Here is a 48,414-nt window from a genome sequence, read left to right as displayed (position 1 = left end):
GGGGCTCCATGTCGCGGATCATGCCGGGCGTGGCCAGGTCTGCTGCGCGGCTGCGGGCCGGTGCCATCCGGGGGCTCGTGGGCGACGAGAGGCCAGAGGCTTTGCCGCTGACCGTGCGCGCGCCGCCGGTCGCATCGCGCGAGATCACGGCGCGCTCGGCCCCGACGACGACTTCTTCGATCGTTTCGTCCACTACCAGCGCCACGTTCAGCGGGGTGGTTTCGCCCTCACGCACCGTCACGGTGAGCGTTTGAGCCACCATGCCGACGTATGCCACGCGCACCTCGTGGTCGCCCGCAGGCACGTCGGCAATCGTGAACTCACCGTCGATGTTGGACGCCGCGCCGCGCGGCGTGCCGACCAGAGCGATCGACGCGCCGGGGACGGGCTCGCCGGTGTCCGCGAGCGTGATGACGCCCGCGATCGCGCCAGAGGCCTGGCGGCCTGCGTCCTCTGGCGGCGTGTGCGCCGCGACGAGCAGCAAGGGCAGGACGAAAGCGAGGAGGTGTAGGCGAGACGACATACGCGTGCCCGGAAGGTGAGACAGGTCAGCCGCTTGAGTGCGGCGTCTGGTCACACCAACGGGGCGTTTGCCCGTCTCGTGCCTCTGGCGCCGAAGCACGCGTCTACGGAGCCACAGTGCGTACGCAAATAAACCGCGCCAGAGGCAACGGGGCCTCTGGCGCGGGAAGCCTGACGCTGGTGTCAGGCGGGTTGGCGTGAGCGTGCTTAGTTGCCGGCCAGGTCCGGCATCGCCTTGCGAGGGAGCTTCTCGGCGCGCTCGGCAGTGTGGTGCGCAAACGTTGCCATCATGGCCGCAGCCTGCTCCATATCGTCCGGGTCCAGGTGGTCGTACACGTCCATGTGCGTGTGCCACGTCTTGGCGAAGTACGCCAGAGGATCCTGGAGGAACTGGAAGCCGGGGATGCCCACGTTGTCGAACGAGAGGTGGTCCGTGCCGCCGGTGTTGCTGATGGTCAGCGTTTGGGCCGTCGAGTCATCGAAGGCGTCGAGCCACGCGCGGAAGATGGGCCGCACGGCCTCGTTGGACTGCATGTAGACGCCGCGGAAGCGCCCGGAGCCGTTGTCCATGTTGTAGTACGCCGAGACGTTGGCGTGGCCGGGCAGGACGTCCGTCGGCGGCTCACCGTAGCCGGGCGTCGGCGCGAAGTGCTCGCTGACGTAGCCGCGCGAGCCCCACAGTCCCTGCTCCTCGCCGGTCCACAGCGCGAAGCGGATGGTGCGGCGGGGGCCCTCGCCTCTGGCGTCGTAGAACGCCTTGAGGATGCGGGCGGCCTCCATCGTGACAGCAGAGCCGGCCGCGTTGTCCGTCGCGCCCGAGCCGCTGTGCCACGAGTCGAAGTGTCCGCCGACGATCACGATCTCGTCCGCGAGGTCCGTGCCGGGGATCTCCGCGATGACGTTGTCCTCCACGACTTCCTCGTCGGTAAACGTCGCCGCGTAGTCCAGGTCGATGGTCACCGACTGTCCGGCCTCAGCGAGGCGGATCAGGCGGTTGGCGTGCTCGTCCAGAACGGCGAACTGCGCAACAGTCTCGACGCCGGCCGTCCACGGCGCGGCGCGGCCTCCGGCGCCGGTGGCCTGCCCTTCCGGGACGGCGGCCTGCATGGCGCGAACGGCGCCGGAGCCTCCCGTGCCCGAGGGCGTGAGGATCGCCAGAGGCTCGCCGGTCAGCACGGCCTGCGTGCGGGCCGCCCGAGCACGGTACCGCGCGAGCACCTCGGGGGAGTAGCGGCGCTGCGCCCCGCGCGTCATCGCGAGGCCCGCGTTGGCGAGCTCCAGGAGCTCGTGCTCATCGCGCCGCTGCGCCAGCGGCTCCAGGCCTCTGGCGACGTCGGAGAGCGAGCCCATGAGGACGACCTTGCCGCGCACGTCGAGCGTCGCCGGGTCCAGCGTGTCGTCGTCGATGTCGATGACGACCAGCTCGCCAGAGGCGCGACCGGTGCTCGGGCTCCACGCCTTGGGCGCGGCCGTAAGCGGGAAGGACTGCGAGGCCACGTCGGGGCCGCTCACGCGGGCCGACATGGCCATGCGGTCGCTTTTCCAGCCGCGGCCGAACGTGCCCCAGGGCTCCAGTTCGGCGCTCACGCCCCAGGAGCGGAAGCGGTCAACGGCCCACTCCTGGGCGCGGTCGAGCGCTTCGGAGCCCGTCAGGCGCGCGCCGTGCACGTCGGTCATCCACGTGGCGTGGTCCATGACCTGGCCGCGCTCAGTGGCCTCGGCCTTGATAAACGCGATGGCGGTGGAGTCGGTCGGCTCGGCCACAGGCTGAGCGACGACGGGGGCGGCCAGCAAGAGGGCCGCGAAAGCGGAGAGACGCATACGTCGGGTCTAAATGGGGATACCGGAATCTAATCCGGCGCCAGCGGCCTCTGGCGCGTGCGGTGCCGAGCAGGCACGGTCCCGATCCGAGCGGGCCTCTGGCGAGGCGCCCACACGCCCACGCCTGGCCGTTCAGCCCATGCTCTTCCAAGCCATGATCGCGCGGTGCATCTGCTCCGAGACCGCCGGCTCCACCTTCCGGCCGACGTACGGTGAGCGCGACGCGGCGACACCAGGCGCCGTGTACTGCACGCACTCGTAAAGACGCTGAACGGCGCCGTGCCCGTCTCGCTCGTACGCCTCGCGCTCCTCAGCATCGAGACGCATCGGGAAGCTGTAGTCCACGAAGCTGTTGGAGTACCGGCCGTCGAGGTAGAACTCACCGTCTGCCTCCAGCAGAAACCAGGACTGGGGCTCGTGATCGATGACGCGCATGGCCTCTGGCGCCAGAGGCTACGCCTCGTCCTCCCAGGCCTCGAACGCTTCCAGATCCTTGCGCACGTATCGCAGCGCGAGGCCGATAACGGCCGCGTCGTCGATGTAGCCCACGACCGGGATAAAGTCCGGGATGAGGTCTACCGGGACGACGAAGTAGATCAGCCCCGCCACGAGCGTGACGATGGACTTCCACGGGATGGCCCGGTACTCGCCTCTGGCGTAGGCCTTGACCACGCGGAGGAGGACGGGGAGATCGGCGCGAAGCGCCCCGAGGTGCTCGCTGTGCTCCTGCGCCTTTGCGCTGGCCGTCTCGGCGAGAGACTGGAGCTTTCCGGGCTCCTGCGCCTCGCGTTCGGCGCGGCGGCGGAAGAGGTGGAGGCCGCGTTTGGCGTTGGACTCGGAGAAGGCAGTCATGTCGGGAGAGGTGGTCAGAGTACCTTCGCCCCAACGCCCAAACGGTTCCCCTCATGCGCCTCACCCTCGCTCTTCTCGCCCTGTTGCCTCTGGCGGCCACCGCCCAGGACAACGCCACCCCGTACCCGCAGAACCCCATCGCGCCGACGCCAGAGGCCGCACGGATGGCGGGCGCCGAGGCCCGCGCCGCGATGGAGGCGCGCTCGCCGCTCGGCGCCGTGCCGTTCCGCAGCGTCGGCCCGACGGTGATGAGCGGGCGCGTAAGCGCGATCGAGGGCAAGCCCGGCGATCCGACCGTGTTCTACGTTGCCTACGCCTCTGGCGGGCTGTGGAAAACGGAGTCCGCAGGCACGCGCTTCGAACCGCTGTTCGACGAGTACGCGAGCATGACGATGGGCGACATCGCTGTGGACTGGCGCGATCCCGAAGGCGACGGGCCGACGGTCTGGGCCGGGACCGGCGAGAGCAACTCCAGCCGCTCCTCCTACGCCGGAACCGGCGTCTACAAATCCACCGATGGCGGCGCGACCTGGGCGCACGTCGGCCTCGCGAACTCGCACCACATCGGCCGCATCGTGCTCCACCCGAGCGATCCCAACACGGCCTGGGTCGCGAGCATCGGCCCGCTCTACTCCAACGGCGGCGAGCGCGGCGTCTACGTCACGCGCGATGGTGGCGCGTCCTGGGCCCTGACGCTCGCGCCAGAGGCCGAAGAGACCGGCGCCATCGACCTCGTGATGGACCCGGCGAACCCTGACCGCCTCTACGCCGCTACGTGGACGCGCTCCCGCCGCGCGTGGGACTTCCGCGAGGCCGGCCCCGGCTCCGCCATCCACCGCTCCGACGACGGCGGCATGACCTGGACGCGCGTCACGACCGACGGCTCCGGCTTCCCGACCGGCGCCGACGTCGGACGCATCGGCCTTGCCGTGTCGCCAGCGGCCGGGGGCGTGCTCTGGGCGACGGTCGACAACCAGGCCCGGCGGCCCAAGGAGGCCGACGAGAATGAGGAGGCGATGGACGCGGTCACGCAAGAGGCCCTGCGCTCCATGTCGCGCGAGGCGTTTCTCGACCTCAGCGAAGACGCGCTCAACGCGTTCTTGGACGCCAACAACTTCCCGTACAGCTACACCGCCGAGTCCATCTTGCGCGACGTGCGCGAGGGCAACCTGGAGCCTCTGGCGCTGGTCGAGTTCTTGGAGGATGCCAACCGCGCGCTGTTCGACACGCCCGTCGTCGGCGCCGAGGTGTACCGCTCGGACGATGGGGGCGCGACCTGGACGCGGACGCACGAGGGCTACATCGACGACCTCGTGTATTCCTACGGCTACTACTTCGGACAGGTGCGCGTAGCGCCGGACGATCCCAGCCGGCTCTACCTCATCGGCGTCCCGCTGATCGGCAGCACCGACGGCGGCGCCACGTGGGCGGCTATCGACGACGCGAACGTGCACGTGGACCACCACGACCTGTGGATCGACCCGACCAACCCCGACCGGCTGCTCAACGCCAACGACGGCGGCGTCAACATCTCCTACGACGACGCCCGCTCCTGGCAAAGCGCCAACGTCCCGGCCGTCGGCCAGTTCTACACCGTCACGACGGACAACGCGCAGCCGTACAACGTCTACGGCGGCCTGCAGGACAACGGCGTCTGGCGCGGACCAAGCGACTACCGCCCCTCGCGTGGCTGGCTCGCAAACGGCGACTACCCCTACGAGCGGCTCGGCGGGGGCGACGGCATGCAGATCCAGGTGGACCCGCGTGACCAGACGGTCTACACCGGCTTCCAGTTCGGCAACTACGTCCGCATCCCCGAAGGCAACGGACGCGCGAGCCGCATCACGCCCAGTCACACACTGGGTGAGCGCCCGTACCGCTTCAACTGGCAGACCCCCATCCACCTCTCGCGGCACCTGCCGGACGTGCTCTACTTCGGCTCCAACAAGGTCCACCGCTCGCTCGACCGCGGCGAAACCTGGCAGACCATCTCCGAGGATCTCACCTCTGGCGGTGAGCCCGGCGACGTCCCGTACGGCACGCTCACGAGCCTCCACGAGAGCCCGCTGGAGTACGGGCTTCTGGCGGCGGGAACGGACGACGGCAAAATCTGGGTAAGCGAAGACGACGGCCGCACGTGGCAGGACCGCTCCGCTGGCCTCCCCGGTCCGCTCTGGGTTTCGCGCGTGGAGCTTTCCGGCCACGATCGCCAGAGGCTCCTCGTCTCGCTCAACGGCTACCGCTGGGACCACTTCGACGCTTACGTCTACCGTTCCGACGACCTTGGCCGCACGTGGACGCGCATCGGCACGGACCTTCCCGCCGAGCCCGTCAACGTGGCCAAGGAAGACCCGGCCTCTGGCGACATCGTGTACGTGGGAACGGACCACGGCCTCTACGTCTCGCTGGACCGTGGCGAGAGCTTCCACCCCATGCGCGGCCAGCGCGCCGAGCGCGAGGACGCCGACGGCGCCAGAGGCGAGAGCATGTGGGACAGCCGCACAATGCCTAACGTGCCCGTCCACGACCTCACGGTGCAGGCGCGCGATAAGGATCTGGTGGTCGGCACGCACGGCCGGAGCATCTGGATTGCGGACCTGGAAGAGGTGCAGCAGCTCACGCCCGCGCTTCTGGCCGAGGCGCTCCACGTCTTCGCGCCCGACACGCTCCAGCACTCCACGCGCTGGGGCTCCAAGGGCGGAAACTGGAGCGACCCGTACCAGCCTGAGCTGAGCATCGCGTACACCGTCGCTCAAGGCGGCCCGGTCACGTTCTCCGTCGTCAACACGAAGGGCGTCGAACTGGCCTCGTGGACCCACGCCTCTGGCGCCGGGCTGAACTACGCCGCGTGGCCAATGACCGTGGACCGCGCAATAAGCGACGAGCACGAGGCCGGAGAAGACGACGAGCTCTACTACCTGATGCCGGGCGAGTACCTGCTCAACGTCTCGGCGGGTAGCAGCAGCGTGTCCGTCCCGCTTGTGCTCAAGAGCGGCCCCGAGCCTCGTAGCCGCGCGCGCAAGAAGATGCCGTAACGCGCCGCTGGCGCCAGAGGCTGTCGCGGAAGGCCTCTGGCGCTAGCCCATGTTTTGGAGCACGCTCGCTTTGAGCTGCTGCGCCGCGGGGTTTTGCGGCTGGCGCTGGAGCAGCACGTTGACCGTGCGGAGCGCGTCTTGCCAGCGGCCTTGTAGCGCGTAGGCGCCCGCGAGGTTGTACAACAGTTGCGTGTCCTGCGGCAACACGCTCCGCGCGCGCTCCAGGTACGCGATGGCCTCGCCGCGCTCCTGCGTTGCCACGCCGCTGGCGCCAGAGGCCTTGGCCTCTTCAGAGCGCTGGAGGTGGATGGCGCCCAGCATTGAGAGCGCCGGGCCGTGGTTGGGGTTGCGGGTGAGCGAGGCCTCGTAGTTGGCTTTGGCCATCTCCACGTAGCGCGGCTCGCCCAACGTTTGCGCCATCTGCATCCGAACGGCCGCGAGAGCGTCATGGACGCGCGGCTCGAACCAGTACATCATGAGCATGGCCTGGCGCGCGCGGAGCGCCTCGGTGTACTCACCTTTGGCGAGGTAGTAGTCCGCGAGGGCGTCCGTGGCAGTTTCCCAGCCCACCTTGTTCTGGACCAAGTCCTCGGCGATCTGCAAGACCGCCATCGGGGTGCGGGAAGTGTCGAGCGCAAACGGTCGCACCTCGTCCGGCCGGAACGGCCAACTTTGGGTCAGGCGCCCCACGCGGATCGCGCCCGCGAGGCTATCGACGGGCGTAGAGAGCCGCACGAGGGTGGCGGGCGGCGCCTCTTGCGAGGTCTCGCCGATCACGCCAGAGGCGCGGATGGAAGCGTAGAAGGCGTCCGCGATCGCGTCGTAGCCCGCGAGGGTGGGATGGAGGTGCTCCAGCATCATCTCGTCCCCGATCACGCCCTGCGGCGAGCGCTCGCGCACGAGGTCTTGGGATTCCACGACCGTCGCGCCTCTGGCGCTAGCGATCTCGCGGATGGACGCGTTGAACACCTCGGGCGCACGGAAGCGGAGCGCGTCGAGGTCCTTGGCGCGGAGGAACGCCTCTTGAGCGGCCTCGGCTTCGCCAGAGGCCAGGAGTGCTTGGGCCAGCCGGTAGTGCCCCTCGGCGGCGTCGGCGCTGGCCGTGGTCGCGCGGCGGAAGGCGGGGAGCGCTGCGGCGCTGTCGCCTCTGGCGAAGGCACTCAAGCCGTCGCGCAGCGCCGCGTTGTACGCGGTCGTGTCGGCGCCCGCGGCGTGGGCCGTGATAAAGGGGCGCTGCGTGCGCTCGTTGGAGGCGAGGGTGCCCACAAAGACGGGGATGCCCTCGGCCTGGTAGCGCGCCAGGAGCGCGTCCAGGTTTTCGCGGAACTGCCGGTGGCCGTCCTCGAACAGCTCGGACCCGTAGGGGACCGACTGCTCACCCACCATGCGGCTCATGAGCGTCTCGTTGCTCTGTTCGCCCGAGGCCTCCGGGACCTCGGCGCCAGCGCCGCGCAGCTTCGCGATGACATCGCGGACGAGTTGGACCGTGCGCCAGCGGCGGAGCGCGAGGTAGCCGCGCACGAGGGTGGGGTTGCGCCCAAAGCTCTCGGCTGAAGCCGCGCCGAGCGCCCCGTAATACTCGTTGTGGCCCGCGTAGATGATCACGGCGTCGGGCTTCTGCTCGATGATCTCGTCCGCGAAGTCCAGCAGCGTGTAGCTGTTCACGGCCGCGATGGACGTGTTGACCACGTCGATCCGCTGACCGGGGTAGGACGCGCGGAGCCGGTTTGCCATCGTGCGGGGAAACGCCGCGCCCCAGTAGTACGGGAAGCCTGCCGCGCTGGAGCCGCCCTGAGCGATGATGCGGAACGAGCCCTCGGGTTTCTCGGCGTAGAAGTAGTCCGCGTTGGCGTTCGGCACGCCCTCTGTTTGCGCGAAGTACCGGCGTGCCACCTCGCGGCTCTGCACCCGAACGTCCGGTACGCCCTCCACAGGCTCGAAGAGGGGATAGCTGCCGCCGTAGCCGCCCAGCCGGAGCCCGCCCTCCAGCAGCGCAAAAAAGAGGAACGGGATCAGCAGCGTGATCGCCCAGAAGACGCGGCGCGTGCCCGCCGAGACCTCTGGCGCCAGAGGCGCCGCCCCGGCCTTCTTGGTCGCCCTCTTGCTCACGGAGCGGCGGGGGTGCGGTCGGCCACGGGCACCCACGCGATGTCTTCTACGCCGGCGTCATGGTTGACCCACCGGGCGAGCGTGAACAGCCAGTCCGAGAGCCGGTTGAGGTAGTTGAGGGCCTCTTGCGAGACGACCTCGCCCTCGCCCACCATGTCGATCGCGAGCCGCTCGGCGCGGCGGGAGACCGTCCGCGCGAGGTGGAGCGATGCCGAGGCCTGCGTGCCACCGGGCAGGATGAAGTTCTTCAGCGGCGCGAGGTCCGCCGTCAGCCGGTCGATGTCCGCCTCCATCTGCTCCGTGTGGTGCGCCTCGATCCGCGGCAGCGGGTACGTCGTCTCCTCAGGCGCGGCGAGGTCGCCGCCGAGCACGAACAGCTCGTTCTGGACCCGCGCGATGAGGTCGGTGGCCGCTCCGGGGTCGAGCGTGGCACGCGCCATGCCGAGCACGGAGTTGACCTCGTCGACCGTCCCGTATGCTGCGATCCGGGGGTGGCTTTTGGAGACGCGGTCGCCTCCGAAGAGCGCGGTGGTGCCGTCGTCGCCGGTTTTGGTGTAGACCTTCATGGGGTGGGGTGGGGCGCGCCGATCTCCGTGAGTTCGGAGGCCTCTGGCGCGTGCCGGCCAAGATACCGGACCCGCACGCCAGAGGCCGTCGGCTCCACCTCGGCGCGGACGCCGAACACGTCGCCGAGAAGTGCGGGCGTGAGCACGTCGGCCGGTGCGCCCTCTGCGGCGATGCGCCCGCCGTGCAACACGACGAGCCGGTCGGCATAGCGCGCGGCCCATTCCAAGTCGTGCATGGCCGCGACCACGGTTTTGGCGCCTCCGGCGGACGCCGTCTCGCCAGAGGCCCGCGCGGCGACCAGCCGGCGCACGCGGTCGAGCACGTCGAGGCGGTGGCGCACGTCGAGGTGCGCGGTGGGCTCGTCGAGCAAGAGCAGCGGGGCCTCTTGCGCGAGCGCCTGAGCGAGTAGGACGCGTTGCTGCTCGCCGCCGGAAAGCGCGTTGACGGGGCGGAGCGCGAGCGCGTCCAGCGCCAGATCCGTTATTGCATTCGATACCGCCTGCTTGTCTCTCGCCGCCAGAGGCGAAAGCCAGCCCAGGTGCGGCGCCCGTCCCATCGCCACCACCTCGCGCACGCTGAACGCGAACGGCAGGTCCGTCTGCTGTCGCACGAGCGCGACCTCGCGCGCACGGTCCTGGCCCCGCCAGAGGCGGAGGTCGCGGCCCCGGACGGCCAGGCTGCCGGTGTAGGGGAGGAGACCCGCGAGCGTGCGCAGGAGCGTCGTTTTTCCGGATCCGTTGGGGCCCACGATGCCCAGCCACTCACCCGGGCGCACGTCGAGATCCAGCCCGTGCAGCACGCTCCGCTTCGCGAGGGCGACGCCTAGGCCTCTGGCGGAGACGATAGGCGCAGAAGAGAGAGGCTCGGGCACGACGGCGGATGTGGTGGCGTTGAAACGTACCGCTCTAGCCCACGCGCATGCCCCGACTGCTCCCGATCCTCGGATTCCTCCTCGCCACGCCCTTCCTCGTCGGGTGCGACGCGACCAGCATCGGGGAGCTCCAGCGCGTGTTCGAGTTTGACGCGGTCGGCGTCCCTGATGGGGTGTCACGGACGGACGCCAGAGGCAATGTGCTGAGCGAGGACGACCGGGACTGGCGCACGGCGCCGGTCTACAGCTCGCAGTTCACTCTCACCTTCCTGCCGTATCCCAACCCCGCCTCTCCAACCGAGAGCGTTCAGTTTGCGGGCACGTTCTCCGGTTCCAACGGCGCGCTGATCCCGTACCGCCTGACTGCCCAGGGAGACCTCTCGCGAATCCAAGCGGTCACCGGATCGACAGAGGGAACGGCTCCTCTGTTCTCTTTCCCAGCGGGCCAACTCGGCGGTCCCGGGCTCCACCGGGTCGTGCTCTTGGACCGTCAGGGACGGATCGTGACCTACGGCGATGTGGAGGTGATCCCATAGGGGACTTCACGCGCGGTCAGTAGGGTCGCCATTCGGCAAAGGAGCGTCCGGTGTGCTCGCGGAGCTGTTGTACGTCGGGCCGGAGGCGGTCCATGAGGTAGGCCTCGTCCTCTGGCGTCATCGTGGGGCGTTCAAACACGGGCCGGCGCGGGCGCATGGCACGAACGACAAGGGAGGCGAGAAGCGGGTGCGGTGCAGCGTCTCGCAAACGGATCTCGCGCTCCGTAGTCCGGCGGTCGGCCGCAGGGTTGAATCGTCGGGCGAGGACCGAGTCGTCGAACGTGTCGGCGATTCCCAGAAACGTGCTGATCTCGGAGAGAGCCGCGCGGGGATCACGCTTCAGGTCCTCCAGCGTAAGGAGGTGGATCTGCCCCGGCGGGAAGTGCTCGTGGTAGGCCTGCAACTGGTAGAAATACCGCCCCGTGTCGACGTAGTCCGAGTGCTTTCGGATGGCTTCGGAGAAGGGCGCGTTTTCCAACCGCTTCGCATACAAGTGGACGTAATGCGAGTACGCACGGTCCACAGGGTCCCGCATCAAGTAGATCATCCTGACGTTCGGGATCGCGCTCTTGATGCGCGCCGGGACGTTGCTCCACAAGTGCCGTCGGGTGTAGATCGTGGACGCCTCGAACGCCTTGCTTCCTTTGCCCTTGAAGAGGCTCCCATACCAGTCCAGCCCTTTGCTGAAGTCGGCGTCTGACCGGAAGTACTGCGGCTCCTTTTTCGTGGAGGGCGTGACGGTATCCGGGTGGGAGGCGAGGTACTCGTAAAGGCTCGTGGTGCCACTTTTCATGGCGCCGATGATGAGAAACGACGGGAGCATCTAGACAGGCAGAGATCAGCGGAAGGGATGGCGGGCCCGTGCCGCCTCTGGCGGGAGCCGAGTGGCGAGTGTAGCCACGCCAACCGGCGAGAGCGCCAGAGGCCTCGCTAATTGCTCGCGCGTCCCTGGATGCGCCCGAAGTAGCTCTTGATCAGGTCCTGGTAGTCTGGCGAGAACCCGCTCTCCAGCGCTCGGATGAGATCGCGGCGGACGCGGTCTTCGGGGCGGTCCCGCGGCGGTGTGCCGCCAGAGGCAGGGGGAGGCGTAGTGCGGGCGGTCTCGGCCTCCCGTTTCTCCTCGCGGCCCTGCTCGTTGGCGGAGCGCTCGGCTTCGAGCAGCTTTTGAAGGATGTTCTGCTGGCGGGGAAGCGTAGAGGGGTCCGGGTTGCCACGGCGGAGCTGCTCGGCCGCCTCGCCCATCTGTTCCTCGATTCGGCGGAGCTGGCTTTTCGCCTGCTCGCTGAGTCCGCCCGGTCCGCCGTCCTCGTTGCCACCTCCGCCAGAGGCGCCTTCGAGCATTTGCTTGAGTTGGCGACGGATGGCTTCTTGCTGCTCGGCGAGCTGGCGCATCCGCTGCTGATCGTCGCGCGAGAGCCGTTCGCCCGCGCTCTGGTTCAGCATTTGCTGGATCTGTTGGTTGAGCTGCTGCTGCTGCTGGCCCATCTGCTGCATCTGCTGAGGCGTGCCCTGGCCCTGACCTCCGCCTTGCTGCTGCTGGTTCTGGAGCTGGCTCAGCACGTCGGCGAGCATCACCGCGAGCTCATTGAGGCTCGTCATGGCCGTCCTCTGGCGCGCGGCGGCGGGCCCGGAGCGCTGCTCGGCGAACTCCTCTACGGCGCCGCCCATCTCGCGGAGGGCGCTCGTGGTCGTGGAGCGGATCTTGCTGCCGAGTTGGGGGACGGTGCGTCCGATGGATTGGAGCGAATCGGCGACGTGCTGCAGGCCGGTGCGTAGCTCGGCCTGGCGCCGCGCCAGAGGCCGGAGGGCGGGGCTCCGGCCAGGCGTGGCGGCTGTCTCGCCTGCGAGACGTTCCTGCTCGGCCGAGAGCGTGAGCACGTCTTCAAGCGCGGCGCGGAGCCGAGCAGTGTCGATCTGCTGCTGCTGTCCCTGCATCTGCGAGCTGGACTCCCGCATCTTCTGGGCCATCTTGCGAAGCTGGCGGCGCATCTCCTGCTGCTGCTGCTGGGCCTCTTGCGTCTGGTTCTGGCGCACCTTTTCCGCGTTTTCCTGCATCTGCTCAGGAAGGCCGCCGTTTTTCTGCATCTCCTGCTGGGCGTCCTGCATGGGCTGCTCGCCTTGCTGGCCGCGCATCTCCTCCATGCGCTCGCGGAGCTCTTCCATTTGCTTCTCCAGCGCCTCGGCGGACTCCGCGGCACGCTCTTGCTCCTGCGCCACCTGTTCGCGCTCGGCGGCGGTGTTCTCCTTCGGCATGTCGCCAGAGGCCTCTGGCGACTCGGCCTGGGTGCCGTCCCGGCGTTCTTTGGAGGCGTTTTCGAGCGCCTCGGTCTTGGCCTGGATCTCGGCCTCGCGCTCGGCGAGGTCTTCGGCGAGCTGGGCGGCCTCTTTGAGGTCCACGGCGGTTTCGAAGCGCTCTAGCAGCTCCATCGCGCGGTCCAGCCTCTGGCGGAACTCCTCCTCGTTGAACTCGGCCTGCTCGGCCTGCTCCATCATCTCGCGCATGTCGAGCTTCTCCATGGCCTCCTGCAAGCGCTTAAGCGCGTCGCGGAGTTCGGGTGAGTCAAGCTCTTGCATGACCTGGCGCATCTGCTCCAGCTTGCGCATGGTCTCGGGATCCGCAAGGCCGCTGTCCTGCATGTCCCGCTGGAGCTTCTCCATGCGTTGCTGGAGTGCGTCTGATTGTCTGCCGAGGTCCTCCTGCTGGCGCCGGAGTTCTTCGATCTGGCGCTGGTCCTCCCAGTCCGGGTTCGGGTTGCGGCGGAGGTCGTCGCGGAAGCGCTCAAAGCGCTCGGACGCTTCCTTGGCGTTGTCGCGCAGTTCTTGGAGGTCGTCACGCGTCGAATCGCGCTGCGCCTCCAGTTCGTCGATGCGCTGGGCGAGCGATGGGAAGCGCAGCGTGACGACCGGCGTTCGGGCGCGCTGCCGCCTTGGCCCGTTGTCCACGACTTCGCCGAAGAACTCCACCACGTCGCCCGGACCCACGTTCGTAGGGCGGAACGTGACGCCCACGTCCTGACCGAGCGGGCGCGTTCGGACCGGCAGCGCAGCGCGGCGCAGCGGGCCTCTGGCGTCGCCGCGGATCACGCGCCAGATAAGCGAGCCGCCGGAAAAGCCGAAGTCGTCGGAGACGCGGAACTCCAGGCGCCGGCCTCTGGCGTCGAGCGCGCCGCTGGCGCCGTCCACGAGCGTGATCTGCGGCGCGCCGTCTCCGAGCACGCCGAGCGAGTACCGCGCGGGGTTCGTGTTGGCGACGCCAGAGGCGGTCTCCAGGTGCAGCGAGTAGTGGCCGCCGCGGCGGAGCGGGAAGCGCGCCGTGGCCCCCTCGGCGCCGATCGCCAGGGGCACGCGCGAGGCGGTGCTGTCGTCCCAGCGGATGCGGACCTCGCCTCTGGCAGCCCGTTCCCCCGCGAGGCCGACGGTCAGACGAACCGTTGAGCCCGCGAGGCCGGAGACATCGCCGACGCCCTCGGGAAGCGCGCGCGCCGGGCGCCCGCTGTAGCCAGGTGGGAGGAGCACAACGTTGAGGCCCCGGACGAGCGGGCGTGCTACAACGCGGATCGAGGCCCAGTCCGTGACGACGCCTAGCGCGCGGACGCGGTATTGGGCGCTCTGCCGCACGTCCTCGACCGTGTGGCGCCAGAGGCCGTCGTCGCCCAGCAGAAGCCGCGTGTCGTCGGTGACGGTCTCGCCCTCGCGGCGGACTTCGAGCGTGGCGTCCAGCGGCCAGTCTTTGCCTGCGGGACGCGCGGTGATCTCGACGCTCTCGCCGCGCACGATCTCGACATCGCCGGGCTGGAGGCTTAAGGAGAACGACGCGGGCGGGTAGAACGCTTCGCCTGGAGACAACAGACGCTCCGCCGCCGCCTCGAACGGGCCGGGAATCAGGAGGAGTGCGAGCACGAACCCGAGGGCCGGCGCCAGTGCCCATCGCGCTGAGCGCCAGAGGCCGCGGCGGTCCTCGGCGTGCTCGACAGGCACGTCTTCGACCTCGCGACCCAACGCCGCCACGGCCGCGGCCTGAAGCGGGGACTCGCCTCTGGCGCCAGAGGCCTGCAAGTCCCGCAGCGCGAGGAGTCGGTCGCCGGCGCCTTCGCGGAAGCGGTCGGCGCGGTGCGCGACGGTGGAGTCGTCCATGCCCGGGAGGAGGCCCAGCCCGCGCAAGACCGGCGGCAGAACGAACGCGCCCACGAGCCCGAGCGCGAGCGCCGCCAGGAGCCAGAACAGCGCCGTCCGCAGGCCCACGCCCATCCAGAGCGCACCCTCGGCGCCTACACCCACGAGAAACGCGAGGCCGACACCCGCGCCGACGAGCAAGACGCCCCGGATGACTTCGGACGCGGTCCAGCGCAGACGCGCGGTGCGGAGCCTCTGGCGAACGTCGGGTGTGGGAGGAAGCGTGGGCATGGCGTGAAGCTAGGCGCACGGGACGAACGAGACGGCGCCAAAGCGATTGCCCGGCCGGGAGAGGAGAAGGCCGCGCCAGAGTGGGGTAGGCCTCGCGCCGGACTGGGTGCAGAGCCGTCGCCAGAGGCCTCTGACGCTCGTGTAGTTTGGCGCGCCGCCATCCACGCCCCTGTGTCCGACTATCCCGCCGCCTCGCCGACCGCCTCGCCCTCGCGCGAGCGGCCTTTGATCGAGATCCGCAACGCGGCCGTCAGCTACCGTGACCCCTCCGGCGCCCGCGTCGAAGTGGCGCAAGACCTCAATCTGACTCTCGCCAGAGGCGAGATGGTCTACCTCATCGGCCCGACGGGCAGCGGGAAGTCCAGCCTGCTCAAGCTGCTCTACATGGACGTGCAGCCCGAGTACGGCGTCGTCCGGGTCGGGCCGTATCAGTCCGACACGACCAAGCCGCACGACGTGCCGTTCTTGCGCCGCATGTTGGGCGTGGTGTTCCAGGACTTCCAGTTGCTTCCAGACCGCAGCGCGTACGACAACGTCGCGTTCGCGCTCCACGCCACGGGCCACCGCGGCGCCGAAGTGCGCCAGCGCACGATGGATGCGCTCTCGCAGGTCGGCATCAGCCACCGCGCGCAGGCCAAGCCCAGCGAGATGTCTGGCGGCGAGCAGCAGCGCGCGTGCGTCGCCCGCGCCATCGTCAACGACCCGATGCTGCTCCTGGCCGACGAACCCACTGGCAACCTCGACCCCCGCGTGGCCGACGAGATCCAGAAGCTGCTCATCAAGCTCAATCGTCAGGGCATGGCGCTGCTCATGGCAACGCACGACTACCGCCTCGTCCGCTCGTTTCCCGCCCGCACGCTCGCGCTGGTCAAAGGGCGCCTGGTAGAGGTCGACCCCGAGTCGCTATGACCGTCCGCACCTTCGCCTCTGGCGCCAGAGGCCTCGTGCTCCCGCTTGCCTTCGCGTGGGCGGCGTGCTCGCCCGAACCCGCAGCGCCCGCACCCGACGCCTCTGGCGATCTCGTGAGCGACGCCAGCGCGGCATGCCTGAGTGGAAACGTGGATGCGATCATCCTCCAACTGGATTCCCTCATTCAGGCCTCGCCGCGCCCGGACGCGTACGCCGTCCGATCCGGATGCCTGCGGTGGCGCTTTGCGCAGGACTCCACCCGCGAGGACATCGAGAACGCTTTCGCAGATCTGGGCCGCGCGATCGAGGCCTCTGGCGATGGCTCGAGCATCCCCGTTGACGCGCTGTACAACCAGCGCGCATTTACACGCCTCTCGCTCGACCCGAACGACGTGGCGGGAGCGCTCACGGATCTGGACCAGGCCGTCACCCTCGCGCCGGAAAGCATCGCCCACAGGACGGACCGGAGCATAGCTCGCGTGATGGTGGGGGATACCGCCGGGGCACGAGAGGACCTGGAATGGCTCCTGGCACGCTCAGATCTTGACTCCGCCCGTGCCGCCGAGGCCCGCCAGAGGCTCGCTCGCTTGGAGTGACCTCTGCGCGCGTTGTAGCGGCGGTTATCTTCACGCCTCGCCTGTTCACCTCCCCTTAACCCCATCCCTCGCATGGAGCTGTTTGAAACCATCGTCGGTGCCGTCGGCAATTTTCTTGCCTGGCCTCTCGTCATCCTCCTCCTGGGTACGGGCCTCTACCTGACGATCCGGCTCGGATTCATCCAGTTCCGTCGCCTCGGCCACGGATTCGCGGTAGCCACAGGCCGCTACGACGATCCGGACGAGCCCGGAGACGTGAGCCACTTCCAGGCGCTCACCACGGCGCTTTCCGCGACGGTCGGCGTCGGAAACATCGCCGGCGTGGCGCTCGCGATCCACATCGGAGGACCCGGCGCTTTGTTCTGGATGTGGGTGACCGCCTTGCTCGGCATGGCGACGAAGTACGCCGAGGTGACCCTCGCGCAGCAGTACCGCGACGTGCGCGTGGACGAGGACGGCAAGGCCTGGGAAGGCTCGGTTTCTGGCGGCCCGATGTACTACATCGAGCGCGGCCTGGGCAAAAACTGGAAGCCTGTGGCCATGTTCTTCGCGTTCGCGCTCATGATCACTTCGTTTATGACCGGCAACGCGGTGCAGGCCAACACCATCGCGACGCAGCTCTACGACTCGTTCGGCATCGACCAGGTCATCACGGGCCTTGTCACGGCGAGCATCGTCGGCGTCGTCATCGTCGGCGGCATCAGCCGCATCGGTAAGGTGACCTCGATCGTCGCGCCGGTCATGGCGGGCTTCTACGTGTTGGGCGCGGTGACCATCCTGATCCTCAACTTCGGATCGATCCCCGCCGCGTTCGGGACCATCTTCTCCGAGGCGTTCAACCCGACCTCTGGCGTCGCCGGCGCGGGTATCGGCGTGTTCCTCCTGACGATGCAGTTCGGCGTGCAGCGCGGCCTGTTCTCCAACGAGGCCGGACAAGGCTCAGCGCCCATCGCGCACTCGGCGGCCAAAACCGACGAGCCCGTTTCCGAAGGCGTCGTGGCGCTCCTGGAGCCGTTTATCGACACCATCGTGATCTGCACCATGACGGGCCTCGTGCTCGTCACGACCGGCGCGTTTGAGACCAAGGCCCCGGCATCGTTCGAGGCAGGCGGCGCGAACGTCAACGTGCTCGCGCCCGAACTCGACGACGCGGGCAACCTCGTGCGCTATGGCTCCTACGGGGGCGCGTTCCCGCTGGTCTACGAAGGCGGCATCTCGCAGAACGAGCAGGGCGCCGCCCTCTCGCGCTACGACCTCCCGATCGACACGCTCTTCCTGGACGAGGCGCAAACCGTCCCGTTCGAGGGCCGCATTGAGCAGGGCTCTGGTGGTCTGGTCGCGATGGCCTCTGGCGGCGACGAGGTCGACCTCCTGTACGGCAACACCGCGCGTAGCGTGGCCCCGCTGACCACGCTCGGGTTCGAGATGGGCCTGGCGCCCATCGGCATGGGCGGCTTCGGCAAGTGGATCGTGCTGCTGAGCGTCGTGCTCTTCGCGGTCTCGACAAGCATCTCGTGGAGCTACTACGGCGACCGCTGTGCGAACTACCTGTTCGGCCCCAAGGCGATCCTGCCCTTTAAGGCCGTCTTTGTGGTCATGCACTTTATCGGCGCCATCCTGGCCTCGACGACGATCTGGGACCTCGGCGACGTCGCGCTCTCGCTCGTGACGATCCCGAACGTGATCGCGCTCATCCTGCTCTCCGGCACGCTCGTCAAGCTGACGGACTCGTACTTCGAACGGAAGCCGTGGGAGCAGAACGAGGAGGATCACAAGCGGGCCAAGGCTGAAGGCCGCATCTAGCCCCTCCGCCTCTGGCGCCCGCGTGGCGCCAGAGGCGCTTGTTTTCCCGCGTTCGCTTTCGCCAGAGGCCCCGGCCACCCCATGCTGACAGTCGTCGATCACCCGCTTCTCGCCCGCGCCGTCACCACGCTGCGAGACAAGACCACGCCGCACGGCGAGTTCCGCGCCGTCCTCAACGATGCCGCGGCCATTCTGGCCTACGAGGCGCTTCGGACCATCCCGACGGAGAAGCAGACAGTCCAGACCCCGCTGGAGGAGACTGACGGCGTCAAGCTTGCGCAAGAGGTGGTAGTAGTGCCCGTGCTGCGAGCAGGACTGGGCCTCGTGGACGGGTTCGTCCGCTTTGTGCCCGAAGCGCGCGTAGGCCATCTCGGCATGTACCGCGACGAGACCACACACCGCCCGGTCGACTACTACTCCAACATCCCGCCTGTCCGGGGTGCGCGCGTGTTCGTCGTGGACCCGATGCTAGCGACCGGCGGCTCGGCCGCTGGCGCGCTGAGCCACCTTAAGCAACGGGGCGCGGATCACCTCACGTTTGTCTGCCTCGTTGCAGCGCCCGAGGGCGTAGAGCGCCTCCACGAGTTCCACCCGGACGTCGACATCGTCACGGCGGCACTGGACCGCGAACTGGACGACAAGGCGTACATCCGGCCCGGCCTGGGCGACGCTGGCGACCGCATCTTCGGAACGCACCCATGAAGTTGAGCCGCGTCGTCCCGTCCAAGTACGCCATCCTTGCGCTGGTGCTTATCGCCTTCGCGGGCGTCGCCATCGCGCAGGACTCCGCCGCGCCAGAGGCTCTGGCGCCGGTTGCGGATTCCCTCGCAGCGGGCGATGCGCCCGTCGTGCTCCAGGAAGCGCCGCCAGAGGCGCCCACGCCCAACGCGGGCTGGTGGTCACTGCTCCCGGCCGTCCTCGCCATCGGAGCCGCGCTGGCGTTCCGGCAGGTGATTGTGGCGCTGTTCCTCGGCGTGTGGGTGGGCGCGTGGATCGCCTCTGGCGACCCGGCGATGGGCTGGTTCACCGGATTCTTTGAAGCGATCCAGACCTACATCCTGAGCGCGATCACGGACGAGGGGCACGCCGCGATCATCCTGTTCTCGCTGCTTATCGGCGGGCTCGTCGGGTTGATCCAGAAGGGCGGTGGCACGCAGGCAATCGTGCACCTGGTCACCAAGTGGGCGAAGTCGGCCGGGCGGGGACAGCTCGCGACGGCGCTGTTGGGCATCACGATCTTTTTCGACGACTACGCCAACACGCTGATCGTTGGCGGCACGATGCGGCCGATCACGGACACGCTGCGGATCTCGCGCGAGAAGCTGGCCTACATCGTGGACTCGACGGCAGCGCCCGTTGCCTGCATCGCGCTCGTAACGACATGGATCGGGACCGAGGTGGGCTACATCGGCGAGGCCATCGCGCAGATCCCGGACTACGACGAGTCGGCGTACTCCGTCTTCCTGAACTCCATCGGGTACTCGTTCTACCCGCTTCTGGCGCTGCTCTTCGTCTTCCTGGTCGCGGGCATGAAGCGGGACTTCGGACCGATGCTGAAGGCCGAGCGCCGCGCCCGTACAACAGGGCAACTCGCGCGCCCGGGCGCGAACGTCGGCGCAGCTGAGGCCGACGCGCACCTGCTGGAGCCCAAAGAGGGCACGCCGTACCGCCTGATCAACGCGTTTCTACCGATTGGTGTGCTCGTCGTTGGCGTGCTCGTGGGGCTTTGGATCACAGGCCGCGCCTCCGAAGGCCCGGACGCGAGCATCCAAGACGTGATCGGTGCCGCGGACTCCTACAAAGCCATGATGTGGGCATCCCTCGCCGCCGTTGTCACGGCCATCACGATGTACGTGGGGCAGCGCATCGTGACCATTGACGAGGCCGTGGAGTCCCTGATGGCTGGCATGCGGACCATGCTGTTCGCGCTCATGATCCTGACGCTGGCCTGGGCGCTCTCGGGCGTCAACGAAGCGCTGGGCACCGGCGAGTTCTTGAAAGACCTGCTCTCGGACCGCCTCATTCCGGGCCTCGTGCCCGCGCTCGTGTTCATCCTGGCCGCTGCCACCGCCTTCGCGACCGGCTCCAGCTGGGGCGCGATGGGCATCCTCATGCCGCTCGTGGTGCCTCTGGCGTGGAACGTGCTCGCCGCCGACGGCCTGCATACCAACGCGGAGTACCACCATATCATCTACAGCGCCGTAAGCGCCGTTCTCGCCGGTGCCGTCTGGGGCGACCACTGCTCGCCGATCTCGGACACGACGATTCTATCCAGCCTCGCGAGCCAGTGCGACCACATCGACCACGTGCGGACTCAGATCCCGTACGCGCTGACCGTTGGCGCCGTGGCGCTCTTCCTGGGCACGATCCCGGCCGGCTTTGGAGCGCCCTGGTGGGCCGTCCTGCCGATCGGCGCGCTGGTGCTGTACCTCGTGCTCCGCTTTGTCGGCAAGCCTGTGGATGAGCCGGACGCGATGGTAGCGGCGTGAGAGACGCCAGAGGCCTCCTGCCGTATTCCGCGCCTCTGGCGCCCTCCGCATGACGCCCGAGATTCTGTTTTTGGACAACCACCTCTTGGTGGTTGCCAAGCCCGCCGGGATGCTTTCCCAGGGCGATTCCACGGGCGACCGCGACGTGGCCAACTGGGCCAAAGCGTTCCTCAAGCGCGAGTTCAACAAGCCTGGAAACGTGTTCGTCGGCTTGGTGCAACGGTTGGACCGCCCGGCCTCTGGCGTGATGGTCCTCGCGCGGACGAGCAAAGCCGCGAGCCGCCTCACCGAGCAGTTCCGCAAGAGGTCCGTCGAGAAGGTCTACCTCGCGCTCGTGGAAGGCAAGCTGGAGGGGAGCGGACGGTTGGAGGACTGGCTTTTCAAGACGCACGACACCGAGACGGGCACCCGTGTTAAGCGCGTCTCCTCGACCACCTCTGGCGCGAAAAAGGCCGTCTTGGAATGGCGCGCGCTCGCAACCGTGCGGGGGCGGACGCTTGTCCGCGTCGTGCTGGAGACGGGGAGGCCGCACCAGGTCCGCGTGCAACTGGGCGGAATCGGGCACCCTATAGTGGGCGACCTCCGCTATGCCGCGCCTGTCCCGCTCGGCGACGGCCACAGCATCGCGCTCCACGCCGCGCACCTCGCGCTGGACCACCCCACGCAGAAGGACCGCCGGCGGTTTACTGCCGCGCCGCCTCCAGCCTGGGGCGAGGACTTCGCGCGGCCCATCGAGGCCGAACTCCGCGTGCTCGCCGGCAGGGAGTAGCGGCCGCGATGGCCTCTGGCGGGATGCGTGTGGGCGCCGGGGAGCACCTTGCCTCGGACGCCAGAGGCGTGCAACTTCCGCCGTCCTTCTGGCCGCACCTCCATGCCGATTCCTACACTCGACGCCATCGAGACCCGCGTGTTGGGCGCGCTGATCGAAAAGTCCCTCGCGACACCCGATTCGTACCCGCTGACGACGAACGCGCTGATCGCGGCGTGCAACCAACGCTCCTCGCGCGATCCCGTCATGGACGTAACCGAGCGCGAGGTCTCGGGAGCCGTCGAGCGCGTCAAGCGGCGTAAACTCGCTGGCGTCGCCTCTGGCGCGGGGCATCGCGTCTCCAAATTGCGGCACTCGATGGACATCGCGCTGGGCCTCTCGCGCCGCGAGCTCGCCGTACTGGCGGTGCTCATGCTGCGCGGACCGCAAACGCCTGGCGAGATCCGCACGCGCGTGGGCCGCATGGCGGAGATGACGAGTGTAGACGAGGCGGAGGAAGCGCTCTGGATGCTCTCGGAGCGCGACGAGCCTCTCGTGGCAAAGCTGCCACGTCAGCCGGGGCAGAGCGCTGAGCGCTACACCCACACCCTTTTAGGCGACGTGGCGCCTCTGGCGCCAGAGGCCGAAGGGGACGCAGCGGAGCCGGTCTCCACGCTCGCCGAACGCGTCGCCACGCTGGAGGCGCTCGTGGAAACCCTCCAGGGCGATCTGGCTGCTCTGAAAGAAGCGTTGGGAGCAGACTAGCAGGCCTGCGCCAGAGGCCTCTGGCGATGCATATTTTAGGGCCGAAGGTGTGACATTCAGGTGGCATCGCTGTGCGCGATCTTGAGGCAATCAACATCTAGAAACATGCTGCACGCGCTCCCACGGCCCTCTATCGGGCCCACCAACGTCGAGCTGGCGGACATCCTCGGGCAAATGGCCGAGCTGCTCACGCGCTCGGGCGAGCCGAATCCCTACCGCGTCCAAGCGTACCTCCAGGCGGCAGCGATGCTGCGAGACCTGGACACACCGGTCGTCGAGATTTACGGCACCGGCGGTCGCGACGCGCTGACCGAGCTACCCGGCATCGGCGTGAACCTCGCGAGCCACCTCGCGGACTACATCGAACGAGGCCGCGTGGGCTTGCGCGACCGGCTTCTAGCGTCTGACGACCCGGCCGCGTTGCTGATGACCGTTCCGGGCATTGGCGAGTCCCTCGCGCGCAGCCTCGTGGAGGCGGGCATCCGCTCGCTGACCTCGCTGGAGCGGGCGTCGCACGACGGCCGGCTCGCCGAGATCGCCGGCTTCGGCCCGCGCCGCCTCGAAGCGATCCGGCTCCAGCTCAACTCCATCCTGAACAAGTCCGCACGACGCCGCGAACGCCGGGTGCGCCGCCAGATGGCTCGCCTGTCGTCCATCCGCCGCCGCGAGGACGACCTGCCAACGCCAGAGGCCGACGCCTCGGACGAGACCGCTGTGCCGGAGACGGCTCCGCTCGCGACGATCTATACCCTGTTCCCGCCGGCCGCCGCCTAGCCGGCACTCGCGGGTTCTGCCCAGCCTCTGGCGTCCTCCGTGTCGCCAGAGGCTTTTCTATTCGCCCTTGCGGTCCGCGAAATCCAAGAACCGGTTCGCGACGGCCTGGGCGAGGTGCGGCGAGCTGCCCCACGCGCGGTTGTTCGCGATCACGTTGAGCGTGACGCCGCGTGAGGCCGCCTGGTATGCGAGCGCCGTTGTCTCGTCGATCATGCGACGGGCCTCTTGCGTTTGCGAGAGCGCCGGGACCGGCTTGTCGAACGGGTAGGCCAGCGCAAAGGCCTCGTTGTGCTTCATGTCGATGGGGTTGAGCAGCCGCACCACGGCTTCGTCCGCGCCCGACGTGAACTGCTCGTCGGCCAGCTCCCACTGCGTTTTGAGGGACGGCAGCCACGTCCAATGGCTGAACACGCGCCCAATCTTCCGGCTCGCCATCCACGCCGCGAAGCCGGGCGTGAGCATGTGCTCGGAGCGCACCTCCAGGTGGTATGCGACGTCCCCGGGCACGTCGCGGAAAAACTCATCCCAGTCGCCGATGTAGGCCTCTGGCGAGGGGGCATCGCGCTGCCGGATGTACTCCTGCTCCACCAAGATGCCTGCAAGCTTGACGCCTAGCGCGTCCGCCAGAGGCGCCACGAACTGATGGGTGAAGCCTCTGGCGTCCAGGTAGCGCTCGTTCTCCACGAACGTCATGCGGCCGTCCACGCGGCGCGGTAGAACTCGCGAGACGAACTCGCGCGGCGCCTTGACCACAAACCGAGCGTTCGCAGGCGACGCGTCCACGTACTGCTGGAGGATGAACAGGTTGTTCTCCGGCCGCCCATCGGGCTTGAGCAGCGGGCGGTAGTAGAGGAAGTCCAGCTCCAGCACGTTGAAGTGCTCGAAGTAGTCCGTCACCGATTTGATCGGCAGCAGCCGCTCCTGAAAGGTCTGCCCGCCGACCTTTTTGCTCCGCGTCGTCACCTCGCCGGCCCACACGTCGCGCGGGTAGATGGTGTCGATCCAGCCTGCGTAGCGGTCCGACGCCGTCCCGAATCGCAGGCGCTCGTGGATTCGGCGGAAGTCGAAGCGCTCCGCCTCGGCGCGGCGGTCGTCTACGGGTCTGGGCATGGAAAGCTGGGGACGAGGTACGAGAAGATCGAAGGCGGTGGGCCTCTGGCGCTTGCGAGACGCTTGCTGCGTGAGCGAAAGCGGCACGGGCCTCTGCGGATGCTACACGTACGCTTGCGTTGTCCTCACGCGCCAGAGGCCTCGCTCACGGAGGGCCTGGTACTGGGGCACCATGCCGCTCGCGTAGACGGCGTTGGCTTGTGCCTCAAGCGGTTTTTTTCTTGCTGCCGAACAGCACCTCACCCACGGTCCGGCCCGCGACCGCGAAGCCGATCACCAGGATGGTGTAGTACGCGATCAGGCGCCAGCCCAGGAGCGCGGGGCCACCTGCACTCTCGGGAAGAAGCGGGGAGAGGAAGAGGAGGTACAGCCCCTCCATACCGCCAGACCCGCCCGGCGTGGGTAGCGCGATCCCTACGAGCCAGAGGGCGGCCGTGCGCAGATAGAACAGAAACGGTCGCGCGATCGAGGCGACCGCGAACGCTGCATACAGCGCGATCGCGTAGCGCGAGCACCAGATCAGCAGCGTCAGCCCGAATCCTTTGAGGTAGAACGCCAGAGGCTGCGCGCGGAGAATGCGCGCCTGCCGCCTGAGCTTGCGTGCCTCGTCGTGCACGCGGTCCTCGAAGCGGCGGAGGAACTTGAGCCTCACCACTTTGCCCGCTACCCACTCGATGAGTTGGGGCCGAACGAGCGTCGCGTAGGCAAAAAACGAGATCCACGAAAGCAACCCAACCAAGTACAGCGCGACCGTCCCGATGCTCACCGCACCGAGCGCGTCCGGAAATACGGGCAGCTCGAACGCGAAGAGGAACAGCATCACGATCAGCACCGCGAACCACACCTGGTCCATCAGCATCGAGAACAGCATGTACGCCGAGACCTGCCCAAACGGGAGGTCATTCTCCTTCGCGATGAAGTAGGCCGCGAACGGCCCGCCGCCAAGTGCCGAGGGGGTAATGGCCGAGAGGAAGTCCCAGGTCACCTGCCCTTTGTACGCCTGCCGGACGCTTAGCGCCCCGCGCGAGATCAGTTGCAGCCGCAGCGAGGCAAACGTGATCTGGAGCCCGAGCGCCAGAACGGCCAGCGCGAGAAGTCCGGGCCGGAAGCGCCTCGCCACCGCCACCAAATCCGCCCCCTCCGTCGTAAACGCCACAATCGCGATGATCGCGACCAGGCTGAGCGCGATGGGCCAGATCACGTCGCGGAAGCGCACCGAGCCGCGCTGGACCGGTGGCACCAGTGGGATGGCCTCTGGCGCCTCGTCGTGAGGCTCCGGCGGGGCGGGAGGGGAGGGCTGCAGTTCCAGGACGTCGCGGGGGAAGGCGGGCGCGCTACGTGGGGAGCGCCACGAAAGATACCCGAGCGGCGGTCTGGTGAGACGCCAGAGGCCGGATCACCTGCAAGGCTGCACGCGTCTTGGCCGGGCCCGTTCGCGCCAGAGGCGGCACGAGTGGGGAGCAAAGCGTCGCCATTTCATTCAAAGGCCAAGCCTCTGGCGCGACTCGCGGTTGTGACGGCTGTCCTCCCTCGGTACCTTCGGGCGCACTGCTGACGGCGCGCCTCTTCCCCTCTGCGCCGCCCCTTCCGGTACGCCCGGCCTCCTCACCCACCCATGCTGGAGACGTTTCTCTTCTTCGTCTTCGCCGTCCTTTCGGTCGTCGGCGCACTCGGAATGCTGATCTCCCGGAGCCCCGTTACGGCCGCGCTCTGGATGGTTCAGGTCATGCTGTCCATCGCGTGTTTGTACCTCACGCTGAACGCCGCGTTTATCGGCGTCGTGCAGGTGCTGGTCTACGCAGGCGCCATCATGGTGCTATTCCTGTTCGTCATCATGCTCCTGAACCTGGACGAGATGCCGAAGCTGGGCGCGATGGACTTCAGAAAGGTGGCCGCCTTCGTCCTCGGCGTGGGCGTGCTCGCCCAGCTGCTCTCGGTTGTGGCGCTGAAGTTCGACCTCTTGCCGGACGCCCCCACCACGGAAGAAGCCGTCGAGGCGACGGACGTGGCCAACATCGGCGTGACGCTCCTTACCGAGCACGCCTTCGCCCTCGAGATCGTCGGCGTCCTCCTCCTCGCGGCGACCATCGGTGCCGTTGTCCTCGCCAAGAAGCGGTTCGTCTAGATGGAACTCACCTGGTACCTCTCGCTCAGCGCGGTTCTCTTTACGATTGGCGTTCTCGGCGTCCTCCTGCGCCGCAACGCGATTGTCGTCTTTCTCAGCATCGAGTTGATGCTGAACGCGGTCAACCTCACGCTCGTGGCCTTCGCGCAGGGCTTCGGTGACGTGCACGGCCAGATCCTGGTCTTCTTCGTGATGTCCGTCGCCGCGGCTGAGGCCGCCGTTGGGCTCGCCATCGTCATCGCGCTGTTCCGCAACACGATGACGCTCAACATCGACGAGATCAACCTGTTTAGGGGCTAGCGCCCCGGGGCTGGCAGCTGGGGACTCGGAACTCCAGACGCCAAGCCAGTCCCCAGTCCCTAAAACCCAGTCCCCGCACAATGGAAACCCTCGTTCGCCTGATTCTCCTCCCGCCGCTGCTGATGGCGGCCTTTAACGGGATGATGGGGCTGTTCATGCCGTCGTGGCGGAAGCAGGAAAAGCTGATCGGGACCCTGGCGCTGATCGCGGTTGCTATCCCATTCGGCGTGACGGTGATGCTGTTCCTGGGCTACCAGCACGGGGCGCCGCAGGTGGTTCCGTTCTTCCACTGGATGACCGCAGGTGACCTGAGCGTGGCGTTCAGCTACCGGATCGACGAGCTGTCGCTGCTGATGACGCTTATCGTGACCGGCGTGGGTAGCCTCATCCACCTGTACTCCATCGGGTACATGCACGGAGATAGCGGGTACTGGCGGTTTTTTCCCTATCTGAACCTGTTCATCTTCGCGATGCTCAACCTGGTTCTGGCGGAGAACCTCATTGTGCTGTTCCTGGGCTGGGAGGGCGTGGGGCTGTGCTCGTACCTCCTCATCGGATTCTGGTACACGGACCTCAAGAACTCGGCGGCGGCCAACAAGGCGTTTATCGTCAACCGTATCGGTGACTTCGCCTTCCTGATTGCGCTGTTCCTGATCTTCAAGACAGTCACGGACAACATCGCAGGCCCGTTTGGCTTCGATTTCGCGACGCTTCTGGCGCCCGAGACGCTCGCTCTTTTCGACGGCCCCATTGGCTTCTGGATCGTGCTGCTGATGTTCATCGGCGCTACGGGCAAGAGCGCGCAGATCCCGCTCTTCGTCTGGCTCCCGGACGCGATGGCCGGGCCGACGCCCGTCTCCGCGCTGATCCACGCCGCGACGATGGTGACAAGCGGCCTGTACCTGCTCTCACGCCTGAGCGAGATGGTGCTTCTGGCGCCAGCGGCCATGGGCGTGATCGCCATCGTGGGCGCGATTACGGCCATCATGGCAGCCTCGGTCGCGATGACGCAGAACGACATCAAAAAGGTGCTCGCCTACTCGACCGTGAGCCAACTGGGCTTCATGTTCATGGCGGCCGGCGTCGGCGCGTTCTTCGTCGCCATCTTCCACGTGATGACGCACGCTTTCTTTAAGGCCTGCCTCTTCCTCGGATCCGGGTCTGTTATCCACTCCATGCACCACGTGGAGCACGAACTGGAGCACAAGGGCATCATCCCGAGCCACCACGGCGGTCCCGACACCCCGCTGGACTCCGAGGCGACGCAGAACACGCTCCGTCACAACCCGCTGCCATACGACGGGCACTTCGACGCGCAGGACATGCGCACGATGGGCGGACTCAAGAAGTACATGCCGGCTACGCGGTGGACCTTCTTGATCTCGACGCTCGCGATTGCAGGCATTCCGCCTCTGGCGGGCTTCTTCTCCAAGGACGAGATCCTGTTCTTCGCGTTCAAGTCCGGGATGGACGGCAACGTGCTCAGCTTGGCCGTGTGGGTCATCGGGCTGATTACCGCGCTGATGACGGCGGTGTACATGACACGCGCGTACCTCCTCACGTTTGAGGGCACCCCGCGTTGGCCCGCCGCGATGGACGTGCACCCGCACGAGAGCCAGTGGACCATGACGCTCCCGCTGTGGATCCTCGCCGCGCTCGCCGCTGGCGCCGGACTGCTGGGCCTTGCGCCCGTTGTCGCGGAACTGTTTGGAACCGAGAGCTGGATCCACCACTGGCTCGGCGCCGCTTACGGCGGGCCTGTGGCCGAGGCCGCGTTCGAGTACAAGCCATCGCACGCGACGGAGTGGATCCTCCTCGGCGTGGGCTCGATCATCGCCGCCGCCGGTGTCGCCATCGCGTGGGTCGGCTTCCGCTTTGGCGCCAGAGGCCTGGATGCGGACCGCCGCTTCTTCAAGATGATGGGCTGGCTCTACGCGCCCGCTTCGCGCAAGTGGGGCTGGGATGAGCTGTACAACGCCACCTTCGTCCGTGCTGTCGTGGACGGCGCCCGCAACGTCTTCGCGCCGTTCGACAAAAACGTCGTCGACGGCGGTGTGAACGGCCTTGGCCGAGGCGTCCGCGGCTTCGCCAGCGGCCTCCGCGGCATCCAGACCGGCGGCGTGCAGACGTACGCCCTCGCCATCGTGCTCGGCGTCGTCCTCGTGGTCGGCCTCGTAATGCTCGGCTAAGCCTCTGGCGGCCCGCCAGAGGCCGCATCCCTCCGGGCGCCGCAGGCGCACCGACGCAGATCCTACATGAGCTTTCTCGCTGACATTCCCAACCTGGTCTCGCTGGTCATCTTCCTGCCCGCGCTCGGCGCGCTGGCGGTGATGCTGGCACCGAGCGTGAGCGCCATCCGGTGGATCTCGCTCGCGGTCACGACGGTCGCGTTCGTCCTCTCGCTCGGCTTCTGGTTCGGCTTCGACGCCTCGGTCTCGACGGCGAATGCGCCGCAACTGCGCGAATACATCAACTGGCTGCCGGGCGTGGACGTGAACTACCACGTGGGCGTGGACGGGCTGAACCTGCTCCTGCTCCTGCTGACGACGCTTCTCGGGCCGATCGTTGTGCTCTCGTCGTGGCACTACATCGGCAAAGCGCACAAGGGCTACTACGCGCTGATCCTGCTGCTCGAAACGGGCGTCCTCGGAGTGTTCGCGGCGTTCGACGTCTTCCTGTTCTACGTCTTCTTCGAGCTCACGCTCATCCCGATGGTGTTCATCATCGGCATCTGGGGCGGAGAGGACCGGATCTACGCCGCGACGAAGTTCGTGATTTACACGCTCGTCGGCTCCCTGCTGATGCTCGTCGGCGTGCTGTGGCTCGGCTTCGCGGTTGGCGAGGCCTCTGGCGTCGGCTTCACGACGGACTGGTACAAACTCGTCGAGTACGGCGTCCCGCTGGGCGCGCAGACGTGGCTGTTCCTCCTCTTCGGACTCGCCTTCGCGATCAAGGTCCCGCTGTTCCCGCTGCACACGTGGCTGCCCGACGCGCACACCCAGGCGCCGACCGGCGGCTCGGTCGTCCTCGCGGGCGTGCTGCTCAAGATGGGCACCTACGGCCTCTTGCGGTTCGTCCTCCCGTTCTTCCCGAACGCGAGCCTGACCTACGCGCCGTGGATCGGCATCCTGGCCGTGATCGGCATCGTGTACGGCGCCCTCGTCGCGTTCGCGCAGACCGACGTGAAGAAGCTTGTCGCTTACTCCTCTGTGAGCCACCTGGGCTTCGTGGTCCTGGGCATCTTCGCGTTCGACACGACGGCCGTTCAGGGCGCTCTCATCCAGATGGTGAACCACGGCATCTCGACCGGCGCGCTGTTCCTCATCATTGGCATGATGTACGAGCGCCGCCACACCCGCGCGATGGCCGACTACGGTGGCATCGCCAAAAGCGTCCCCGTCCTGACCTTCTTCATGCTCTTCAGCGTGTTCGCAAGCGCCGGCCTGCCCGGACTCAACGGCTTCGTGGGCGAGTTCATGATCTTGGTCGGGTCCTTCACCTCGGGCGTGACGGGATACGCTGTTCTCACGGCGATTGCGGCCTCTGGCGTCATCTTCGCAGCGGTCTACCTGCTGTGGATGGTCTACCGGACCTTCTTCGGTGAGATCACGAACGAGGCCAACGCGACGATGAAGGACCTCAACGGCCGCGAGATCGCGCTGATCGTGCCTCTGGCGGTTCTGATGATCGGCATGGGCTTCGTGCCCGCACCGTTCCTGGCCAAGAGCGAACTGGCTGTCCGCTCCATTCTGGAGACCGTCGAGGCCAAGCGAGTCGCCGTCGCAGGAGCCGCCCCCAATGAAACGGTGGCGGTGGAGATCATCTGGCCCGAGGCCGTTGCCGCAGCGCCTCTGGCGCCTACCCCAGTGCCCGCGCACACGCCGGAGGCGCACTAGCGCTTTTGCCTGCCGTCCGAGCCGCGCCCGTCCCCCTTTTCCGCCTCCCCATGCATCGTCTCGCGTCTCTCGCTTTCGCACTCCTCCTCGCGGTGGCGCCTCTGGCGGCCGTGAGCGCGCAGGACCTGGAAGCGGACCCGCTCCAGTCTGAACTCCAAGACCCGACGCCAGAGGCCGAGCTCTCGGACCCGGCGCCGGAGACCGTCCCGGAGGCAGATGACGCGTCGATCCCAGTCGAGGAAGAGCTGGAGGAGGTCGTGCCCGGCGCGCACGGCGGCGAAGCAGCGCACGAAGGCAGCGAACACGCCGAAGAAGGCGGCCACGGCGACCCGCCACCGATCTGGCTCGTGATCCCGTTTGTGGTTCTGCTGCTGATGATCGCGACGGGGCCGCTGTTCTACCCGCACTTCTGGCACCACCACTACCCGAAGGTTGCCATCGCGCTCGGCGCCATCGTCGCCGCGTACTACCTCATCGGAATGGGGGAGGTGACGCCGATTGAGCACGCCGCGATGGAGTACTTCTCCTTTATCGCGCTTCTGGGCTCGCTCTTCGTCGCCAGCGGCTGCATCCTGATCAAGACGGACTTCGCCGGTACGCCCCGCGCGAACGCGATCCTGCTCTTCGTGGGAGGCGTGATCTCCAACTTTATTGGGACGACTGGCGCTTCGATGCTGCTGATCCGGCCGTATATGCGTCTCAACGCTGGGCGCTTGAAGCCGTACCACATCATCTTCTTCATCTTTATCGTCTCCAACATCGGAGGCGCATTGACGCCGATTGGTGACCCGCCGCTGTTCCTGGGCTTCTTGCGCGGCGTCCCGTTCTTCTGGACGGTCGTCAACCTGTGGCAGATCTGGCTCCCGACCATCCTGCTCATCCTGGCGGTCTTCTACGTGATCGACAGCCGCAACAAGGAGGAGAGCATTCGCGAGGAGGCCGAAGACGTCGGGATCGACGTGGAGCCGGGCGAGATCCCGGGCCGTGCCGTGGCGCCAGAGGCCCCGGGCATCGAGTCCGCGCCCGTGCACACGCGCAAGCGGCTGACCATCGAGGGCAAGGCGGGCTTCGCCTGGCTCGCGATCATCATCGGCTCGGTCTTCCTCGATCCGAACATCATGGAGTGGATGCAGGGGACGGTCCTGGACCTCCACGGGCAGTTCCACGTGCCGTTCGGCATCCGCGAGGTGATCATGTTCGCGGTCTGCTACTTCGCGTACAAGACGGCCAAGCCGCACGTCCTGGCAGGCAACGACTTCAACTTCGAGCCCATCAAGGAGGTCGGCTACCTCTTCATCGGCATCTTCCTGACGATGCAGCCGGCGCTGACGCTCATCGGCTCGTTTGCGGCCAACAACGCGGGCTCGCTCGGCGTGACGCAGTTCTACTTCGGAACGGGCATCCTTTCCGGCGTTCTGGACAACGCGCCGACCTACGTCAGCTTCCTGTCCGCCGCGATGGGCAAGTTCGGGTCCAGCATCGAGAACCGCGACATGGTGGAGGCCTTCGCATTGGGCACGAACGTGCCTGCCGAGACCTTCTACCTCGAAGCGATCTCGATCGCCGCCGTCTTCTTCGGCGCGCTGACCTACATCGGCAACGGCCCCAACTTCATGGTGAAGGCGATCGCCGAGTCCTCTGGCGTAGAGACACCGTCGTTCGTGACGTACATCGTCAAGTACTCGCTGCCGATCCTGATCCCGATCTACATCCTGGTCTGGTTCGTCTTCTTCAGCGGCATGGTCATCCCTCATCCTCCGGACGCCGCTGGCGCCGAGGCGCTGTCCATGATGATCCCCTAAACCATGCCCGCACGCGACGCGCTCACCGATAAGCAGATCGACGCGGCTCTCCCCGAGGGCTGGCGCCGGATCCAGGCCGAGATCGGCAACCGGATCTCCCGCGAGTTCCGGTTCGCCAACTTCCGCACCGCGATGGGTTTCATCGTCCGCGTCGGCTTCGAGGCGGAAGCGATGGACCACCACCCAGAGCTTTTCAACGTGTACGACCGCGTGGCCGTCGCGCTGACGACCCACGACGCCGGCGACCGCGTGACTGAGACTGACCTCGAACTCGCCCGCCGCATCGACGCCCTCGCCGACTAGGGCTATCCCGCCTCTGGCGCCAGAGGCGCACCCCACCGGCCATCTGGCTGGTTCTCCCGTTCACTCCGCTCGATGTACGACTCCCTCTTTCTCGACACAGGCCGCGTGCTGCCCATCTTCATCGTGGCAGCGATGGGCATTGCCGTCGTCCTGGTGGACGCGTTCCGCAACGACAGCCCTTCGATCCCGATCCTCTCCGCGATCGGCATCGTGGCGGCGTTCGCGCTTGAGGGCATGCGGCTCTTCGACCCGACGACGGCGTTCTACGGTCAGGTCTACAGCGGCGGCGCGGCCTCGTTCGCCAACATGGTGATCCTGCTCGGAGCCCTCGGCTCGGTCGCGCTATCGGTCCCGTACCTCAAAAGCGTCGGGCGCAACTACGGCGAGGTCCACGCGCTGATGCTGTTCGCCACGGCGGGCATGATGACGTTGGCGAGCGCAGGCAGCCTGGTTACGCTGTTCGTCGGGCTCGAGACGATGTCCGTGTGTCTGTACGTCATCACGGGCCTGGCGCGTGAGGAGAAGACGGCCAACGAGAGCGCCCTCAAGTACTTCCTGCTCGGCGCTTTCTCAACGGGCTTCTTCCTGTACGGGATCGCGCTGCTCTACGGCGCAACCGGCACGATGATCTTCAGTGAGATGGGCGTCGGCCTCGCGGCCACAGGCCGGACGGGCATCTTCGTTGTAGGCGTGGGCTTGCTCCTGATCGGCTTCCTGTTCAAGGTGAGCGCGGTCCCGTTCCACATGTGGACGCCGGACGTGTATCAAGGGTCGCCGACCACGCTGACCGGCTTTATGTCGACGGCGTCGAAGGCTGCGGCGTTTGCAGCGCTGATCGTCGTGCTCGCGCGGGCTCTTCCGTTCGACATGGTGGTCGGCGAGATCCAGTTCGCACTCGCGGCGGTCGCGGCGGTCACGATGATCGTGGGGAACGTGATCGCGCTGGTCCAGACCAACGTGAAGCGCATGCTGGCGTACAGCTCCATCGCGCACGCGGGCTACATCATCGCCGGCTTGGCTGCTGGCTCGCCAGAGGGATACGGCGGCGCGATGTTCTACCTCCTCGCGTACACGCTCATGAACCTCGGCGCGTTCGGCGTGATTGCCGCGCTAGAGTGGGATGGCGAGCAGGGCGCGGAGCAGACGCTGGACTCCCTTTCGGGCTCTGGCTACCGCTACCCCATCCTCGGCGTCACGATGGGGGTCTTTATGTTCGCGCTGATCGGCTTCCCGACCCTCGCGGGCTTTATGGGGAAATGGTTCGTGCTGGGCGCGGCCGTGGACGCGGGGATGACGTGGCTCGCCATTGTGGGCGTGATCGCATCGATGATCTCTGCGTTCTACTACCTCCGCGTGCTCGTCGTGATGTGGATGCGCTCGTCAGACGAGGCGCCAGAGGCCTCCCATAACAACGCTGCCCTGACGACCTCGACCTCGGCGGTTCTCGTGGCGTGCGCCGTGCTGCTGATCGTCCTGGGCGTCGTCCCCGGCGCGGTGATCGGAACGGCGGAGGGCTTCTTCGACGGTCTTATCCAGTTCGCGTCGCTCCGGTAGAGGCGTGAACTCCCTCATCCGCGAGTACCTCCCGAACGCGCCAGACCTGGGGCTTTTTGTGGCCCCGGATATCCCGGAGGGGAAGGTCCGTGCCGCGATCTCGGACTACGCGGAAGGCGTGGCCTCTGGCGACGTGCTCGCGCTCTACGACGCCACGCGTCTTGGCTCGGCACGGGACGGCGCGCTGTTTCTCGCCGACCGGCTCGTCTTCCAGAACAACGACCTCCAGACGCCCCGGGCGATCCGCTACGAGGACATCGTCGGCGTGCGTGTCAAGCGGCAGCTTCTGGGCGGCAAGAAGGTGGAGCTAGAGGTCAACCGTGGACGGGCGACGATCACGGAGACGCTGGACTTTTCCGCCCAGGCGGGCGCCGCGGAGTTCGTGGATCGCTTTCTCCGCGAGGCCATGCTGCGGAGCGCGAGTGCGCCCACGCCAGAGGCCTCTGGCGAGACCGACGTGGACGCCGTTGTGCGCGCGCTGGATCGGCTCGTCACCGAGGGGGCGTTGACGCCGGGGGACCGGCGCAAGCTGCTCGACGCATTGCTTTAAACGCCTCTGGCGCCAGAGACTCAGATCCTGACGTCTCCAGCGACGTCGCCGACGGTGGCGCCGGAGAGCAGTTTCAGGCTGGCAGGCTCGGCTCGCTTCTGTAAGAGCTCCAACGAATGGTAGACGAGGTCACCCATCGTGAGTGCTTGGGTAAAGGCGTCATCGTGGTAGTGCCTCGCGAGAGCTGCTCCCAACTCGCGGACGTTGGAGGGATCGGAAATCAGATCCTCCCTCATCACATCCATGAGCGCGCGGTAGCGGGCCTGCGAAACGCGCAAGCGGCCCGCGATCAACGCGCGCTCCTCGCGCTGGTACTGATCCACTGTGGTCTCCGTCAGGTGCTTCAGGCCGAAGGCGATCACGGCGTTGTTCTGCGGGAAGAACTGCGGCAGGTACACCCGGCGCGTGGGGTGATGGCTTTGCTGGTCGAAGTCGATGGGCCGCATGCGGTAGTGCAGCTTCTCGAAGTCCGGCGTCACGTCCATGACCCAGTTGCCGGCGTGCATGTCGCCGAGCAGGCGGACAAAGCACCGCTCGTTGAACTTGACGAACTCCTTCGCGAGGCGCACCTGGTCGAACCGCCCAGAGGGGAGAGCGTCGCGGATAAAGGCATCGCCCGGAAGGCCTACCACATGCTCCTCTACGAGCGTCTGTTCCCGAACCGAGGGGCCGTCAATGCGGACGTAGAAGTTGATGCGGTTGGGTGAGAGGACGTGCTCCAGGTCCAGCCCGTAGACGCGGTTGGCGTCGGCGCGTTTGACATAGAAGTAGTCGAAGTTCTCGTTCAACCGGTTGACGATCCGGACGCGTAGCGGGAGCGTGTTGCCGTAGTGGCACAGGTCCACGCGGTCGATGTACAGGTGCTCGACGGTCGAGAGGTCGCCGTCCGACTTCAGGAGCGCGTAGGTCGCGCGCAGCGCGTCGTGGATCTCGGCCTGCTCGGAGGGACCGTAATAAACCGTGCTCCAAAGGGTGTCCCCACCCAGTTCGTCGTACAGCGGGATCTGGCCCGCGAACCGCATGAGGTCATCGTACGTGACGCCTCTGGCGCCAGAGGCGCGCGAGTCCGTCGCCAAGCGGCCGTACGAGCCCAAGTAATCGGCGAGGTAGTCGCTGACGGGGTACGTCGGCTTCTTGCGCGAGATCAGATTGCGGCGGGGCTCCACGGCGGGCGAAATAGCAGGTGGGGGCCTCTGGCGCCAGAGGCCGTTCGTCAGGCGGTGACGGTCCGGGCGTCCATCACCCGCTGGTAGTGCGCCTCGTACTGCGGAACGATCTGGTCGAGCTCGAACTCGCTGACGGCGCGCTCGCGCGCGGCGCGTGCCATGCGGGCATGGAGTTCGGGGTCGGTGAGGATCCGCCGCGAGGCTTCGGTCATGCCGTCCACGTCCGCCAGAGGCCGCAGGAAGCCGGTCACGCCGTCGAGGTTGAGCTCGGGCAGGCCGCCGATATCGGAGGAGACGACGGGGACGCCGCACGCCATGGCCTCCAATGCGGCTAGGCCGAACGTCTCGCTCGCGGACGGCATCAGGAACAGGTCCGCGATCGAGAGGATCTCCTCGACCGGCTCTTGCTTGCCGATAAACCGCACGTCGTTCCACACGCCGGCCTCTCGCGCACGGACCTCGGAGGCTGCGCGGTCGGGTCCATCGCCTACCATAAGGAGCTTGACGCCGCCAGGCTGCCCGTGCTTGGGATGCCCTTCGGGCCAGACTCCGGATTCGTGGAGGCGCGAGAACACCTCGACCACGTCCGTCGCGCGTTTGACCTTGCGGAAGTTGCTCACGTGGACCAACAGCTTCTCGCCGTCGGGCGCGATGGCGCGCTTGAAGTGGTCCTTGGGGTGCCGTTGAAAGCGCTCCGTGTCGATAAAGTTGGGGATCACCTCGATCTCCTGCGAGATGTCGAACGAGGAGCACGTCTCGCGGCGGAGCCAGTCGCTGACCGCCGTGACGCCGTCACTCGCGTCGATTGCGTGCTCGACGACGGGCTTAAAGCTGGGGTCCTTGCCGACAATCGTGATATCGGTGCCGTGGAGCGTTGTGACCACTGGCACGTCGTGACCAGAGCTTTCCAGGATCTGGCGGGCCAGAACCGCGCTCGTGGCATGAGGGATCGCGTAGTGGACGTGCAGGAGGTCCAGTCCCTCGTGCTTGACCACGTCGATCATCTTGCTCGCGAGCGCCAGCGCGTACGGCGGGTACTCGAAAAGCGGGTACGTGTTGACCCGAACCTCATGGAAATACAGGTTTTCCGCGACGTGCTCCAGCCGTAGCGGCAGTGCGTAAGCGATAAAGTGGACCGTATGGCCTCTGGCGGCGAGCGCTTTGCCCAACTCGGTGGCGACGACGCCGGAGCCGCCGAACGTGGGATAGCAAGTAATGCCGATGGTCATACGGAGCGGGAGGGGTGAACCAGTAGCACGAGGACAGGTCGCGAACGCTTGCACCCCCACGCGGTTGCCTCTGGCGGCGGATGCGCACGCACGCTGGCAGAGCCGCCAGAGACCCGAACACAAAAAGCCTCTGGCGCGAGGGGCGCCAGAGGCTTCAGAAGTCGTCCGAGGGCGTTTTTAGATCGCCATCTTGCGGAGTTCGACGAGAAGCCGGACATCGGCCCGCGTGATGCCGCGGTAATCATCCGAGAGATCTTCGAGGTTGACGCCCTCCAGGAAGATGTCCGCCTCCATGCGCCGGCCGTCGGCGTCGAACGTGATCGAGCGGGGCATGAGCACGTCGCGGCCGAGGTCGCCCAGGTCGCTGAACTCGATGCGTACCTCGCGGCCACGGATGACGTAGGAGCCCGACGCGAGCGTTCCGTCGACTCGCTCGCCACGGAGGCGCTCCACGCGGGCTTCGCCGGCCTCGTTGAGAACGAGCGTTACGTCGCGAGGGAGTTCGCGGCCCCGGAGGTTTTTCGAGTCCACAGACCCCGCGGTGGGTTCGACGGAGTACTCGGTGAACTCGTAGCGGCCCGCGACTTCGATGGCGGTGAGATCCCGCGCGCCGCCGAAGAGGCCGCAACCCGTGATGAGAACGGCGGAGAGCAGAAAGAGAGGGAAAACGCGCATCAGAGAGGCGGGAGAAAAGAGAAAGGCCTCTGGCGCCGGTTGAGCGCCAGAGGCCAGAAGGTTAGAACCGCAGGATCGCCGCGGCTGGCCCGTGGGCGCTCAGCGCGCTCTTGGCGGCCTCGCTGCGCACGAGCTCAAGCGTCGCGCCCTGTGCCATCGCGCTGTCCAGCATGGCCTCGATAAGGTCGGACTCGCGCTCGATCGTGCCGCCTGTGGCCTCGTAGGTGCCCTCGGTTTGCGTCGTGAGCATGCCGCTGTCCGGGTCGATGCCGCCGGCCATCCGGGCCTCGTCGTCCACGACGAGCGTCATCACGCGCTGCTGGTTGAGCATGTCCAGCGTGTCGTCCAGACCGGCTACGGCGCGGGAGGAGAGAAGCTCTTGGACCTTCTCGATGGTCTCCATCTCCTCGCGGGCTTCCACCTGGCGCTGTGCCGTGTTCGCGGCCTCGGCGACTTCCGACGTGGAGGCGTTGACCTCGCACGCAAAGCTCTCCGACACCTTCAGGCGGGTCTTCTGATCCATCGCGTCGAGGAAGTCCTTTTCCATGTCGGAAGCGCAGGAGTAGACCACGTGACGTGCGTCCATCTGCTCCGCGATAAGGGCGAGGGCGTGCGCGCTCTTCTGCGCCTGATCCTTTTTGAGCTCCGCCTTCATGTCTTGGCGCTGGTCCTTGGAGGCGAAGTCCGTGATCTCCAACTCCTCGCCAGCGAGGTCGAAGACCTCCTCGACCAGACCAATCTGGGAGAAGAAGAAGCGGCTCTTGTGCGCCGAAACGAGCGCGATCACAAATCGGTCGTTCTCGTCGCGGATGCGCGCGAGAGGCCGGATGTACGGCTCGCGGCCGACTTGGACGACGTTCGGGAGAGCGATGGCGGTACCCAACTGCTCGAACAGCCCGAGCTCCTGGCAGAGGAAAAACGCGACGCCGCGGCCCGTGCGGGGGATGCTCTCGCGGAGAGCCGCTTCCACGCGGTCCATCTCAGCACTCACCGCCTTCGCGTGGTCGCCAGAGGCATCCGCCGCCTTCTGGCGCAGATCCTTCAGGGCGATCTCCCACGAGTCACCGACACGCATCTCTGGCGTGAGCTCCATAAAGACGCTCACGATGGGCGCGCCTTCGGAGCGGGCCTCGTTGAGGCGCTGGATGTGGTCGGAGGAGAGGAAGTGGAAACCGGGCGTGGACGTACGGCGGCGAAGCTCTGCGAGGAGGGCGTCGCGGGAATCGGCTGAAAGGGCGCTCATAGAAGAGGGTGTGGGAGGGGAGAGGGCGAGTCCGCGCTAGCGCACGGGGTCGCCGGTGTACGAATCGCGAGCGTCGCTCGGATCCTCGGAAAGCGGGGAGTTGCTCAGCCTCTGGCGGACCGAGGCCCGGGCGAGGTTGAGCGTTTCGGCCGTGTCATGGAGAGACGCGTCCAGAATCTGGGAGACCTCCGAAATGGTCAGGTCCAACTCATCGTGGAGGAGAACCACGTGCTGGCCATCTACCGACATGCCGGAAGCCGCAAGGGCCCGGCTCTCGCGGTCGGTGAGCGGCTCGTGGCCGTTTGGATCGAACTCCACGTCGATGGGCTCCGATCCAGCGATGAGATCACCGTAGGTGACCACCTCGAACGGCTGGCGGAACTCATAGGACGTATCGCCGCTGGCGTCCTCCTCCGAGGAGGAGGGGGCGAGTTCGTCCAGCGAGAGCGCCTTCCGGTCTGAGTACCGGTGTTCCTCGCGCATCACGCGAGCCAGGGCGCGGTGTTGGACTCCCAACAGCCATGCGCGGAACCCCATGCGCTCTGCGTTGAACCCCTCGCGGTGCTCGTAGGCCCGAACAAGGGTTTCACCGACCAACTCGGTCGGGTTCAGGGTCGATTCGGCGAGGTCGCCAGAGGCCCGGTAGAGCTCGACCTGCCGTTCGGCGGCGGCGAGAAGCTCGTCGTGGAACGAGGCCACGGCGGTCTCGAAGGCGTCGCGGTCCCCACCGACTGCGCGGAGCCAGACGGCATCGTCGAACACTTCGGAGTCGGCGTGGACGGGAGGCATGGGGCAGGCTAGAGGTGTGCCCCTCTAATCCCGCCGGCCTTCCAAGGATCCGAGCGCGGACGCGGAATGCGGAGGGCGCCCGTCGCCAGAGGCCTCTGGCGACGACAGGCGCGTGGTCCTCCCAAGCTTACTCGGCGAGCGTGACGACGAGCGGGAAGTGGTCGCTGACCTCGCGCGGGTCATGGACGGGCGCGTAGCGCACCTCGCGCAAACGGGAGTACAGACCGGGAGAAAGGAGGATGTGGTCGATGGCGGAGAGCTCGCCCTCCTCAATCACGTCGTTGTTGTTGCGGTCGTAGAGCGAGGTGAAGCGCTCGGCCTGAGGCACTTCGGCCATAGCGTTACGGAGGTCGTCGTCCGGGCTGGGACCGGCGCGCTTGATCCGGGCCATAACGTCGGTCACGGGCACGCTCCCGGCGCGGTCGAGCGTCTCGTCGTCGAAGTCGTTGAAGTCGCCCAAGACCACGACCTCACGGCCCATCGCCATCTCTGCCTCGACGAGTTGGCGGATCACCTCAGCCTGCGTCTCGCGGCGGGGGGCGCGCTCGGCATCGAGCGGGCGGGCCAGGAAGTGCACGCCGATCAGCGTGACCGGCCGGCCGGCGATCGTGAGGCGCGCCCACATGTTCTTAGAGACCCCGTAGCGCTGGTCGCTCACGCCGACGGGGAGACGAACGTCCGTCCGGCCGACTTCATCGACGGGGATGTTAGAGAGCAGCCCGATGTTCTGCCCGGTAAAGGAGTCCTGACCGGGCACGAGGTACGCGCTGTATCCCAGGTCCGAGAGCGACTCCTCGATCATCATCTCCAGCACATCCACGTTCTCCGTTTCCGGAATGACGACGATGTCCGCGTCGATCGCGCGGATGCTTCTGGCGACGGCGTCCCGGTGCGCACGCGACTTCGCCGGGTCCCCTTTCCACTCAAACGAGATCACCGCGTCCCCCTCGTCTCCCACGCCATCGAACAGGAACTCGCCGTTGAACGCGGCAATGCGGATGCCGTCCGTGCGCCAGTCCACCGTCTCCACAACGCGGAACGGAGGTGGTGCGCCAGAGGCTGCATCACCGGAAGCCGCGTCGCCGCTGGCGGGAACGCCGCCAGAGCAGGCGGCGAGAAGAAGGGCAAGAAGGAGAGAGAGGCGTGTCATGGGGCGGTAAACAGAGGACGCCCTGCCACGAGGGTGTAGCAGGGCGTCGGAAGATCGGAACGGAGCGCGGGGTTAGCCCAGGACGACCGTTGCGATGCTGGAGTAAAAGCGAAAGCGGCGGGGATCCGGGCGGAAGCGCACCGGCTGCACAGGCTTCTTACCCACGGCCCACGCGGGCGTGCGGCCTCCTACCATCGAACGCTCACTGTAGAAGTGGCGCGTGGTCTCGTCGAAAGGACGCTCATCCGCAGACGAGTAGTAGACCTTGTGCGCGACCTGGAGAGCCTTCTGCCATCCTGCGGCATCCGAGTTCTCGTCGAGCGTGGAGTACAGGCGACGCTTGGCGCTGCCTGGGTTGAAGGCGCTGAACTGGTAAGGGTCCAAGACCGTGCCCTCGTACGTGCGAGCGCCTCGGTACCCGGTCTCAACGCGGTTGCGGATCACCCACGCGACCAGCTCCTGCTCAGCAGGGCGTTTGGTCTCGGAGTAGATGCAGCGCGCGAGCCAGAGTACGTCCTCGCTGACGTTGTCCTGCATAAATGGCGGGACGACGTGGGCGACGGTCATGACGGGGTTCTGGTTCGTAGCCACTTCCTTCGCAGACATCGACGCAAAGCCGAACGCGATCAGCGGAAGAAGGGCTGCCAACAGCACGGAAAGTGCAGTAGCCGCTTTCTGCGGGGGGACGAACATAGAGCGATGGGGAAGGTGAGAGGTCGGCGCTCAGGGCGCCACTACTACCCGCGTTGCGAGAACCCGGCCAAACAGCGGCTGTCTCGTGAAGCAAGCGGGAAGAGATAGAGAAGGGGGCGATTCTGGCGCCTCAACACCAGTATCGGGAGCCCCCGTGAAGCCTCTGGCGAGGGCACACGAGGAGAACCCGAGGTCTGAATGACGTTCTGGCGAAGCCCGCGCCCGGACTGTCTACGCCAACGGTCAGGTGTTCTCTTTACCGGACACGCCCGCCGCCCATGCTCCACATCGTCGCCGACGCCAACATCCCGCACGCCCGCGAGGCGTTCTCGCGCTACGGCACCGTTACGGCCCTTCCGGGGCGCGAGATCACGCCAGAGGCGCTCTCTGGCGCGAATGTGCTCCTCGTGCGAAGCGTCACGCCCGTTTCGCCGTCCACCCTTGTGGGCACCCCCGTTCGGTTCGTGGCGAGCGCGACCGCCGGGATGGACCACGTCGCGGCCGGGCCTCTGGCGCGAGAGGGGATCGGGGTTGCGCACGCGCCGGGCTCAAATGCGGCGTCCGTCGTGGACTGGGTGGTGGCGGCGCTGCTGCGGATCGCGGCAGAGAAGCACGTTGGGCTAGAAGGCAAAACGCTCGGGGTCGTCGGGGTGGGGGCCGTTGGCGGCCGGCTCGCGGACCGCGCTCGCGCGCTCGGCGTGCGCGTGCTCCGCTGTGACCCACCACGCGCCGAGCGTGGCGACCCCGGCCCGTGGGTGCCTCTGGCGACGCTTCTCGATGCGTCCGACATCGTGACGGTCCACACGCCTCTGGCGCGAGAGGCGCCCCACGCGACCCTGCACCTTCTCGGGGCGGCCAAACTCGGCGCCATGCGCGACGGTGCGTGGCTGGTCAACGCCGCCAGAGGCCCGGTGGTAGACGGCGACGCGCTGTTCCGTGCGCTCGCCTCGGGTCGCCTCGGTGCGACGGCACTGGACGTATGGGAAGGCGAGCCGGTGCCTAACACGTCGCTGGCCTCTCGCGTGGACATCGCCACGCCGCATATCGCTGGGTACGCCTTCGACGGGAAAATCCGGGGGACCGTGATGGTGGAGGCCGCCCTTCGCGAGTGGCTGTCAACCCAGGGCCACCCGCTCCCCGAGCCGTGGGATCCCGAGTCCGCGCTCGCGCCAGAGGCCCCACTTGTTGTAGACGCGCCTCTGGCGCCCGTTGACACTCCAGAGGCGCGTGCGGCGTGGCTGGACGCACTCGTTCGTCAGGCCTACGACATCCGCGCCGATGACCGTCGCTTTCGGGGCGCCGTCGTCACCATGCCCGATCCCGACCGGCGGGCCGTAGCCTTTGCCGAGCTTCGCCGCACGTACCCGGTACGGCGCGAGTGGAGCCGGTACCGCGTGCGCGGGCACGTTCCCGAGCCGCTCGTCCCCGCCGTTACCCGAGGACTGGGCATGGCGCTGGACACGCCTGGAGACCGCTAGCCTCTGGCGAACAGACGCGGCGCCGCAGCCGCGGCGCCAGAGGCCTCAGCCGTAGCCGTACTCGCGGAGATGGCCCTCGCGGTTGCGCCAATCCGACCGCGTCTTGACGTGCAACTGGAGATAGACCGGGCGGCCGAGGAAGTCCTCGATCTCGCGCCGCGCGGCCTGGCCGAGCCGCTTGAGCGCCTGCCCGCCCTTGCCGATCAGGATGCCCTTCTGGCTGTCCCGCTCCACCACGATGTCGCACGCGATGTAGTCCTTTTCCCGCTCGCGCTCGTCGAACTGCACGACGACGACGGACGTGGAGTAGGGGACCTCGTCGCGGAACAGGTTGAAAACGGCCTCGCGGACAATCTCCGAGACGAAAAAGCGCTCCGGGTGCTCAGAGATCTGATCCGCCGGATAGTAGGGCGGGCCCTCCGGGATGCGCGCCAGGATCAGGCTCAGGAGGTTGTCCGTGCCCTTGCCGTTGAGCGCGGAAATGGGGACGACCTCCTCAAAGTCGTGCCTCTGGCGGTAGAGGTCCACGAGCGGGAGCGCGTCGTCGCGCATGGGGAGGAGGTCCACCTTGTTGAGCGCGAGGATGGAGTGCCCGGAAAAGCCGTCCAGCTTCTGGAGCGCAGCCTCGGCGTCGTGCGAGATGTGTCCCTGCGTCGCGTCGGCGAGGAAGACGGCCACGTCCGCATCGCGGAGCGCGCGGTCCACGTCGCGCATCATGTAGTCGTGGAGCCGGTACTTGGGCCGCACCACGCCGGGCGTGTCCAGGAAGACGACCTGATGCGGGGCATTCCCGTCCGAGCCGTCGCTGGAGAGGATGCCGAGCACGCGGTTTCGCGTCGTGCTCGGGCGCGGCGTGACGATCGACAGCTTGGTGCCCAGCACGCGGTTCAGCAGCGTGGACTTCCCCACGTTGGGCGCGCCCACGAGCGCGGCGTATCCGGACTTGTGGCCTTCGGGGACGGGCTCGAACAGCAACGCCGGCGCGTCGCCAGAGGCCTCATCCGGGTGCGCCTCTGGCGCGCTCGGCGCAGGGCGCGAGTCGTCGGGGGCGTCACCGGAAGCGATGTAGGGGGCGTCGCCGGAAGGCGTCGAGTCGAGATCGGTCATAAGCAGGGGGGCGGGCGTCAAATACGACGCGCGCCCCCCGGGGTTCTTGGAGACTCGGCGCGGCCTCTGGCGCCAGAGCCGTTCTACGAGTTGGCAGTTCTGCGCCTAAAGGCTACGAATCAGTGGTAGGTAACCCATTAAGCGCGCAGCTCCCGAGCCTGCAGCCGTGCGCCAGGTGATTGACGACCGATGTGCAGGAGACGTCGCGATCCTTCCAAAGACCGTTGCCTCCGGGCTTGTTACAGATGGCGATGGAGACCGGTGCCGTGAGGCAGTTCGGCGGGGCTTGCAGCGCGGCCGGCGTAGAGGCACCCGCGTTGGCAGGCGTCCCGTCGCACGCCATCAGGCGGTCTCCGTGCTGGAGGTGCATGTTGAGCGCGTCCGAGTGGATAGCGACGGTGTTGCCGCCAGAGGTCGGGTTGTGGCACACCTCGATTTTGCCGTCGGGACGCGTGGCGAGGGCGAGGCTTTGAGCGCGGGTCCGATGCGAGGTCTCGGTCCCCACGTGGATGACCTCGTTGCCGTCAAAGCCGAGGCGCTCCACGAGGTCGAGGATCGGGCGGATCTCGAACGCGATGTCGGCCTTCTTGCCTAGCTCCAGACGGGTGCCGAACAGGCCGCCGTTCTGGATCTGTGAGCGCCACGCGTCCTCTTTCGCCTGGTACTCCGTCCAGTCCTCAGCCTTCATGTGCCAGTACAGCGCGCTCTCGTACACCGTCCGGTTCGTGCTCGCCTTCTTGATGCCGACGCGCAACGCGCCGCCACGGTCGGTCCGCTCGCCGATGCAGAACGGCCACTGCCCGCACCCGCCCTGGCCGTCGAACCGGTCCTGGAGCGTCCGCAGGCTGCGGATGTCGACCGCGAAGTCGTTGAGGTCGTCGGCCGCGAACGTCCGCGTTTGGAAGCGGGCGCCGTTGGAGCCTCTGGCGTAGGCGCCGAAGCCGTCGCGGACGGCGCCGCGCTGCGGCTCGCTCATGCCGTCCACGTCCAGCGTGTAGACGCCGTAGCCGTGGCGGCCCACGTTCTGGAACTCGAGGTAGATGTCCTCGCTGCCGAGCTGATCGATCGTGTCCTCGAAGCGCGTCCAGGCCTCTTGCGAGGGGACGGCGTTGCCGCCGTTGAGGTAGGAGACGCGGCGCGTGCCGAGGTCCTCATCGAAGCGGTGCTTGTGCTGCAGCCACGGGAACGCGGTGTCGTTCCAGGGCGCGGAGGTGCCCGCGCCGCGCACGTTGCTGCTGCTGATGCCCGCCGCCACGTCGCGCCACGTGGTCACGTCCATGTGGCCGCCCGGCGGGTACGCGTGCTGAACCACGACGAGGCCGCCGGTGATCTCCACGTCGCCGTTGAGCTTCACGGGCAGGAACTGCTCCTCGTCCCGCACGATCACGATGCCGCGCCATTCGAACACGCCCTTGTCCTGCACCTCCAGGGAGCCGTCGACCACGAGCGCGCCTTCACCCCTGAAACGGGCGTTGGTCGCGATGAGGAGGTCGCCCGTGACATGCGTCACCTCGTCCTTCTCGCCGATGTTGCTCCGGTTGTTGGTCACCACGAGCGGGCCCGCGATCACGGTTTCCGGCGCCTGCGTAAGGGCCGCCTGGTAGAGGTCCTCGCCGTCCTGCACGTTGAGGTCCTCCAGCATTCCCGGCCACGAGCCGGCCGACATGCCAGCGTTGTACGCGGCGCCCGTTTTCGCGACCTCGCTTCCCAGCGAACTCTCCATCGGACCGAGCCCTGCAAGGGACTGCAGACCCAAGGCGTCGTGCTTGCGCCGGTCGAATTGCACCTTGCCGCCGGAGATCTCCGCGCTGGAGTGCGCCGAGGTCGTCACGTACGGCACGTCCAGCCAGACCGGGCCGGGGTAGTTCATCGGGTCCCACTCGTAGGTGCTCTCGATGGTGTGCGTCGCCCCCGCGTAGTCCCCCGCGACGACGAACGTGGCCCGATTCGAGGTGGATGCCGGGGAGTATTCCACACGGTACGTGCCCCCCTCGTAGCTCTCCGTCTTGTCCGACGCGGCTTTAAAGCCGGCGTCTCCAATGATGGAGGCGAGGACAACGGCGTGGCCGCTCTCCGCGATCTGGCGCGAGAGGAGGTCCGCATGCTGCTCCCGCAGTCCCTTTTCGCTTTCGCCCGCGAGTTGCCGCGTGCTCAGCGTGAGAAGCGAGCCCCCAAGAATGGTGGCGCCGACGAGGAGGAGTGTAAGCTTGCCCATGTGGAGGGGGAGCGTGGGGTGTGTGGGTGAGTGGCCGAAGCGCCAGAGGCGCTCCAGTCACGCACCGAGGGTATCGTCGCGTTCGATGCGCGACGTAAGCGCGGGCGCCATGAGAGCCGCCAGAGGCCTCTGGCGAAAAGGCGCCCGTGCCGTCATAGTCCGTTGAGTGCGCAGCTTCCCAGCTTGCACCCGTGCGCGAGGTGGTTCGCGACGGACGAGCAGGAAACCGTACGGTCTCGCCATTGCCCGTTTCCGCCGGGCTTGTTGCAGATCTGAATCGTAGCCGGCGACAGTAGGCAGTTCGGTGGAGTTTGAAGCGGAGCCGGCGTGGACGCGCCGGACGCTGCTGGCGTACCGTCGCAGTTCTTTAGGCGGTCTCCGTGGCGGAGGTGAGCGTCCAGCGCTTTGGGATTCAGAGCCAGCGTATTCCCGCCAGAGGTCGGGTTGTGGCACACCTCGATCTTGCCGTCGGCGCGCGTCGCGGCTGCCAGGTTTTGAGCGCGCGTGGCGTGATCTGCGAATGAGCCGACGTGGATGACCTCGTTGCCGTCGAAGTCCAGCCGGTCCGCCAAGTCCAGGATGGGACCGAGCGAGTAGTCGATCTCGACGTCGGGGCCGAACTCGAGGCGGGTCCCGAACAGGCCGCCGCTCTGGATCTGAGCGCGCCAGTTGGCGATCCGGGTCTGGTACTCCGCCTCCTCGTCGGCGCGCATATGCCAGTAAATGCCGGTCTCGTACGCGACCTGGCTGGACGCCGCCCGGCGGATGCGGACGCGGAGCACGCCTCCGCGGTCCCAGCGGTCGCCCAGGCAGCGAGGCCATTGGCGCGTGACCGAGCACCCATCCACGCCGTCGAACCGGGCGCGCAGCCCTTGGAGGCTCTTGATGTCCACCACGAAGTCCTTCAGGTCTTTCGCCTTAAAGGTGTTGGTCCGGTGGCGGTTGGCCGCCGTGCTGAACTCTCCGAAGCCTCCCATCACGCTGCCAGAGTGCGTCTTGCTCTCGCCGTTGACGGCGAGGGTGTACTGGCCGTAGCCGTGCTGGCTCGCGTTCTCGAACTCCAGGTAGATCTCCTCATTCCCCAGACGCTTGATGGTGTCGTGGAAGAGGGTCACGGCCTCCTGGGTGGGGACCGCCGCACCCTTCTCGACGAACGCGATCCGCCGCGTGCCGAAGTCGATGTCGAAGCGGTGCTTGTGCTGCTTGAACGGCATGCCCGACCACGGGAAAACCGAGGGCTCGCCCTGGATGTTCGTGGCGCCGAGCCCTTTCGAGAGGTCCCGCCACGTGGTCACGTCCATGTGGCCGCCCGGCGGGTACGCGTTCTGCACCACGACGATGCCGCCCGTCACCTTGACGTCTCCCTTGAGGCGGATCGGCATGTACTGCTGCTCGCTGCGGACGATGACGATGCCGCGCCACTTCATCTTGCCACCTGGGGCGACGCTGAGCAACCCGTCGATCACGAGCGCGCCTTCGCCCTCGAAACGTCCGCCGCTGGCGATGTCGAGATCGCCAGTCACGTGCGTGACCTCGTTCTCGTTGCCGACGCCGCTGCGGGTGACCGAAAGCGCCAGAGGCCCCGGAATGGTGGTCTCGGGCGTTTTGGCGAGGGCCTGCTGGTAGAGGCCTTCGCCGCTGGAGACGTTCAGGTCTTCGAGCAGTCCTTCCCACGATCCCGCGGGCAGGCTGGAGTCAAAGCCGGAGTCGGTCGCTCCAAACGCTGCGTTCAGGCCAGACTCCATCGTGCGCAGCGATGCGAGGCCTTCAAGACCGAACTCGTCGTGCTTGCGGCGGTCGAACTGCACGTCCAGGTTGGCGGGGCCGCCGGTCACGCTCGCGCCAGAGGCCACCTCTGCGGAGGCGTAGGGCACATCCAGCCAGACGGGGCCGGGGTAGTCCACGGGATCCCACTCGTAGGTGCTCCGGATGGTGTGCGTGGCGCCCGCGTAGTCGGAGTGCACCGCGAACGTAGCACGAAGCGGCGTCGATGCCGGGTCGTACTCCACGCGGTAGGTCCCGCCGTCGTACTCGCGGGTCGCGCCGGCCACAGGCTGAAACCCGTCGGTGCCGATAATGGAGGCCAGGACCAGCGCGTGACCGCTTTCTGCGATCTGGCGCGTGACGAGGTCCGCCTGATCAGCGCGTGAGTCCGCCTCGCCTTCGGCGGCGAGTTGACGCGTGCTGTAGGTGAGGAGGGAGCCGCCCAAAATGGCAGCGCCAACAAG

General features: G+C 67.2%; 40 protein-coding genes. 19 read left to right on the top strand and 21 right to left on the bottom strand.

Annotated elements, in window-relative coordinates; translation table 11 throughout:
* From BSZ36_RS07925 to BSZ36_RS07910, 4 genes are all read right to left on the bottom strand, one after another.
* Positions 1–523, bottom strand: a 523-nt coding sequence (locus BSZ36_RS07925; protein ID WP_143536950.1) for a carboxypeptidase-like regulatory domain-containing protein, incomplete at its 3' end; no start/stop codon positions are given.
* A 206-nt stretch (positions 524–729) separates the two neighbouring features.
* The gene (locus tag BSZ36_RS07920; protein ID WP_094547647.1) at positions 730–2,343 is read right to left on the bottom strand and encodes a M20/M25/M40 family metallo-hydrolase; all 1,614 of its coding nucleotides are present in this window, start codon (positions 2,341–2,343) and stop codon (positions 730–732) included.
* Positions 2,344–2,475: 132 nt separating this feature from the next.
* Positions 2,476–2,778: a hypothetical protein gene (locus tag BSZ36_RS07915; RefSeq protein ID WP_094547645.1), complete on the bottom strand. Its 303-nt coding sequence runs from the start codon at positions 2,776–2,778 to the stop codon at positions 2,476–2,478.
* 18 nt (positions 2,779–2,796) lie between these two features.
* Positions 2,797–3,195, bottom strand: a complete 399-nt coding sequence (locus BSZ36_RS07910; RefSeq protein WP_094547643.1) for a YkvA family protein — start codon at positions 3,193–3,195, stop codon at positions 2,797–2,799.
* 53 nt (positions 3,196–3,248) lie between these two features.
* Here BSZ36_RS07910 and BSZ36_RS07905 point away from each other — a divergent pair, with 53 nt between their 5' ends.
* Entirely contained in the window at positions 3,249–6,230 is a 2,982-nt protein-coding gene (locus BSZ36_RS07905) for a WD40/YVTN/BNR-like repeat-containing protein (protein ID WP_094547641.1), read from the top strand.
* A 42-nt stretch (positions 6,231–6,272) separates the two neighbouring features.
* On the opposite strand, the gene BSZ36_RS07900 is transcribed toward BSZ36_RS07905, so the two are convergent.
* From BSZ36_RS07900 to BSZ36_RS07890, 3 genes are read right to left on the bottom strand one after another with little or no spacing between them, the layout of a single operon-like run.
* The gene (locus BSZ36_RS07900) at positions 6,273–8,339 is read right to left on the bottom strand and encodes an SGNH/GDSL hydrolase family protein (protein WP_143536809.1); all 2,067 of its coding nucleotides are present in this window, start codon (positions 8,337–8,339) and stop codon (positions 6,273–6,275) included.
* On the bottom strand, positions 8,336–8,905 hold the full coding sequence (locus BSZ36_RS07895) for a cob(I)yrinic acid a,c-diamide adenosyltransferase (protein WP_094547637.1): 570 nt from the start codon (positions 8,903–8,905) through the stop codon (positions 8,336–8,338). Before BSZ36_RS07895 ends, BSZ36_RS07900 begins: the two co-directional genes overlap by 4 nt.
* A complete protein-coding gene (locus BSZ36_RS07890) occupies positions 8,902–9,777 on the bottom strand; it encodes an ABC transporter ATP-binding protein (RefSeq protein ID WP_218827607.1) in 876 nt (291 codons plus the stop codon). The genes BSZ36_RS07895 and BSZ36_RS07890 overlap by 4 nt, the downstream gene beginning before the upstream one ends.
* 47 nt (positions 9,778–9,824) lie before the next feature.
* Between BSZ36_RS07890 and BSZ36_RS07885 the strand changes: the two genes are divergently transcribed.
* Positions 9,825–10,313: a hypothetical protein gene (locus tag BSZ36_RS07885; RefSeq protein ID WP_094547635.1), complete on the top strand. Its 489-nt coding sequence runs from the start codon at positions 9,825–9,827 to the stop codon at positions 10,311–10,313.
* Positions 10,314–10,329: 16 nt separating this feature from the next.
* Here BSZ36_RS07885 and BSZ36_RS07880 read toward each other — a convergent pair whose 3' ends face one another.
* A complete protein-coding gene (locus BSZ36_RS07880) occupies positions 10,330–11,136 on the bottom strand; it encodes a sulfotransferase domain-containing protein (RefSeq protein WP_094547633.1) in 807 nt (268 codons plus the stop codon).
* A gap of 107 nt (positions 11,137–11,243) precedes the next feature.
* On the bottom strand, positions 11,244–14,717 hold the full coding sequence (locus BSZ36_RS07875) for a DUF4175 family protein (protein ID WP_094547631.1): 3,474 nt from the start codon (positions 14,715–14,717) through the stop codon (positions 11,244–11,246).
* A 171-nt stretch (positions 14,718–14,888) separates the two neighbouring features.
* On the opposite strand from BSZ36_RS07875, the gene BSZ36_RS07870 reads away from it, so the two are divergent.
* The 8 genes from BSZ36_RS07870 (at position 14,889) to BSZ36_RS07835 (ending at position 22,801) form a co-directional block, all read left to right on the top strand.
* Positions 14,889–15,626 carry a cell division ATP-binding protein FtsE gene (locus tag BSZ36_RS07870; protein ID WP_218827606.1) on the top strand — a complete coding sequence of 246 codons (738 nt, stop codon included), beginning with the start codon at positions 14,889–14,891 and terminating at the stop codon, positions 15,624–15,626.
* The gene (locus BSZ36_RS07865; protein WP_094547629.1) at positions 15,623–16,222 is read left to right on the top strand and encodes a tetratricopeptide repeat protein; all 600 of its coding nucleotides are present in this window, start codon (positions 15,623–15,625) and stop codon (positions 16,220–16,222) included. The genes BSZ36_RS07870 and BSZ36_RS07865 overlap by 4 nt, the downstream gene beginning before the upstream one ends.
* 72 nt (positions 16,223–16,294) lie before the next feature.
* Complete coding sequence (locus tag BSZ36_RS07860; RefSeq protein WP_094547628.1) at positions 16,295–18,025, top strand: alanine/glycine:cation symporter family protein; 1,731 nt, start codon at positions 16,295–16,297, stop codon at positions 18,023–18,025.
* A gap of 81 nt (positions 18,026–18,106) precedes the next feature.
* Positions 18,107–18,727 (top strand): uracil phosphoribosyltransferase, encoded by a 621-nt coding sequence (gene upp / locus BSZ36_RS07855; RefSeq protein WP_094547626.1) that lies wholly within the window; start codon positions 18,107–18,109, stop codon positions 18,725–18,727.
* Complete coding sequence (locus BSZ36_RS07850) at positions 18,724–20,514, top strand: Na+/H+ antiporter NhaC family protein (protein WP_094547624.1); 1,791 nt, start codon at positions 18,724–18,726, stop codon at positions 20,512–20,514. Before upp ends, BSZ36_RS07850 begins: the two co-directional genes overlap by 4 nt.
* Before the next feature lie 49 nt (positions 20,515–20,563).
* Complete coding sequence (locus BSZ36_RS07845; protein ID WP_094547622.1) at positions 20,564–21,283, top strand: RluA family pseudouridine synthase; 720 nt, start codon at positions 20,564–20,566, stop codon at positions 21,281–21,283.
* Between the two features lie 102 nt (positions 21,284–21,385).
* Positions 21,386–22,027, top strand: coding sequence for a YceH family protein (locus BSZ36_RS07840; protein WP_094547620.1), 642 nt, complete (start codon positions 21,386–21,388; stop codon positions 22,025–22,027).
* 105 nt (positions 22,028–22,132) lie between these two features.
* Positions 22,133–22,801: a helix-hairpin-helix domain-containing protein gene (locus BSZ36_RS07835; protein WP_094547618.1), complete on the top strand. Its 669-nt coding sequence runs from the start codon at positions 22,133–22,135 to the stop codon at positions 22,799–22,801.
* Between the two features lie 57 nt (positions 22,802–22,858).
* Here the strand turns inward: BSZ36_RS07835 and BSZ36_RS07830 are convergent, their stop codons facing one another.
* The gene (locus tag BSZ36_RS07830) at positions 22,859–23,911 is read right to left on the bottom strand and encodes a DUF72 domain-containing protein (protein WP_094547616.1); all 1,053 of its coding nucleotides are present in this window, start codon (positions 23,909–23,911) and stop codon (positions 22,859–22,861) included.
* A 205-nt stretch (positions 23,912–24,116) separates the two neighbouring features.
* Positions 24,117–25,127: a lysylphosphatidylglycerol synthase transmembrane domain-containing protein gene (locus tag BSZ36_RS07825; protein ID WP_179271086.1), complete on the bottom strand. Its 1,011-nt coding sequence runs from the start codon at positions 25,125–25,127 to the stop codon at positions 24,117–24,119.
* 399 nt (positions 25,128–25,526) lie between these two features.
* Here BSZ36_RS07825 and BSZ36_RS19335 point away from each other — a divergent pair, with 399 nt between their 5' ends.
* From BSZ36_RS19335 to BSZ36_RS07790, 8 genes are all read left to right on the top strand, one after another.
* Positions 25,527–26,036 (top strand): NADH-quinone oxidoreductase subunit J family protein, encoded by a 510-nt coding sequence (locus BSZ36_RS19335; RefSeq protein ID WP_179271085.1) that lies wholly within the window; start codon positions 25,527–25,529, stop codon positions 26,034–26,036.
* Complete coding sequence (gene nuoK, locus BSZ36_RS19330; RefSeq protein WP_179271084.1) at positions 26,037–26,336, top strand: NADH-quinone oxidoreductase subunit NuoK; 300 nt, start codon at positions 26,037–26,039, stop codon at positions 26,334–26,336.
* A gap of 80 nt (positions 26,337–26,416) precedes the next feature.
* Positions 26,417–28,525, top strand: coding sequence for an NADH-quinone oxidoreductase subunit L (locus BSZ36_RS07815; RefSeq protein WP_094547612.1), 2,109 nt, complete (start codon positions 26,417–26,419; stop codon positions 28,523–28,525).
* 66 nt (positions 28,526–28,591) lie between these two features.
* A complete protein-coding gene (locus BSZ36_RS07810; RefSeq protein ID WP_094547610.1) occupies positions 28,592–30,232 on the top strand; it encodes a complex I subunit 4 family protein in 1,641 nt (546 codons plus the stop codon).
* 50 nt (positions 30,233–30,282) lie between these two features.
* A complete protein-coding gene (locus BSZ36_RS07805; protein WP_094547608.1) occupies positions 30,283–32,034 on the top strand; it encodes a sodium:proton antiporter in 1,752 nt (583 codons plus the stop codon).
* Between the two features lie 3 nt (positions 32,035–32,037).
* The gene (locus BSZ36_RS07800; protein WP_094547606.1) at positions 32,038–32,337 is read left to right on the top strand and encodes a 4a-hydroxytetrahydrobiopterin dehydratase; all 300 of its coding nucleotides are present in this window, start codon (positions 32,038–32,040) and stop codon (positions 32,335–32,337) included.
* 72 nt (positions 32,338–32,409) lie between these two features.
* Positions 32,410–33,891: an NADH-quinone oxidoreductase subunit N gene (locus BSZ36_RS07795; protein ID WP_094547604.1), complete on the top strand. Its 1,482-nt coding sequence runs from the start codon at positions 32,410–32,412 to the stop codon at positions 33,889–33,891.
* Between the two features lie 4 nt (positions 33,892–33,895).
* Complete coding sequence (locus tag BSZ36_RS07790; protein WP_094547602.1) at positions 33,896–34,441, top strand: hypothetical protein; 546 nt, start codon at positions 33,896–33,898, stop codon at positions 34,439–34,441.
* A gap of 20 nt (positions 34,442–34,461) precedes the next feature.
* On the opposite strand, the gene BSZ36_RS07785 is transcribed toward BSZ36_RS07790, so the two are convergent.
* From BSZ36_RS07785 to BSZ36_RS07755, 7 genes are all read right to left on the bottom strand, one after another.
* Positions 34,462–35,607: a hypothetical protein gene (locus BSZ36_RS07785; RefSeq protein ID WP_094547600.1), complete on the bottom strand. Its 1,146-nt coding sequence runs from the start codon at positions 35,605–35,607 to the stop codon at positions 34,462–34,464.
* Positions 35,608–35,654: 47 nt separating this feature from the next.
* Entirely contained in the window at positions 35,655–36,836 is a 1,182-nt protein-coding gene (gene bshA / locus BSZ36_RS07780) for an N-acetyl-alpha-D-glucosaminyl L-malate synthase BshA (protein ID WP_094547598.1), read from the bottom strand.
* Positions 36,837–37,013: 177 nt separating this feature from the next.
* Positions 37,014–37,511, bottom strand: coding sequence for a hypothetical protein (locus BSZ36_RS07775; protein ID WP_094547596.1), 498 nt, complete (start codon positions 37,509–37,511; stop codon positions 37,014–37,016).
* Between the two features lie 61 nt (positions 37,512–37,572).
* Positions 37,573–38,754: a baeRF10 domain-containing protein gene (locus tag BSZ36_RS07770; protein WP_094547594.1), complete on the bottom strand. Its 1,182-nt coding sequence runs from the start codon at positions 38,752–38,754 to the stop codon at positions 37,573–37,575.
* 36 nt (positions 38,755–38,790) lie between these two features.
* Positions 38,791–39,543, bottom strand: a complete 753-nt coding sequence (locus tag BSZ36_RS07765) for an RNA polymerase sigma factor (protein WP_094547592.1) — start codon at positions 39,541–39,543, stop codon at positions 38,791–38,793.
* 127 nt (positions 39,544–39,670) lie between these two features.
* A complete protein-coding gene (locus tag BSZ36_RS07760) occupies positions 39,671–40,693 on the bottom strand; it encodes an endonuclease/exonuclease/phosphatase family protein (RefSeq protein ID WP_094547590.1) in 1,023 nt (340 codons plus the stop codon).
* Between the two features lie 72 nt (positions 40,694–40,765).
* Entirely contained in the window at positions 40,766–41,386 is a 621-nt protein-coding gene (locus BSZ36_RS07755; protein WP_094547588.1) for a cell wall hydrolase, read from the bottom strand.
* Positions 41,387–41,664: 278 nt separating this feature from the next.
* Between BSZ36_RS07755 and BSZ36_RS07750 the strand changes: the two genes are divergently transcribed.
* Positions 41,665–42,864, top strand: a complete 1,200-nt coding sequence (locus tag BSZ36_RS07750; RefSeq protein ID WP_094547586.1) for a 4-phosphoerythronate dehydrogenase — start codon at positions 41,665–41,667, stop codon at positions 42,862–42,864.
* Between the two features lie 45 nt (positions 42,865–42,909).
* Here the strand turns inward: BSZ36_RS07750 and era are convergent, their stop codons facing one another.
* The 3 genes from era to BSZ36_RS07735 all read right to left on the bottom strand — a co-directional run.
* Complete coding sequence (gene era, locus BSZ36_RS07745; protein ID WP_094547584.1) at positions 42,910–43,971, bottom strand: GTPase Era; 1,062 nt, start codon at positions 43,969–43,971, stop codon at positions 42,910–42,912.
* A gap of 112 nt (positions 43,972–44,083) precedes the next feature.
* Positions 44,084–46,186, bottom strand: coding sequence for a hypothetical protein (locus BSZ36_RS07740; protein WP_094547582.1), 2,103 nt, complete (start codon positions 46,184–46,186; stop codon positions 44,084–44,086).
* Between the two features lie 152 nt (positions 46,187–46,338).
* The coding region (locus BSZ36_RS07735) for a hypothetical protein (RefSeq protein ID WP_179271083.1) at positions 46,339–48,414 on the bottom strand (2,076 nt) is incomplete at its 5' end.

This window comes from Rubricoccus marinus (assembly GCF_002257665.1).
Lineage (GTDB): Bacteria > Bacteroidota > Rhodothermia > Rhodothermales > Rubricoccaceae > Rubricoccus > Rubricoccus marinus.
Note: the sequence above shows the minus strand (reverse complement) of the source record. Positions and strands in the feature narration are given on the sequence as shown.

Bases quoted from the DNA above. Each gene is read 5' to 3' on its own strand.
- BSZ36_RS07755 (WP_094547588.1), bottom strand. From the start codon at position 41,386: ATGTTCGTCCCCCCGCAGAAAGCGGCTACTGCACTTTCCGTGCTGTTG.
- BSZ36_RS07795 (WP_094547604.1), top strand. From the start codon at position 32,410: ATGTACGACTCCCTCTTTCTCGACACAGGCCGCGTGCTGCCCATCTTC.
- bshA (WP_094547598.1), bottom strand. From the start codon at position 36,836: ATGACCATCGGCATTACTTGCTATCCCACGTTCGGCGGCTCCGGCGTC.
- BSZ36_RS07810 (WP_094547610.1), top strand. From the start codon at position 28,592: ATGAGCTTTCTCGCTGACATTCCCAACCTGGTCTCGCTGGTCATCTTC.
- BSZ36_RS07845 (WP_094547622.1), top strand. From the start codon at position 20,564: ATGACGCCCGAGATTCTGTTTTTGGACAACCACCTCTTGGTGGTTGCC.
- BSZ36_RS19335 (WP_179271085.1), top strand. From the start codon at position 25,527: ATGCTGGAGACGTTTCTCTTCTTCGTCTTCGCCGTCCTTTCGGTCGTC.
- BSZ36_RS07880 (WP_094547633.1), bottom strand. From the start codon at position 11,136: ATGCTCCCGTCGTTTCTCATCATCGGCGCCATGAAAAGTGGCACCACG.
- BSZ36_RS07905 (WP_094547641.1), top strand. From the start codon at position 3,249: ATGCGCCTCACCCTCGCTCTTCTCGCCCTGTTGCCTCTGGCGGCCACC.
- BSZ36_RS07850 (WP_094547624.1), top strand. From the start codon at position 18,724: ATGAAGTTGAGCCGCGTCGTCCCGTCCAAGTACGCCATCCTTGCGCTG.
- BSZ36_RS07800 (WP_094547606.1), top strand. From the start codon at position 32,038: ATGCCCGCACGCGACGCGCTCACCGATAAGCAGATCGACGCGGCTCTC.
- BSZ36_RS07875 (WP_094547631.1), bottom strand. From the start codon at position 14,717: ATGCCCACGCTTCCTCCCACACCCGACGTTCGCCAGAGGCTCCGCACC.
- BSZ36_RS07885 (WP_094547635.1), top strand. From the start codon at position 9,825: ATGCCCCGACTGCTCCCGATCCTCGGATTCCTCCTCGCCACGCCCTTC.
- BSZ36_RS07740 (WP_094547582.1), bottom strand. From the start codon at position 46,186: ATGGGCAAGCTTACACTCCTCCTCGTCGGCGCCACCATTCTTGGGGGC.
- BSZ36_RS07765 (WP_094547592.1), bottom strand. From the start codon at position 39,543: ATGCCTCCCGTCCACGCCGACTCCGAAGTGTTCGACGATGCCGTCTGG.
- nuoK (WP_179271084.1), top strand. From the start codon at position 26,037: ATGGAACTCACCTGGTACCTCTCGCTCAGCGCGGTTCTCTTTACGATT.
- upp (WP_094547626.1), top strand. From the start codon at position 18,107: ATGCTGACAGTCGTCGATCACCCGCTTCTCGCCCGCGCCGTCACCACG.
- BSZ36_RS07770 (WP_094547594.1), bottom strand. From the start codon at position 38,754: ATGAGCGCCCTTTCAGCCGATTCCCGCGACGCCCTCCTCGCAGAGCTT.
- BSZ36_RS07830 (WP_094547616.1), bottom strand. From the start codon at position 23,911: ATGCCCAGACCCGTAGACGACCGCCGCGCCGAGGCGGAGCGCTTCGAC.
- BSZ36_RS07775 (WP_094547596.1), bottom strand. From the start codon at position 37,511: ATGCGCGTTTTCCCTCTCTTTCTGCTCTCCGCCGTTCTCATCACGGGT.
- BSZ36_RS07840 (WP_094547620.1), top strand. From the start codon at position 21,386: ATGCCGATTCCTACACTCGACGCCATCGAGACCCGCGTGTTGGGCGCG.
- BSZ36_RS07895 (WP_094547637.1), bottom strand. From the start codon at position 8,905: ATGAAGGTCTACACCAAAACCGGCGACGACGGCACCACCGCGCTCTTC.
- BSZ36_RS07860 (WP_094547628.1), top strand. From the start codon at position 16,295: ATGGAGCTGTTTGAAACCATCGTCGGTGCCGTCGGCAATTTTCTTGCC.
- BSZ36_RS07805 (WP_094547608.1), top strand. From the start codon at position 30,283: ATGCATCGTCTCGCGTCTCTCGCTTTCGCACTCCTCCTCGCGGTGGCG.
- BSZ36_RS07750 (WP_094547586.1), top strand. From the start codon at position 41,665: ATGCTCCACATCGTCGCCGACGCCAACATCCCGCACGCCCGCGAGGCG.
- BSZ36_RS07910 (WP_094547643.1), bottom strand. From the start codon at position 3,195: ATGACTGCCTTCTCCGAGTCCAACGCCAAACGCGGCCTCCACCTCTTC.
- BSZ36_RS07815 (WP_094547612.1), top strand. From the start codon at position 26,417: ATGGAAACCCTCGTTCGCCTGATTCTCCTCCCGCCGCTGCTGATGGCG.
- BSZ36_RS07865 (WP_094547629.1), top strand. From the start codon at position 15,623: ATGACCGTCCGCACCTTCGCCTCTGGCGCCAGAGGCCTCGTGCTCCCG.
- BSZ36_RS07920 (WP_094547647.1), bottom strand. From the start codon at position 2,343: ATGCGTCTCTCCGCTTTCGCGGCCCTCTTGCTGGCCGCCCCCGTCGTC.
- BSZ36_RS07760 (WP_094547590.1), bottom strand. From the start codon at position 40,693: ATGACACGCCTCTCTCTCCTTCTTGCCCTTCTTCTCGCCGCCTGCTCT.
- era (WP_094547584.1), bottom strand. From the start codon at position 43,971: ATGACCGATCTCGACTCGACGCCTTCCGGCGACGCCCCCTACATCGCT.
- BSZ36_RS07915 (WP_094547645.1), bottom strand. From the start codon at position 2,778: ATGCGCGTCATCGATCACGAGCCCCAGTCCTGGTTTCTGCTGGAGGCA.
- BSZ36_RS07835 (WP_094547618.1), top strand. From the start codon at position 22,133: ATGCTGCACGCGCTCCCACGGCCCTCTATCGGGCCCACCAACGTCGAG.